The sequence below is a fragment of the Clostridium sp. C8 genome (assembly GCF_001010885.1).
Classification (GTDB): Bacteria; Bacillota; Clostridia; order Clostridiales; family Clostridiaceae; genus Clostridium; species Clostridium sartagoforme.
Window position 1 is genome coordinate 1 of the sequence record NZ_LBMX01000085.1, and the last position, 56,125, is coordinate 56,125.

56 protein-coding genes and 2 pseudogenes are annotated in these 56,125 nt (G+C 28.2%); 4 read left to right on the forward strand and 54 right to left on the reverse strand.

All coding sequences use genetic code 11. From position 1 onward, the window contains the following. Nucleotides 1-35: 35 nt before the first annotated feature. Nucleotides 36-2,585, reverse strand: a complete 2,550-nt coding sequence (locus AAT22_RS13350; protein ID WP_016206565.1) for a calcium-translocating P-type ATPase, PMCA-type — start codon at nucleotides 2,583-2,585, stop codon at nucleotides 36-38. A 358-nt stretch (nucleotides 2,586-2,943) separates the two neighbouring features. On the opposite strand from AAT22_RS13350, the gene AAT22_RS13355 reads away from it, so the two are divergent. Next, nucleotides 2,944-4,584 carry a putative manganese-dependent inorganic diphosphatase gene (locus AAT22_RS13355; RefSeq protein ID WP_047001588.1) on the forward strand — a complete coding sequence of 547 codons (1,641 nt, stop codon included), beginning with the start codon at nucleotides 2,944-2,946 and terminating at the stop codon, nucleotides 4,582-4,584. Nucleotides 4,585-4,757: 173 nt separating this feature from the next. On the opposite strand, the gene AAT22_RS13360 is transcribed toward AAT22_RS13355, so the two are convergent. The 31 genes and pseudogenes from AAT22_RS13360 to AAT22_RS13500 form a co-directional block, all read right to left on the reverse strand. Then, nucleotides 4,758-5,531, reverse strand: a complete 774-nt coding sequence (locus AAT22_RS13360) for a flagellar hook-basal body complex protein (RefSeq protein ID WP_047001589.1) — start codon at nucleotides 5,529-5,531, stop codon at nucleotides 4,758-4,760. Nucleotides 5,532-5,546: 15 nt separating this feature from the next. Then, nucleotides 5,547-6,329: a flagellar hook-basal body complex protein gene (locus tag AAT22_RS13365; RefSeq protein WP_047001590.1), complete on the reverse strand. Its 783-nt coding sequence runs from the start codon at nucleotides 6,327-6,329 to the stop codon at nucleotides 5,547-5,549. Beyond that, nucleotides 6,322-6,486: a hypothetical protein gene (locus AAT22_RS19165; RefSeq protein WP_156174334.1), complete on the reverse strand. Its 165-nt coding sequence runs from the start codon at nucleotides 6,484-6,486 to the stop codon at nucleotides 6,322-6,324. Before AAT22_RS19165 ends, AAT22_RS13365 begins: the two co-directional genes overlap by 8 nt. 38 nt (nucleotides 6,487-6,524) lie before the next feature. After that, on the reverse strand, nucleotides 6,525-7,013 hold the full coding sequence (locus tag AAT22_RS13370; RefSeq protein WP_047001591.1) for a hypothetical protein: 489 nt from the start codon (nucleotides 7,011-7,013) through the stop codon (nucleotides 6,525-6,527). 34 nt (nucleotides 7,014-7,047) lie between these two features. Beyond that, the gene (locus AAT22_RS13375) at nucleotides 7,048-7,773 is read right to left on the reverse strand and encodes a FliA/WhiG family RNA polymerase sigma factor (RefSeq protein WP_016206571.1); all 726 of its coding nucleotides are present in this window, start codon (nucleotides 7,771-7,773) and stop codon (nucleotides 7,048-7,050) included. Nucleotides 7,774-7,787: 14 nt separating this feature from the next. After that, the gene (locus tag AAT22_RS13380) at nucleotides 7,788-8,429 is read right to left on the reverse strand and encodes a flagellar brake domain-containing protein (protein WP_047001592.1); all 642 of its coding nucleotides are present in this window, start codon (nucleotides 8,427-8,429) and stop codon (nucleotides 7,788-7,790) included. A gap of 14 nt (nucleotides 8,430-8,443) precedes the next feature. Next, complete coding sequence (locus AAT22_RS13385) at nucleotides 8,444-9,307, reverse strand: MinD/ParA family protein (RefSeq protein WP_047001593.1); 864 nt, start codon at nucleotides 9,305-9,307, stop codon at nucleotides 8,444-8,446. Continuing rightward, nucleotides 9,301-10,449: a flagellar biosynthesis protein FlhF gene (gene flhF, locus AAT22_RS13390; protein WP_047001594.1), complete on the reverse strand. Its 1,149-nt coding sequence runs from the start codon at nucleotides 10,447-10,449 to the stop codon at nucleotides 9,301-9,303. Before flhF ends, AAT22_RS13385 begins: the two co-directional genes overlap by 7 nt. Next, complete coding sequence (flhA, locus tag AAT22_RS13395) at nucleotides 10,449-12,473, reverse strand: flagellar biosynthesis protein FlhA (protein ID WP_047001630.1); 2,025 nt, start codon at nucleotides 12,471-12,473, stop codon at nucleotides 10,449-10,451. Before flhA ends, flhF begins: the two co-directional genes overlap by 1 nt. Before the next feature lie 53 nt (nucleotides 12,474-12,526). Continuing rightward, a complete protein-coding gene (locus AAT22_RS13400; RefSeq protein WP_047001595.1) occupies nucleotides 12,527-14,371 on the reverse strand; it encodes a fused FliR family export protein/FlhB family type III secretion system protein in 1,845 nt (614 codons plus the stop codon). A 14-nt stretch (nucleotides 14,372-14,385) separates the two neighbouring features. Continuing rightward, a complete protein-coding gene (gene fliQ, locus AAT22_RS13405; RefSeq protein ID WP_047001631.1) occupies nucleotides 14,386-14,655 on the reverse strand; it encodes a flagellar biosynthesis protein FliQ in 270 nt (89 codons plus the stop codon). A gap of 9 nt (nucleotides 14,656-14,664) precedes the next feature. After that, the gene (fliP, locus tag AAT22_RS13410) at nucleotides 14,665-15,438 is read right to left on the reverse strand and encodes a flagellar type III secretion system pore protein FliP (protein ID WP_047001596.1); all 774 of its coding nucleotides are present in this window, start codon (nucleotides 15,436-15,438) and stop codon (nucleotides 14,665-14,667) included. 13 nt (nucleotides 15,439-15,451) lie between these two features. Further along, nucleotides 15,452-15,820: a flagellar biosynthetic protein FliO gene (locus tag AAT22_RS13415; RefSeq protein ID WP_047001597.1), complete on the reverse strand. Its 369-nt coding sequence runs from the start codon at nucleotides 15,818-15,820 to the stop codon at nucleotides 15,452-15,454. Between the two features lie 18 nt (nucleotides 15,821-15,838). After that, nucleotides 15,839-16,285, reverse strand: a complete 447-nt coding sequence (locus tag AAT22_RS13420; RefSeq protein WP_047001598.1) for a flagellar basal body-associated FliL family protein — start codon at nucleotides 16,283-16,285, stop codon at nucleotides 15,839-15,841. 2 nt (nucleotides 16,286-16,287) lie between these two features. Further along, nucleotides 16,288-17,028 (reverse strand): OmpA family protein, encoded by a 741-nt coding sequence (locus AAT22_RS13425; RefSeq protein WP_047001599.1) that lies wholly within the window; start codon nucleotides 17,026-17,028, stop codon nucleotides 16,288-16,290. After that, nucleotides 17,028-17,837 carry a motility protein A gene (locus AAT22_RS13430; protein WP_047001600.1) on the reverse strand — a complete coding sequence of 270 codons (810 nt, stop codon included), beginning with the start codon at nucleotides 17,835-17,837 and terminating at the stop codon, nucleotides 17,028-17,030. Before AAT22_RS13430 ends, AAT22_RS13425 begins: the two co-directional genes overlap by 1 nt. Before the next feature lie 17 nt (nucleotides 17,838-17,854). Beyond that, a complete protein-coding gene (locus AAT22_RS13435; RefSeq protein ID WP_047001601.1) occupies nucleotides 17,855-18,046 on the reverse strand; it encodes a flagellar FlbD family protein in 192 nt (63 codons plus the stop codon). Nucleotides 18,047-18,478: 432 nt separating this feature from the next. Next, nucleotides 18,479-20,554 carry a flagellar hook-basal body complex protein gene (locus tag AAT22_RS13440; RefSeq protein WP_242849829.1) on the reverse strand — a complete coding sequence of 692 codons (2,076 nt, stop codon included), beginning with the start codon at nucleotides 20,552-20,554 and terminating at the stop codon, nucleotides 18,479-18,481. Continuing rightward, nucleotides 20,531-21,118 (reverse strand): annotated as a pseudogene (locus tag AAT22_RS19465) (flagellar hook-basal body complex protein); the annotation flags it as partial. The pseudogene AAT22_RS19465 and the gene AAT22_RS13440, both read right to left, overlap by 24 nt. 76 nt (nucleotides 21,119-21,194) lie before the next feature. After that, complete coding sequence (locus AAT22_RS13445) at nucleotides 21,195-21,581, reverse strand: TIGR02530 family flagellar biosynthesis protein (RefSeq protein WP_047001603.1); 387 nt, start codon at nucleotides 21,579-21,581, stop codon at nucleotides 21,195-21,197. A 33-nt stretch (nucleotides 21,582-21,614) separates the two neighbouring features. Further along, nucleotides 21,615-22,307, reverse strand: coding sequence for a flagellar hook capping FlgD N-terminal domain-containing protein (locus tag AAT22_RS13450; RefSeq protein ID WP_047001604.1), 693 nt, complete (start codon nucleotides 22,305-22,307; stop codon nucleotides 21,615-21,617). A 12-nt stretch (nucleotides 22,308-22,319) separates the two neighbouring features. Continuing rightward, nucleotides 22,320-23,840 carry a flagellar hook-length control protein FliK gene (locus AAT22_RS13455; protein ID WP_047001605.1) on the reverse strand — a complete coding sequence of 507 codons (1,521 nt, stop codon included), beginning with the start codon at nucleotides 23,838-23,840 and terminating at the stop codon, nucleotides 22,320-22,322. A 17-nt stretch (nucleotides 23,841-23,857) separates the two neighbouring features. Further along, nucleotides 23,858-24,289: a flagellar export protein FliJ gene (gene fliJ, locus AAT22_RS13460; protein ID WP_047001606.1), complete on the reverse strand. Its 432-nt coding sequence runs from the start codon at nucleotides 24,287-24,289 to the stop codon at nucleotides 23,858-23,860. Nucleotides 24,290-24,303: 14 nt separating this feature from the next. Beyond that, nucleotides 24,304-25,614 (reverse strand): flagellar protein export ATPase FliI, encoded by a 1,311-nt coding sequence (gene fliI, locus AAT22_RS13465; protein ID WP_047001607.1) that lies wholly within the window; start codon nucleotides 25,612-25,614, stop codon nucleotides 24,304-24,306. Between the two features lie 15 nt (nucleotides 25,615-25,629). Next, the gene (locus AAT22_RS13470) at nucleotides 25,630-26,388 is read right to left on the reverse strand and encodes a FliH/SctL family protein (RefSeq protein ID WP_047001608.1); all 759 of its coding nucleotides are present in this window, start codon (nucleotides 26,386-26,388) and stop codon (nucleotides 25,630-25,632) included. Then, on the reverse strand, nucleotides 26,372-27,388 hold the full coding sequence (gene fliG / locus AAT22_RS13475) for a flagellar motor switch protein FliG (protein WP_016206590.1): 1,017 nt from the start codon (nucleotides 27,386-27,388) through the stop codon (nucleotides 26,372-26,374). The genes AAT22_RS13470 and fliG overlap by 17 nt, the downstream gene beginning before the upstream one ends. A 4-nt stretch (nucleotides 27,389-27,392) precedes the next feature. After that, nucleotides 27,393-28,954: pseudogene (gene fliF, locus AAT22_RS13480) on the reverse strand (flagellar basal-body MS-ring/collar protein FliF). Nucleotides 28,955-28,973: 19 nt separating this feature from the next. Beyond that, the gene (gene fliE, locus AAT22_RS13485; RefSeq protein WP_016206592.1) at nucleotides 28,974-29,279 is read right to left on the reverse strand and encodes a flagellar hook-basal body complex protein FliE; all 306 of its coding nucleotides are present in this window, start codon (nucleotides 29,277-29,279) and stop codon (nucleotides 28,974-28,976) included. An 8-nt stretch (nucleotides 29,280-29,287) separates the two neighbouring features. Beyond that, the gene (gene flgC, locus AAT22_RS13490; protein ID WP_047001609.1) at nucleotides 29,288-29,692 is read right to left on the reverse strand and encodes a flagellar basal body rod protein FlgC; all 405 of its coding nucleotides are present in this window, start codon (nucleotides 29,690-29,692) and stop codon (nucleotides 29,288-29,290) included. A 2-nt stretch (nucleotides 29,693-29,694) separates the two neighbouring features. Continuing rightward, nucleotides 29,695-30,090 (reverse strand): flagellar basal body rod protein FlgB, encoded by a 396-nt coding sequence (gene flgB, locus AAT22_RS13495; protein ID WP_047001610.1) that lies wholly within the window; start codon nucleotides 30,088-30,090, stop codon nucleotides 29,695-29,697. A 323-nt stretch (nucleotides 30,091-30,413) separates the two neighbouring features. Then, a complete protein-coding gene (locus tag AAT22_RS13500) occupies nucleotides 30,414-31,271 on the reverse strand; it encodes a flagellin (protein ID WP_016206595.1) in 858 nt (285 codons plus the stop codon). Nucleotides 31,272-31,498: 227 nt separating this feature from the next. Here AAT22_RS13500 and AAT22_RS18605 point away from each other — a divergent pair, with 227 nt between their 5' ends. The 3 genes from AAT22_RS18605 (at nucleotide 31,499) to AAT22_RS13515 (ending at nucleotide 34,049) form a co-directional block, all read left to right on the forward strand. After that, complete coding sequence (locus AAT22_RS18605) at nucleotides 31,499-32,815, forward strand: DUF1186 domain-containing protein (protein WP_052953966.1); 1,317 nt, start codon at nucleotides 31,499-31,501, stop codon at nucleotides 32,813-32,815. Nucleotides 32,816-33,478: 663 nt separating this feature from the next. Continuing rightward, a complete protein-coding gene (locus tag AAT22_RS13510; protein ID WP_016206597.1) occupies nucleotides 33,479-33,727 on the forward strand; it encodes a type II toxin-antitoxin system prevent-host-death family antitoxin in 249 nt (82 codons plus the stop codon). 1 nt (nucleotide 33,728) lies between these two features. After that, complete coding sequence (locus AAT22_RS13515) at nucleotides 33,729-34,049, forward strand: type II toxin-antitoxin system RelE/ParE family toxin (RefSeq protein ID WP_047001611.1); 321 nt, start codon at nucleotides 33,729-33,731, stop codon at nucleotides 34,047-34,049. Nucleotides 34,050-34,330: 281 nt separating this feature from the next. On the opposite strand, the gene AAT22_RS13520 is transcribed toward AAT22_RS13515, so the two are convergent. From AAT22_RS13520 to AAT22_RS13630, 22 genes are all read right to left on the reverse strand, one after another. Beyond that, nucleotides 34,331-34,912, reverse strand: a complete 582-nt coding sequence (locus tag AAT22_RS13520) for a Uma2 family endonuclease (protein WP_047001612.1) — start codon at nucleotides 34,910-34,912, stop codon at nucleotides 34,331-34,333. 180 nt (nucleotides 34,913-35,092) lie between these two features. Then, nucleotides 35,093-35,485 carry a transposase gene (locus AAT22_RS13525; protein WP_242849828.1) on the reverse strand — a complete coding sequence of 131 codons (393 nt, stop codon included), beginning with the start codon at nucleotides 35,483-35,485 and terminating at the stop codon, nucleotides 35,093-35,095. 233 nt (nucleotides 35,486-35,718) lie between these two features. Then, nucleotides 35,719-35,934, reverse strand: a complete 216-nt coding sequence (locus AAT22_RS13530) for a hypothetical protein (protein ID WP_047001613.1) — start codon at nucleotides 35,932-35,934, stop codon at nucleotides 35,719-35,721. Between the two features lie 113 nt (nucleotides 35,935-36,047). Next, on the reverse strand, nucleotides 36,048-37,109 hold the full coding sequence (locus AAT22_RS13535; RefSeq protein ID WP_047001614.1) for a glycosyltransferase family 2 protein: 1,062 nt from the start codon (nucleotides 37,107-37,109) through the stop codon (nucleotides 36,048-36,050). Nucleotides 37,110-37,155: 46 nt separating this feature from the next. Further along, entirely contained in the window at nucleotides 37,156-38,277 is a 1,122-nt protein-coding gene (glf, locus tag AAT22_RS13540) for a UDP-galactopyranose mutase (protein ID WP_047001615.1), read from the reverse strand. A gap of 39 nt (nucleotides 38,278-38,316) precedes the next feature. Then, complete coding sequence (locus AAT22_RS18610; protein WP_052953967.1) at nucleotides 38,317-40,029, reverse strand: glycosyltransferase family protein; 1,713 nt, start codon at nucleotides 40,027-40,029, stop codon at nucleotides 38,317-38,319. Beyond that, complete coding sequence (locus AAT22_RS13555; RefSeq protein WP_052953968.1) at nucleotides 40,019-42,178, reverse strand: glycosyltransferase; 2,160 nt, start codon at nucleotides 42,176-42,178, stop codon at nucleotides 40,019-40,021. The genes AAT22_RS18610 and AAT22_RS13555 overlap by 11 nt, the downstream gene beginning before the upstream one ends. Nucleotides 42,179-42,202: 24 nt before the next feature. Then, a complete protein-coding gene (locus AAT22_RS18615; protein ID WP_052953969.1) occupies nucleotides 42,203-44,416 on the reverse strand; it encodes a glycosyltransferase in 2,214 nt (737 codons plus the stop codon). 180 nt (nucleotides 44,417-44,596) lie between these two features. After that, nucleotides 44,597-45,046, reverse strand: a complete 450-nt coding sequence (gene tnpA, locus AAT22_RS13565; RefSeq protein ID WP_047001616.1) for an IS200/IS605 family transposase — start codon at nucleotides 45,044-45,046, stop codon at nucleotides 44,597-44,599. Nucleotides 45,047-45,366: 320 nt separating this feature from the next. Next, nucleotides 45,367-46,185, reverse strand: a complete 819-nt coding sequence (locus AAT22_RS13570) for a flagellin (protein ID WP_047001617.1) — start codon at nucleotides 46,183-46,185, stop codon at nucleotides 45,367-45,369. Between the two features lie 142 nt (nucleotides 46,186-46,327). Then, the gene (locus AAT22_RS13575) at nucleotides 46,328-47,143 is read right to left on the reverse strand and encodes a flagellin (protein WP_047001618.1); all 816 of its coding nucleotides are present in this window, start codon (nucleotides 47,141-47,143) and stop codon (nucleotides 46,328-46,330) included. 165 nt (nucleotides 47,144-47,308) lie between these two features. Continuing rightward, nucleotides 47,309-47,641, reverse strand: coding sequence for a hypothetical protein (locus tag AAT22_RS13580; protein WP_047001619.1), 333 nt, complete (start codon nucleotides 47,639-47,641; stop codon nucleotides 47,309-47,311). A gap of 4 nt (nucleotides 47,642-47,645) precedes the next feature. Beyond that, nucleotides 47,646-49,757, reverse strand: a complete 2,112-nt coding sequence (gene fliD, locus AAT22_RS13585; RefSeq protein WP_047001620.1) for a flagellar filament capping protein FliD — start codon at nucleotides 49,755-49,757, stop codon at nucleotides 47,646-47,648. Nucleotides 49,758-49,890: 133 nt separating this feature from the next. Beyond that, complete coding sequence (fliS, locus tag AAT22_RS13590) at nucleotides 49,891-50,274, reverse strand: flagellar export chaperone FliS (RefSeq protein WP_047001621.1); 384 nt, start codon at nucleotides 50,272-50,274, stop codon at nucleotides 49,891-49,893. Nucleotides 50,275-50,287: 13 nt separating this feature from the next. After that, nucleotides 50,288-50,578: a hypothetical protein gene (locus AAT22_RS13595; RefSeq protein ID WP_047001622.1), complete on the reverse strand. Its 291-nt coding sequence runs from the start codon at nucleotides 50,576-50,578 to the stop codon at nucleotides 50,288-50,290. 14 nt (nucleotides 50,579-50,592) lie between these two features. Further along, entirely contained in the window at nucleotides 50,593-50,943 is a 351-nt protein-coding gene (locus AAT22_RS13600; RefSeq protein WP_047001623.1) for a flagellar protein FlaG, read from the reverse strand. A 185-nt stretch (nucleotides 50,944-51,128) separates the two neighbouring features. Next, nucleotides 51,129-51,353, reverse strand: a complete 225-nt coding sequence (gene csrA / locus AAT22_RS13605) for a carbon storage regulator CsrA (RefSeq protein WP_047001624.1) — start codon at nucleotides 51,351-51,353, stop codon at nucleotides 51,129-51,131. Nucleotides 51,354-51,563: 210 nt separating this feature from the next. Beyond that, the gene (gene fliW, locus AAT22_RS13610; protein ID WP_047001625.1) at nucleotides 51,564-51,989 is read right to left on the reverse strand and encodes a flagellar assembly protein FliW; all 426 of its coding nucleotides are present in this window, start codon (nucleotides 51,987-51,989) and stop codon (nucleotides 51,564-51,566) included. Between the two features lie 13 nt (nucleotides 51,990-52,002). Continuing rightward, on the reverse strand, nucleotides 52,003-52,998 hold the full coding sequence (gene flgL, locus AAT22_RS13615; RefSeq protein ID WP_047001626.1) for a flagellar hook-associated protein FlgL: 996 nt from the start codon (nucleotides 52,996-52,998) through the stop codon (nucleotides 52,003-52,005). Nucleotides 52,999-53,009: 11 nt separating this feature from the next. Continuing rightward, nucleotides 53,010-54,845 carry a flagellar hook-associated protein FlgK gene (flgK, locus tag AAT22_RS13620; RefSeq protein ID WP_047001627.1) on the reverse strand — a complete coding sequence of 612 codons (1,836 nt, stop codon included), beginning with the start codon at nucleotides 54,843-54,845 and terminating at the stop codon, nucleotides 53,010-53,012. 16 nt (nucleotides 54,846-54,861) lie between these two features. Continuing rightward, nucleotides 54,862-55,272: a flagellar protein FlgN gene (locus AAT22_RS13625; protein WP_047001628.1), complete on the reverse strand. Its 411-nt coding sequence runs from the start codon at nucleotides 55,270-55,272 to the stop codon at nucleotides 54,862-54,864. A gap of 1 nt (nucleotide 55,273) precedes the next feature. Beyond that, nucleotides 55,274-55,549: a flagellar biosynthesis anti-sigma factor FlgM gene (locus AAT22_RS13630; protein WP_047001629.1), complete on the reverse strand. Its 276-nt coding sequence runs from the start codon at nucleotides 55,547-55,549 to the stop codon at nucleotides 55,274-55,276. Between the last annotated feature and the right edge of the window lie 576 nt (nucleotides 55,550-56,125).

The following is a 56,125-nucleotide window of genomic DNA, read 5'->3' on the forward strand; positions in this document are numbered from 1 at the left end:
TCCTATATTTTTATTTTATATCTATTATATATTTACTATTTTTTAGATTTTATAAATAGATATAAACTATTTATCATAAAAATTATCCCTGAATAGAATAAAACTATTCCCCATTGAAAAAGCCTTAATGGAACAGTATTAAATACTCCTGATAAAAATGGGATATATAGTATTGAACATACCATAATCATAGAAACTAGTACTGCTAAAACTAAATATGGATTAGTAAATACTTTAATTTCGAAAATAGAATGTCTTTCTGATCTACACTCGAAAACATGTAATAACTGAGACATAACTAGTGTTGTTAAAGCAAGAGTTCTACATGTAGCTAAATCCATACCATATAATCTACCAGTCATAAATGAAAGTAAAGTACAAATTCCAATTAAACATCCTCTTACAACAATCTTTGACCATAGTCCTCTTGCAAAAATACCTTCTCCCTTTTCTCTTGGTTGTTGCATCATTATATCTTTATCTGCTGGATCTACTCCAAGAGCAATTGCCGGTAATCCATCAGTTGCTAAGTTTACAAATAATATTTGTATTGGTGTAAGTGGATTAGGTAAATAAAATAATGATGCTAGAAACATAGTTAATACTTCCCCTAAATTACAAGATAATAAATATCTTATAAATTTTCTTATATTATCATATATAACTCTACCTTCTTCTACTGCTGATACAATTGTTGCAAAATTATCATCCATTAATACCATGGAAGCTGCTTCCTTAGTTACATCTGTTCCTGATATTCCCATTGCAATTCCTATATCTGCTTCCTTTATTGCTGGAGCATCATTAACTCCATCTCCAGTCATTGCAACTATATTATTTTGTTTTTTAAAAGCTTTAACTATTCTAAGCTTATGATGTGGGGATACTCTTGCAAATACTCTGACGTTTTTAACTTTCTTCATAAGATCTTCATCGCTAATTGTTTCAATTTCTTCTCCTGTCATAGCTTGATCATCTGTATTACAAATATTAATTGATTTAGCTATTGCAAGTGCTGTATTTTTATGATCCCCAGTTATCATTACAGGTTGAATTCCTGCAAGTTTACATTTTAATACTGCGTCTCTAACTTCAACTCTTGGAGGATCAATACTTCCTGCAACTCCTAAAAAGATTAAATTATTTTCTAAAGATTCACTCTTTACTAAATTGCTTTCCTTATAAGCTGCTGCTATACACCTTAAAGCTCTATTAGACATTGCTTCTATATATGATGCAACCTGCTTTTTCTTTTGAGTAGTTAAAGGCTTTATAGTTCCATTTTCAAGTATATGACTACACTTATCTATAACTCTTTCTGGAGCACCTTTCATATAACAAACTTCTTTTGTTCCTTCTCTAACTATAACACTCATCATTTTTCTAGAAGAATCAAAAGGAATATCATATATTCTTTTTGCATTGGATACAAAGGATTTTAATAAGTTAACATCTTTAAAAAATGCTTTTATCAATGCAGTTTCAGTTGGATCTCCATGTAAAGCCTTATCTATGTTCTTAATATTAAAATCATAATTACAATCATTACAATAAACTAAAGCCTTCATAATTGTTGAATGATTGGTTAATTGATCTTTATCTAAATCATGTATTTTTCCATTAATATAAATTTCTTTTACAGTCATTTTATTTTGTGTTAATGTACCCGTCTTATCTGAACATATTACTGATGTACACCCTAAAGTTTCTACTGCTGGTAATTTTCTTACTAAAGCATTTTTCTTTAACATTCTTGAAACACCTAATGCTAACGCTACTGTTACTATAGCTGCTAAACCTTCTGGTATTGCTGCAACTGCTAATGAAACCCCTAATAAGAACATTTCTGTAATTTCATTACCTCTTAATATTCCTAGTACTGTTACAACTGCACATATTGTTAAACATAATGCTACTAGTATCTTACCTAGTGAATCTAGTCTCTCTCTTAATGGAGATTTATCTTCTTCAATGTTATCTAAAAGATTTGCTATTTTCCCCATTTCCGTATTCATTCCAATACTATCAATAAGTAAAATACCTCTACCTTTCAATACTGTAGTACCCATAAATCCTTGGTTTTTTCCTTTTTTTGAATCCTTAGAAACTCCTACTGATTCTCCAGTTAAAAGTGACTCATCAATCATTATCCCTGAGCTTTCTATAAACGTGCCATCTGCTGGTATTCTATCTCCTGCTTCTAATATTATTAGATCCCCTATAGTAACTTCTATTGAGTTTATTACTTTCAAAACGCCATCTCTAATAACCTTACAAGTTGGTGCTGCTAATTCCTTTAATGCTTCTAAGGATTTTTCAGTTCTATATTCTTGTACAAACCCCATTATTGCATTTACAACCACTATTATAAGTATTGTTATTGCATCTGCAGTATCTCCCATTAAGCCTGAAATTACAGTTGCAGCTATTAATACCCAAACAATAAAGTCATTAAATTGAGCTAAAAATATTAATATAGGTGATGATTTCTTTTTGTGGGATAACTCATTTAATCCATAAGTACTTTGTCTTTTTTCTGCTTCCTTTGTAGATAGACCCCTTGATATTTCTCTTTCTTGTATCACCGGTTGTCCTCCTTAAAATAGTTTCTATATATTATATTTAGTAAATTCTAAGATATGATTTTTTTTAATAATTGATATGTTAATTTTCTATTTAAATAAATCCATTAACTCCGTAACACATTGATAATGTAGATGAATTGAACACTTAATGAAATTGAATGTATGAATAACTGATTTTATTAAGAAAGCTCATTTAGAGAAGTATGATGTATATGCTGCATTTATTAATTAAAACATGTACATGTAAATAAGAGTAATTCAACATATTTCTACATATACTTTATATAGATAGCTTTACAAATTAACAATATAAATATAGAATATGTATATATAAAATTTAACTAAGGAGGGTCTTAATTTGAAAGACATAATTTACGTAACAGGACATAAGAATCCAGATTCTGATTCGATATGTGCAGCTTTTTCGTATGCTGAATTTAAAAATAAGACAGGCAATATACCTGCAGTACCTGTAAGACTTGGAAATGTAAATCAAGAAACTCAATATATTCTTGATTATTTTGGAGTTGAAGCTCCTCAATTGCTAAAGACTGTGAAATTAAAGGTAGAAGATTTAGAGTTTGATAGAATAACTCCTGTATCTCCTGATATATCTTTAAAAACAGCTTGGAATATAATGAGAAATAAAAACATTAAAACTTTACCAGTAGCTGACGAAAATGATCATTTATTGGGAGTTTTAGCTATCTCAAACTTAACTTCATGTTATATGGATATTTGGGATAATAGAATTCTAGCAAAAAGTAATACTTCAATCGAAAATATTATAGATACACTATCTGCAAAGGAAATTTATGTAGATTCTAAAAGAAAAACTTTTCCTGGTAAAATAGCAGTAACTGCAATGAAGCCTGAAAGTATGAAAGATTACATAGAAGCTGGGGATATAGCTATAGTTGGAGATAGAGAAGAAGTTCAAAACGCCTTACTTGATCTTAATATATCTCTTATGATAATTACTGGATCACATACTCCAAGTAGCAAAATAACAGAAAAAGCTAAAAAGGCTAATATAAGTGTTATAACTACTCCACATGATTCATTTACTACATCACGACTTATAGTTCAAAGTATTCCTGTCGGTTATGTTATGATTAAAGATAAGTTAGTTACATTCTCAACTAATGATTTAGTTGAAGATGTAAAAAAAGTTATGATAGAAACTAGATATAGAAGTTATCCGGTTATTGCAGAAAATGGCAAAGTAATTGGAGCTGTATCAAGATATCATTTAATTTCTAATTATAAAAAGAAAATCATCCAAGTTGACCATAATGAAAGAAGTCAATCAGTTGATGGACTTGAAGATGCTGAAATATTGGAAATAATAGATCATCACAGAGTTGCTGATATTCAAACTAGTGGACCTTTATATTTTAGAAGTGAGCCTATTGGAAGTACTTCTACTATAGTAGGTAAATGCTTCTTTGAAAATGGAATACGCCCTTCAAAGCAAGCTGCTGGACTTCTATGTGGAGCTATAATTTCTGATACATTACTATTTAGAAGCCCAACTTGTACACCACAAGATAAAAATATTTGTCTAAGATTAGCTGAAATAGCTGGAATAGATGTTGAAAAATTTGCTAAAGAGATGTTTAAAGCTGGAACTTCATTAAAAGGAAAAACAGTAGAACAAATCTTTAATCAAGATTTCAAGCCATTTACTATGGAAGATACAAGGGTTGGTATAGCACAAGTAAATACTATGGATATTGAAGGATTTATGCCACTTAAAGAAGAAATGTTGACTTATATGAATACTAAAGCAAAAGAAGCAAAACTAGATACTGTACTTTTATTGCTTACAGATATTCTTAATGAAGGATCTCAAATATTAGTTGCTGGTGATAGACCAGAAATAATTGAGAAAGCTTTCAATATTACATTAAAAGATAATACGGCGTTCTTAGATAAAGTGCTTTCAAGAAAGAAACAAGTGGTACCACCAATTACAGCTGCAGTAACTGCTAAATAATTTAGTAAACTAAATTATAGTGAAAAAATGAACAGTTATTTATAAAATTCCAATGGAATTTCAAAATAATAAATTAAAAAGGCTGAGATTTTAGTATTTTCTCAGCCTTTATTTTATAATTCAGCTATGCTGAATTATTTCCTCAACTCTTTCACTTTTCATTCTTCCCACTCTTATCTAGATCTCATATTATTAACCATTCCCCACATTTCATCTGCAGTTGTAATTCCTCTTGAACTAAGTTCAAAAGCCCTTTGAGTTAATATCATTTCTGAGAATTCAGTTGCAATATCTACATTTGATCCTTCTAATGATCCTTGGTATATGTCAAAGTTAGTAGTTCTTTGCACCTCTACTCCTTGGGCTGGAGTAAATAAGTTCTCTCCAATTGATAAAAATGCTCTATCTCCTACTGCTGTATATAATGGAATTTCTGCAACTTGTATAAAGTTACCTCTATCTTTAATATAAACTTGTCCTTTTTTATCTACAAGAAAATTATCTTTATTAAATACCACATTATTCTCAGAATACCCATTTAAATAATTAAGTTCTAATTTATTTCCTCTATTATCTACAATTTTACCATTAGCATCAATTGCAAAAGCACCATCTCTTGTATAGGCTTCTCCTCCATCTGATGAAATTATTTTAAAATAACCTGAGCCATCAATTGATAAGTCTGTACCTCTTAAAGTTTCTTGTAACATACCTTGAGAGTTGTCTCTATACCATTCTGAAGTTCTTGTACCTGTTCCAATTACGGCATCTTTATCATTAATTGGAGTTCCCATCCTATCTAAAGATTCTGTTAATAAGTCTTTAAACCCAACCTCTATTTTCTTATATCCCATAGTAGTTGAGTTCGCTAAATTATTAGAAATTGCATCTAACTTATCTTGATTTGCATTCATTCCACTTCTTGCAGTCCATAATGTTCTTAGCATAAATTCATCCTCCTACTATTTAACTGCGCCTATTTCATTTGCAGCCTTTCCTAATGTTTCATCAATAGTTTGAACTATTTTTTGATTAGTTTCAAAACTTCTCATTGTAGTAATCATATTTACCATCTCATTTGAAACACTTACATTTGAACCTTCTAATGAGCCTTGAGTAACTGAAACTTGTGCATTATATATAGGATTTTCTCCTCTATAATAATTATTCCCTATTTTTTCCAATGTGTTATAATCTTGAAAATCTGCTGTTGCTAAAGTATGTGTTGCTCTATCTCCTATGTACAAGTTGTTATTTCTATCTAATATAAAGTCATCTCCACCTACAAAGATTGGTTCAAGAGTTCCTGTGCTTTTATTCATTCCTAGAACCCTATCCCCATCAGTATTCATAAGATATCCATCATTTCCAACTTTAAAGCTTCCATCTCTTGTATATACTACTTCATTACCTGCATTAGTTTGCTTTTGTATAGCAAAAAATCCTCTTCCCTCTATAGCAAAATCTGTTTTTTTATCTGTGCTTTTTATAAGTCCTTGCGTAAATGTTGTATCTACACTATCTATTTTAGCACCTAAACTTATTGATCCCAGCTTTTGAGTTATATTTTTACCATTAACTACTTTATCTCTATTTTGAATCATAACTTCATCAAAGCTTTTTATTGATAAGTTATCACCTTTAAATCCAGTTGTATTTGCATTTGTTATATTATTTGTTATATTAGATTGCTTATTCTCTAATGATATTAATCCTGATACAGCAGTATATAAACTCCTAATCATTATCCTCAACTCCTTTAAATAATACTTTACATTCATCCTCATAGTGCATTCCAAGGCCTCTAGCCTTTTCTTCTATTTTATCATTAGAAAGTTCTTTATTATAACTATATCCAAACATAAATATTGAAGTCAATACCATTCCAATGCCTATTCCCATAAGTATTTTTCTGTCAGTTAAAAAATCAATTACTATACTTATTTTCTTAATAAACTTTTTATTAATAGTACTTCCCCCTTACCTATGGATAGTTTCTCACATATTTCATCATCTCTTAATCCATTTTCTAAAAACGACTTCACACTTTCCATTTTATCATTTTGAAGTTTTTCTTTATTAATGAAATTTATTTCTGATATTATATCATTTTCTATTATATCTTCTTTTAATATGTTTTCTGAATCTTCTTTTTTATAATTATCTATATTATATTTATTATCGTCTACTTCTTTCTTATTCTTTATATGATTCAATGATTTTTTTAATTCTTTAATTTCCTTTTGTAAATCTAAAACAGTTTCAGCTAAATCTTTTCTTATTGAAATAATTTCTACATCATAATCCCTATTATTATTCATTTCTTCTCTATTTAGTATATTTTCAAAGGATTTATCTTCTTTTTTTATAGCTTTAACATTTAAAATTATAAGTATAATTCCTATTAACATTATTAATACAGGAAGCATATAATCCTCCCTTTCTTATTTATCTAAGTATAATTTATATGTAATTTATCTTTTGCATTACACCCCTTAAATTCCTTATGGCTCTACTATGTAACTGACAAACTCTAGATTCTGATACTTCTAAAATTTGTCCTATTTCTTTTAAAGTTAACTTTTCATAATAATATAACTTTAATATAAGCTTATCCTTTTCCTTCAAATCTTCTATTGCTTTTGCAAGAACTTCTAATTTTTCTTTATCTTCTAAAGATTCTTCTGGTGAAACAGAGTTTTTATCTTCTAATGTCTCCATAATAGTAACATCATCATCATCTGAATATATTATAGACTCCAAAGACATCACTGACATATAATTTATATAATTTTCAATTTGAGAAACTTCTTCCTCTGATATTTTTAGTTCATTTGCAATTTCTTTTAGATTTGGTTCTCTCATGTATATATTTTGGAGTTTTTCTACGCATTCATTATATCTAGCCAACTTATCCATAGCACCTTTAGAAATAGGTCTATTTTTTCTTATTTCATCAATCATTGACCCTTTTATTCTTAAAGTAGCATAAGATGAAAACTTCATACCTTTTGTTGAATCGTACCTATTAATTGCATCTAAAAGCCCAACAATTCCATAGCTTACTAAATCCTCATATTCTATATATTTGGTTTTACCAATCATAACTCTAGAAGCTAAATATTTAACTAGTGGTATATATTTTTCTACAATTTGTTCTTTATGAATTATAGGGCTTTGACATTCCATATTGTTAACCTCCTCTAGATAAGTTCTCGTTGTTTTCTCATTATCCTAAATACTGTTCTTATTATTTTCTCTCTTGTTACATTGTCCATATCATCAAAATCTATTCCACATACATACTTCTTATCTTCTGTTTTTTCTATCCTTACGATTTTTCCCCTTACAGTTATCTTTTCATTATCATGAATTAAGTTTGCAACTATAATATCATTATATGATAACTCTTCCTTTATTTTAATTCTCATGCCACCACCACTTAAGTCCAGTAAAAGTGCATGTTCATATTTTTCTTCTTCTTTTATTTCTTTTTCAAGTTCTTCTTCTTTTATATAGTTAATCACTTGTAGTATATTAACTCTTACATAATTTCTTCTTTGTATTCTAGTTATCTCAAAAGGCTTTCCAATCCTATAAAATGGAATATTATTTTCTGTAATTCTCCCTAAAACCTCACTCTTATAACCAAAAACATTTCCTTTATTATCATAGAATATTTGTTCTAATTTTTCTCCGTCTTCTAAAGTTAAATAAACTCCATTAGATACTGGAACTGTTATTAAAATTTCTTCATCCTTTATATCTTGAATCGTTGATTTATAAATATCTTCTCCCCATAAAACATCAATTTTACGATTTATACCAAGTTCTAATTTTGTCATTACCTATAATCCCCCTAAGAAAAAATATTAAATAATTTTCTAAATAACCCTTGAGCACCAACACCTATGGCTTCTTTTTTCTTCCCTATAATTTTATCTGCTATCTCAATTATAGATTTAGCAGCATCACAATTAGGATAACTAATTACAAAGGGTATTTGTTCCCTTACTGCCATAACAAGTTTTCTATCTTCATAAATACTTCCTAAATAATCAACTTCTAGTGTTAAAAATTTATTTACAGCAGCCTTAAATTTTATGAAGGTTTGACTTCCTTCTTTTTTGTCTAATGCTTTATTAATAACTATATTAGCTTTGTTTTTTATTTTAAAATGATTTACTGCTTTTAATAGGCTATATCCATCCGTTAATGAAGTAGGTTCTGGAGTCGTTACTAATATTAATTCATCACTACAAGCTATAAAGGCTAATACACTTCTGCTTATTCCCGCACCTGTATCTATGAATATATAATCAAATCCTTCTAACATTTCTATTTTTTTCAAGAAAATATCTCTTTGATTTTGTTGTAAATCCTCTATATTATTTAATCCGCTTCCGCCTGGTAATAATTTTACCCCTTCTGGTCCATCAACAATTATATCTTCTATAGCTAATTTACCATTAATTAAATCTAAAACACTATGCCTAGGGTATATTCCCATTAAAACATCATCATTTCCCATTCCTATATCTGCATCAAATATTAATACTCTCTTGCCTTTTTTAACTAATGTAATTGCCAAATTAACTACAAAATTACTTTTTCCAACGCCACCTTTACCTGATGTTATAGTTATTATTCTAGCATCTCTTTTAAAGCTTTCTTGTATTTCACCTCTTGCTAACCTTCTTAAACTTTCTGCTTGGTCTAACATATAGTTTCCTCCCCTAGAATAAGTTTTTCTATTTCATTCTTTGAAGGTACTTTTATATCATCTGGAACATCTTGCCCTGTGGTTATATAAGCTATAGGTTTATTTGACCTTTTTACTATGTTGTACACACAACCATAAGTACTGGTTTCATCTAATTTAGTTATAATTAATTCTTCATAAGCAAGTTCATTATACCCCTCTAAAATTGTTTGAATATCTCTATTTTTTGTGGTTCCACTCATCACAAGCATTATATGATCAGCATTAACCTTTTGAATAAATGCTCTAAGTTCTGATATTTGCATTGTATTTTTACTGCTTCTTCCTGTTGTATCTACTAAAATTACATCACAAGCTTCCAGTTCCTTAACAGCACCTTCCATCTCTTTTAAGGTTATAACTACTTTAAATGGTATATTCATAATTTCAGCATAAGTCTTTAGTTGCTCAACAGCTCCTATTCTATAGGTATCTATAGTAATTAACCCAACTTTCTTTTTTTCTATTAAGGCTAATCTTCCCGCAAGTTTAGCTATAGTAGTGGTTTTTCCTACTCCTGTTGGACCCACCAAAACCACTTTTCCTCTTAAGTTGTTAGTGCTGATATCAATTTCTTTTTCTAATAAATTCATGAAATCTTTTTTAAACTCATCTATATTATCATAATTTTTCGTCAATAAATCAATTAAAAGTTTTTCATCAATATCCATATCTCTTAGATACTCTGATATTAAATCCTTTTCTTCTTCTTTATTTGTATTTTTTATAACTTTATTTAATAACTCCTTAATTTCTTTGACTTCATTTTTTATATTCTCATTATTATTTAAGTTATTTTTATCTTCTTCAACTTCTTCTTTAATTATTTTCTTATCTTTTTCTGAAATAATTTTTTTTATACTATCTAGAGAATTTCTAAAATCCATATCCTCTTCTTTTTCTCTAGCAAATTTGTTTTTTTTATCTATTTTATTATTTTCAAGTGCTGCAGTAACTTCAATTAACTTAGGTTTAAAATATCCTTTAATTCCTGACTCTCTTATTTTTCTTTGACTTATTATAATAGCATCTTTACCTAGTTCGTATCTTATTCTAGTAAGAGCTTCATTCATATTTTTTACTAAGTATTTTTTTATTACCATTATAATGAGACAACTCCTTCTGTTCTTATTTCAACATCATTTGGAATTTCATTTAGTGATATAACCATTATATGTGGAAATACCATTTCTATAAGTTTCCTAAATACTGGTCTTATGTTTGGCGATACTAGTATAACTGGTTGATTGTTATAGAAATAAACTCTATCTACTTCATCTCTTATAGAATTAAGTATCTTAGTAGTTGTATCTGGATCAACCGCTGGGAAAGATCCCTGCATAGATTTTTGAGTATTAGCTGCTATTATTTCTTCTATTTGAGGAGATAATGTAACAACTGTTATACTTCTATTTTCATCTATTACTGTATTACAAATTGTTCTCGCTAGTGCAAATCTAACATATTCTGTTAATAGTTCTAAATCTTTAGTAAGCCTAGAATTATCTGCTAAAGATTCCATAATTGTTACCATATCTTTTATTGGAACTTTTTCTCTTAATAAGTTTTGTAATACTTTTTGAAGTTCTCCTATAGTCATAAGATCAGGTATAAGTTCTTCTACCACAGTACTATATTTCTCTTTAGTATTATCTACTATTAACTGAACTTCTTGTCTTCCAAGTAATTCATAAGAGTGTGCTTTTATAGTTTCTGTTAAATGAGTAACCATAACAGTAGTTGGATCTACCACAGTTAATCCTTTTATTTCAGCTTCTTCTCTTTGATCTTTATTTATCCATACTGCTGGTAAATTAAATGTAGGCTCTATAGTTCTTATTCCAGCTATTTGAGAGTTATCTCCAGATGGATCCATACAAAGAAGCATATTTGCCATAAGCTCTGCTGAAGCTATAACTGTTCCTCTTATTTTTATTACATATTCATTAGTTTTTAGTTGAAGATTGTCTCTTATTCTTATAGGTTGAACTACAACTCCCATTTCTATTGCACATTGTCTTCTAACAGATGCAATTCTTTGCAGTAAATCTCCACCTGTTGATTCATCTGCCAAAGGAATTAACCCATAACCTATTTCTACTTCCATTGGCTCAACAGAAATTAAAGTCATAACATTTTCTGGTTCTTTTCTTTCCATTTCTGTATATTCTTCCTCAACTTTTGCAAGTTCTGCTTCTTGATTCTTTTGATCTTCTTTAAATAAAAGATATGCTGCAACCCCACTTGTCACTGCTGCTAATAAAAATGGAAGTTTTGGCATTGCTGGAATTAAAGCTAAGAAAAACATTACTGCTGAAACTATTGCTAATGCAACAGGGAATGCAGTAAGTTGCTTACTAAAAGTTTTACCAAAGTTATCTGAGCTTCCTGATCTTGTTACTAATATACCTGATGCAGTAGATATTAGTAAAGCTGGAATTTGACTAACTAAACCATCTCCTACTGTAAGCCTTGTATATAATTGTGCTGCCTTTGCAATATCCATGCCACTCATTACACCTATAACAATACCTGCAACAATATTTATTATAGTTATTATTATACCTGCTATAGCATCTCCTTTTACAAACTTAGATGCCCCATCCATTGATCCATAAAAATCTGCTTCTGCTTGTAAATCTGCTCTTCTTTTTCTTGCAGTTGCCTCATCTATAGTTCCTGCATTTAAGTCTGCATCTATACTCATTTGTTTACCTGGCATTGCATCTAATGTAAATCTTGCTGATACTTCTGAAACTCTTCCTGCTCCGTTAGTTATTACTACAAATTGTATAATTATTATAATTAAGAATATTATTATACCAACAATATAATTCCCACCTATAACAAATTCACCAAAGGCTTCTATTATACTTCCTGCATCTCCTTCGCTTAATATAAGTCTTGTTGATGATATATTAAGACCTAATCTAAAAAGAGTTGTTACAAGTAATAACGTTGGAAATACTGATAATTGAAGTACATTTGTGGTAAACATAGTAATCATTATAACTACTGCTGACAGTGTTATATTAAATGCTAATAAAATGTCTAATAACAACGGTGGAAGAGGTATTATTATCATAAGTACAATACCAAGTACACCAAAGGCTACTAATACATCCATATTTTTATTTAAACTAAATTTTTCATTTGCAAGCAACCTTATCCCATCCTTTATTATCTAGTGCGTCTTTTTTTCTTATCCAACTTAAACACCATAGCTAAAATTTCTGCTACAGCTTGATACATATCCTGTGGAATATCCTTATCTATTTCTACTGTGCTATATAGCATTCTTGCTAAAGGTTTATTTTCTATTATAGGAACCTTTGACTCAATAGCTTTTTCTTTAATTTTTATTGCTATTGCATCAGCTCCTTTAGCTACAACTTTTGGAGCTTCCATCTTACCTTCTTCATATTTAATTGCCACAGCTAAATGCGTAGGATTTGTTATTACTACAGTAGCATCTCCTACAGATTGCATCATTCTTCTTTGTGACATTTCTCTTTGTCTTTGTTTCATTTTGGATTTTATTTGAGGGTCTCCCTCCATTTGTTTATATTCTTCTTTTATTTCTTGCTTTGTCATTCTTATATCCTTTTGAAAAAGTATATATTGAACAACATAATCTATAACTGCTATTACAACTAACAGTATAGTTATTTTTATAAATATATTAACTATTAGAGATTTAACTTCTATGCCTAGAGTAGGTAAATATAAATTTCCTATTTGCATTATTTTATCAAAGTTATCTCGTATATAAGAATAAGCTATAAAAATAACTATTGATATAAGTATTAAATTCTTTACTAATTCTACTAAGGCCTTTTTAGAAAACATATTTTTAAATCCATTAATTGGATTTAATTTGCCAAATGAAGGCTTTATAGCATCTTTAACTACTAAAAATCCTGTTTGAAGCAAACTAGCAACAACTCCTGCTATCATTATAGGCAAAATAACCGGCATTATTACTATTGCTATTTTACTTATAATAAGAACATTTATCCCCTTCAAGCTACTTTCTGTAACCTCCATAGTACCCATATCATTAAGAAAGTATATTACATTATTCTTTAACGAAGAGACTATAAATCCACTTAATGCAACAATTACTAGAACTGTTGCTACCATGGTAATTGCAAGTCCAATATCCTTACTTCTTGGAACTTGCCCTTTTTTTCTAGAATCACTTTTTTTCTTTGGAGTAGCTTCTTCAGTTTTTTCATCTGCCCATATTAAAAGAACCAGAGGAGCAGATGTGATTATTTTTCTAAAAATATCAGGAATATAACTTATGTTGCTAACAAAAAGTTTTATTATAATTGGTAATGATATTGATATAGCTAGTATACCAACCAACATTTTAACTGGCATTCCAAGTATCATTACATTTATTTGTGGAACTGCTCTTGAGATAAGTCCCATGCAAAGGTCTGTTAATATTATTATCAATACTATAGGTATTGCAATTTTCAATCCTATTACAAAATACTTTCCTACAACTTCTATAAGTGTCATCATTGTATCTGGATAAAGTAGCCCCTTACCCATTGGCAATATTATAAAACTTTCAATAAGTGATTTTATAAGCATATGATGCCCATCTACTACAAAAAAAATCATTAAAGCTACATAGTGAAGTAAATTTCCAGTTATTGTTGTACTTGTTTTACTATTTGGATCTATAGTATTAACCATACTTAATCCTATATGTACATCTATCAGGCTTCCTGCCATTAATACTACCTCAAAAGCTATATTAGATATTAAGCCCAGTATTAGCCCATTAACAACTTCTAAAATCATATAAATAATTAAATAATAATTGCTTGTAATTAAATTTATATTTGAATAATCTATTCCTCCAAGTAATGCAAAGGAAAATATTAATGAAAACATAGCTTTTAATGTTTTCGGTGTCCCATTTGGGAAAAATATATTTGTTATAGCAAAAAAAGCCGTAACTCTTAAAAATATAAAAAATAATGCTAAAAAGTAGGTTGTATCTATCATACCTTACCTACCTCCTAAGTAGATATCTTAATAATAAGTTCAAATATTCTTTCTGTAAAGGCTACTAATGTATGCAACATAAAACTTGATAACATAAGCCCAACAGCTGCTATTCCTATTAGCTTAGGAACAAATGTTAATGTTTGTTCTTGTATTTGAGTAGTTGCTTGAAATATACTTATTATTAATCCAATTAATATTGATACTATTAATATTGGACCAGCTACTTTTAATGCTGTATATAATGCATCTCTTACTATTCCTATAATTAAATTTTCACTCACATTTATCACCTACCCTCCAAAACTCATTATTAAAGACTTAACCATTAAATACCAACCATCTACCATTACAAATAATAATAATTTAAATGGTAATGCTACCATTACAGGTGGAAGCATAAACATTCCCATTGACATAAGAACACTTGCCACTACCATATCTATTATTATAAAAGGTAAGAATAATAAAAATCCTATTTGAAATGCTGTTTTTAGTTCGCTTATTGCAAAAGCTGGGATAACAACTGTTAATGGGATATTATCTTTTGTTATTTCCTCTTTATTTAGTTTTGATGCTTCAATAAATAATTCTAGATCTTTTTGTCTTGTTTGTTTTAGCATGAAGTTCCTTAAAGGCTTACTTCCAGCCTCCATAGCTTCTTCTTGTGTTATTGTATTTTCCATAAATGGTTTAAATGCGTTTTCATTTAATTCTGTATATACTGGCTGCATTATAAATATGGTTAAAAATATTGCTAATCCAATAAGTATTTGATTTGGAATTGATTGCTGAGCTCCTAATGCATTCTTTAAAAAAGAAAATACAACTATTATTCTTGTAAAAGATGTCATCATAATTATTATTGAAGGTAATAATGTTAAAATAGTTAGTACTATCAATAATTTTATATTATCTACATAATTTTGAGGAGAAGTAGATTCGCCGCCTACTGAAATATTTAAATCTGGTATACTTATTGGTTCAGCATTTACAGCTTTATTAAAAGTAAATATCAGAAATACTGTCATTATCAGCATAAATATATATTTCTTCTTTTTATTCATATAAATCTTCCTTTTAATTATATTTATTTCTAAATTTATCTATTTTATCTCTTAAGCTTTTTACAGCTGTTTCATATTGGTCATTTATTTTTTCTTTTTCTCTTCTTTTCTCCTCTTCTAAAAGAAATATATCTTCTTCAGATATCTCATCTAATTTTTCAGTAGTATTATTAGATGAACTCAGTACATAGCCTTTTTTTCCTATTTTTACCACTACTATTGAAGTTTCTTTAGATATTTGAGTTCTTTCTAAAACCTTAATGTATTTTCCTTCATTAATCTTATTAAGTTTATTTCCACTTATTTTAAATAATATATAAATAAGCCCAAGTACTATCGTTAATGCAAATATTAACTTAAATATTAAAAATACTAAATCCATCTTTTAAATCTACTTCCTTTATTGTACTATAATATCACTTATATAAACATCTTTCAGTAATCCTGATGTTAACTTTTGATTAATTCTAGTCATTATATCACCTTTTAACACTGCTTCATTGGCTGGTTCAAAATCCTTTGCTTTACAGGATTTTATATAGAATATAGCAATATCTCTAATTACAACTTTTTTATCTTCTATTTCCTTTGCTAAATCTTTATTCTTACTATCATAACTTATTGAAAGATTAAGCTTTATGTATCTTTTGGAACCTTCATCACTTAAATTTACAAATATTTCACCAACCTCAAAAAAAGCTTCTTGTATAACAACTGGCTGTGAGGCATTATCTTTATTCATAAAATAATATACTCCTCCAAATGTTCCTCCGCCTAAAACTGCTAATATAGCAATAATTAAAATTAATTTATTACCTTTTTTCTTTTCTTTTTTCTCCTCAGCCACTTTTATTCTTCCTCCTTTTCAGTTGTTACAATTAAAATATCTACTCTTCTATTTTTAGCCATATTTTCATAAGTATCATTTGGTGCTACTGGATGAAATTCACCATAACCTGCTGCACTAAATCTTGTAGGATTTTGTCCCTTGCTCTCAATAAAATATCTTACTACATTAACTGCTCTGTCTGCAGACAACTCCCAATTCGATGGAAACCTACTTGTATTTATAGGTCTATTGTCTGTATGTCCTTCAACTAATATAGGATTTTCGACAGACTCTATAAGAGAATTTATTTTGTTTAGTACTTCCTTACTGTCTTCTCTTAAGTCAGAACTTGATGTCTCAAATAATATGTTATCCCTAAGTTGTATTACTATTCCTCTTTCATCATCAATTATATCTACAACAGAAGATAAATTATTATCATTAACAAATTCCTTAACATCTTTATACATTCTTTCTTGCTCAGTTAATTCTTCGCCACCTTCTATGTTATCTTCTGTTTCTCCTCCTATTAAAGGAACCTCACCGTTATACATATTATATTCTAGTAAACTAGTTCCTTCACTTCCATTCATCATAGAAGTAAATGCCTGCGCTATACTTTTTGTTTTTTCAACATCAACAGATGCCATAGAATATAAAAGAACAAAAAATGTAAGCAATAAGGTTACTGTATCTGCATAAGTTGGAAGCCACTCATCACCTCTTAGTCCGCCTTCACTAGTCTTTTTCTTTCTTGCCATTAAATAACAACCCCTTCACCATTTTCAATATTGTTATTTAAATATTCTAATTTTTCTTTAGGTGGTAAATATGTTATTAGTTTTTCTTCTACAATTCTTGGATTTACTCCTGATTGTATTGCAAGTATACCTTCTAACATCATTTCTCTTTCTCCAACCTCTTTTGCACTTTTTTGCTTTAAATTTGCCGCTACTGGATTACATAACATATTTGCTAAAAGTGATCCATAATATGTTGTAATTAATGCTTTTCCCATTCCTGATGCTATATTGGCTACATCAGTTAGATTTGCAAGCATTTGAATTAAACCTATTAATGTACCTAACATACCAAAAGCTGGTGCATAAGCTCCCCAAGACAAGAAAAGTCCTGCTCCCTTTTCATGTCTATTTTCCATTTCTCCAATTTCTAGTTCTAATATTTCTCTTATAGTTTCTGGTTCAATACCATCTACAACCATTTGTAGACCTTTCTTCAAAAAAGGATCTTCCATATTAGCAATTTCATCTTCTAAAGATAGTAAACCTTCTCTTCTAGCTTTCTTGGAAAGTTCTGTAAAACTAAGAATTATCTCTTTTGCAGATGATTTATTTTCCTTAAAAGCTTGAGTCATTAATTTACCAATATTTTTAACTTCTTCTAAAGAATAAGTTATCAAAAGGGCTGAAATAGATCCTCCTACTGTTATTAATACTGATGATAGATCCCAGAAAATTTTAAGACTACTTCCACCAAGAACCATACCATAAAACATTAATATTATACCTGATATTAATCCAATGGAAGTTAATGAGTCTGACTTTTTCATTTTATAATTACCTCCAACTATACCCTATAAGTAACAATTTTATTTTTATATCTAATTACTTTTTCTACTATTTCTTCAACACTTTCAAGAACTATATACTTTTTTCCATTAGTCAATGTTATTAAAGTTTCTGGAACTTCTTCAATTTTTTCTATATGATCTGCATTTAGAATAATTTCTTTATTATTCATACCCGTTACCTTTATCATAAAATCACCCCACTCTTTGTTAGTGCACAGTGCACAGTGCACAGTTGTTTTATTTTGCGAAGCAAAATTTCTAGTTCACAGTTTACAAGACACAGTGCACAGTTGTTTTATTTTTTTAGGTAACAGGGAACAGTATCAGATAACAAGTACTAGATGTAAACTATAATTAAAAATTAAGAAACATCTACTTCAAGGTAAGCTTAGGGACAGTAGTTAGTTTTGTGTAGCAAAATACCCTTAATTTTTTCATTCTTTCATTTATAAATTGCTTCGCGATTTATATCATAACCTGTTCCCTGTTACTTTATTCCAAAAACTGTGAACTGTGAACTGTGCGCTGTGAACTATATAAATTGCTTCGCAATTTATATCATAACCTATTACATGTTCCCTTATCAAAAAACTGTGAACTGTGAATTGTGCACTATCTAACTATCTTTTTAAGTTAATTATATCTTGAAGTATTTCATCTCCAGTTGTTATCATCTTCCCTGATGCTTGGAAAGCTCTACTTGAAACTATCATATCTGTAAATTGTTCTGCTAAGTCAACATTCGACATTTCAAGCATACCTTGAAGTGAATCACCATATCCCTTTGAATTATCATCGTTTAATGTTCCTACACCACTCTTTATAATTGCATCTCCTGAGTTAACTGATGAGCTATAAAGATTTCCTCCAAGTTTTGTTAAACCTTCTGGATTTTTAAAGCTTGCCATAGCTATTTGTCCAAGTGCTGCTACTCTACCATCTTCAAGGACTCCATTTATTACGCCATTCTTATCTATTGTATAAGTTTTTACTCTAAGCTCTATATCTGATCCTGGTATTCTAACCTTATCAGGAATTTTAAGAGTCTTTAATTCTCCATCATAAGATTTAAGATCTTTTGTTCCATCTACAAAGTTAATACTTCCGTCCCCATTCATACTTTCTATTGGAGTTCCTCCATTTGTTTCTTCTGATTCAACTCCACCAATTTCCATAGGCTTGTTTGAAACTGTTATACCTTGATTTATTCCTTTATCTTCTAAAGCTCTAGTTAAAGCATCTTGTATATTTTTTGCTGTAATAGCATTTGCAGTAACAAAATCACCATTTATTGTTATTGTTTTATTTTTTGTATCAATTGATGCTTCTGTTTTGGTTCCTGCTGTTACTGTACCTATTTGGAATTTATATCCATTTAATGCTGCACCTGCATCTAGAAGTATGTCTACTCCTCCAACTGTTACTTTTCCTGGAGCCTTATCAACTTCTCCTCCATCTATATTATCAGAAGTTAGTCCTGTATAAGGTTTAGAAGTACCTGATACTTTAACCTTTGGAGCTTCTACAGGATATTGTGCTAATAATGCTGCATTTATTTTATCTTCTAAATCCTTTGCTGCTACCTTTTTAGTAAAATCTCCTTTAATAACTAATTTATGAGCATTTCCATTTGCTGCTGGCTCATATTCTACTGATAATCCTGCTTCATTTATATCTGTAATTTCAAATTGTAATTCATTTAATAAAGTTCCTGTAGGAAGATCTACATTTAATCCTGCTATATTTAAAGATTTTGGAGAACTTGCTGTAACCCCACCACTTAATTTAGCTTTATTTGATATATCACCGATATTTATATTTCCTGCTACATTTAATTGAGTTTTTAATCCATTAGCTTTTAATGCACTATTTAACTTTGTTTGCAATTCTGCACTAGTAAATTTAGCTGGTGTTGTATTAAAATCTCCATTTATTATTATATTTCCATTTTCAACAACTACTGTAAGTGGAGTTCCTATTGCACTTTCTCCTATAGAAATAGTATAGTCATTTAATTCTCCATTAGTTTGTCCAGAAAAAGTAAATCCACCTACAGTTGTAGCAGTGCCTGAACTATTAGAATAATCTATTGATGCTGGAGAATCTACCTTACCTGAAGCATCTGATGCTCCACTGATATTTCCTAAGGTAGCTGGAGTTCCTGTAATTTTTGCTTCTTGCGTAATGCCTGCTGCTTTAAGCTTATTATTTAATTCATCTTGTAAATCAGATGCATTAAATGATTTATTTAAGAAATCAGCATTTATAACTATTTTCTTTCTTCCACTTTCTACATTTACAGATAATGGATCACTTGATATTTCACCAATTTCAAAACTATAGCCATTTAAAGCACTACCTTCACTAAGTTGTATATTAAATCCTGCTATTGTAACTGATTTAGGTGCTAATGCATCTGTTCCACCAACAACTGCTGGTGAACCTAATCCTTCAAAACTTATAGGTTTTCCTGAAACATATACTTGTTGAGATATTCCTGCTGAAGATAATCCCTTGCTTATTGCAGACTCAACTTGAGCTGTTGTTAATGCTCCTGTTGAAGAGAAATCTCCATTTACTACTATAAGCTTTTCTGCTTTATTAACGTCCGCTGAAGTAACAGTTCCTGGTCCTACTGCTCCTAATACAACCTTAAATCCATTTAATTGTGACCCTGGGCCAAATCTAAAGTCCAATCCTGCTGTACTAACTGAGTTTGGAGATAGCCCTGTTGCTTGTTGTGAACTATCATCATTAGTTAATGAGTAACCCATAATTCTAAATCCATCACCAGTTAATAAATTTCCTTGTTCATCTAATATAAATGAACCATCTCTACTATACATTATTTCACTTCCAGAGTTACTTAAGGATTGTGCTGTTATGCTATGTGCACCTGCTCTATGATTTACTTCCAATGATCCATCATAAATTGCTGGTCCTTTACTTACCATAAAGAATCCATCTCCATCTATTGCAACATCTAAAGCTCTACCTGTTGGCTGCATCATACCTTGAGTCATAACTGAATCTATACTTGCAAGTTGAACTCCAAGTCCTACTTGACTTGCATTTACTCCCCCTTGATTATTAGATGGAGCCATAGCATCTGATACATTTTGACTTAACATATCGCTAAATCTTGCTCTTGATGCCTTAAATGAAGTTGTTCCTACATTTGATATATTATTTCCTATAACATCTAATTTAGTTTGATTAACTTTCATACCGCTAATCCCGGAATACATTGATCTTAACATAATTGACCTCCAAAATATTATTTTTTCTTGCATCTGTCGTTCAGCAAGAATTAAGCTTCCTAATACTAGGTCCAGCCTATAAAATTACTACACTATCTATATTAGTAAATACATTTTCTTTAGATCTTTCTTTTTCTACTGCTGTTATTACAGTTTTATTTTCTATACTTGCAATTAAAGCTACATCTTTATAAAGCATTACTGAATTTTTAGCTCCTTTATTTTCTGCCATTTTAAAGCCTTTTGCTATTTTTTCCATGTCTGCAGCTGTAAAATTAATCTCTTTTAATCTATCTGCTGCATGCTTTGATAAGGTATATTCTTCACTACTTTTATTTATAGCCTCATTTAAAATATCACTAAAATTACTTTTATTATAATTATCATCTTCATTCACCTTATCATTTGGTATTTGAAAATTTCCTACTGGATAAGCTTTTCCGTTTATAACCCTAAAACTCAAAAAATCACCTACTTAAATAACTTACTTATCCCTTTACTCCTCACTACCCTTTATTTCATCTTTATTATTTGAAGCTTTTACTATCTTATCATAAGTAAATTCTTTTATTTCATCTGAATCATGTAGCTTAACTCTTACCTTTACAACTCCATTATCCTTAAGTACACCAAGAACTTCTCCCGTATATTTATTTCCCTCTTCATCACTTTCACTTAATTCAACATGCTTTCCAATAAATGAAGATGCAACTAAAAATGACATATTTCCATTAATATTATTAATTGATGGTATTGAGTAATCTGGAACATCTAAAACAGTAAGCACATCTGATATATCAAAATCCTTGTACACATTTGACCCATCTTCGTTAACCTCAACTGAAATAGTTGTTTTAGATGATGTTGAAGTTACAGATTTTACAATTCCTGTATAAGGCACTCCCTTAGAATCTACACTCTTTAATGTTACACCTTTTCCAACCATTGAGTTATTTGCATAACTAGACATTGTATTATTTAAATTAGTCATTTGCTCCATAGAAGCAAATTGTGCCATTTGAGTAACATATTGAGTAGAATCATTATTACCCATTGGATCCATATTAGATAATTCTGCAGATAATATGGTTAAAAAAGCATTTTTATCCATATCTTGTCCTGGTTTAACTACTTTAGTTCCTCTATCAGTCGCTCTTGCTCCTGTATAATTATTTATAACATTAGACACCGTACTTTCCCCCTATGCTAATAAATTTACATTACTTTGATTAAGTAAATCTTCTGTGCTATTTTCATCTTCATTAAGTATAGATTGAGATTTATTAATATTTTCTTTACTTTGGTTATTGTTAAAACCCTCAGATGAATTCTCTTCACCACTAAAGAATGTTGTATCTTCATTGTATATTCCTATATTTACTTCCTGAATCTTTATATTTTGATCTATTAAAGTCTTCTTTATATCCTGTAGATTAGAATTTAATAAATTATATGTTTCTTTGGACATAGCCTTTATTTCTGCTTTCATTATACCTTCTTCTGAAAGAATCTTTATAGTCATTTCTCCAAGTTCTTTAGGATATATTTTTACCTTCAATTCTTGCACAGCATTTTTTATCATAAATTTTACATTTTTTATTATATCTAAATCTATACTTTGTTTATTAACAACTACAGGTTCTTTCACTATATCTACATTATTTTTATTATATATATCATAAGAATTTAGGATTTTAGAAAAAGAACTTTTATCATCTCCATCTATAATTTTAGATAATATTCTATCTTCATCAGTATTTTCATCAATACTATATTTACTTGAAGATTCATTATCTTTCAAATTCTTATCTGTAGGTGTTTCATAGTTTAGTGTGTTATTTTCATTTAAAATATTTGATTCATCTAAAATTATCTTTGATTCATAATTATTAGCTTTATCTATACTACCTAAACTATTATTAATTTTTTCTAGTAATACTACACTTAAAATTTTAACCTTTTCTTCATGTCCTAGGCTAGAAGAAATTTTTTCTATACTTTCCTTTGGTAAAGTCTCTAATAAAGCAAAAATTTTGTTACCTAATTCATTCTCATAGCTCTCCGTAGAAACATTACTTGAAGTTTCTGATTTAATATTACTTAAAATATTGTCAGTTAAATCTTTCATATCTTTCAATAAACTTTTTATATCTTCAGAGTTTAAATTATTTTCTTCTAAACCATTTAAATTTAATAAAGAATCACTTAAATTTACATCTTCTGTATTGCTAAACAATGATAAAAACAAATTACTTATATCATTTTTGTTTAAATTTTCTACATCTATGCTACTTAAATCTAAGTTTTCTAAATAGCCGTCCTTAGAAGTAAATTCATTTAACTCTTCATTGTTTAACTTATTATTTAAAAGACTTATTAATAGATTTAGAATTTCAGTTAAGTCTTCTATATCAGATTCATTTCCTAGGAAATCTTCTTTACTTATAATCTCATCTAATTTATTAGAAACATCACTTAATATAGATTCTATCTTCTTAGTTTCCTTAGATACATCTGTATCAGCTTTTAAGGAATTATAATCTTGCTTCTCTACAGATTCTTTAGTTGAGTTATTTGAAGTGCTATTATTAATCTCCTTTTTTAAATAATCTTTAAAATTATCATTAGCCTTATTTTCTTTATTAGAAACATTATTACTAGTATTATTATTTATACTATTTAACTTATTATCTAAATCAACTATCATCTTAGTACTTATCATTAATTACTCACCTCCTTTCACTGTTTTCTCATATATGCATATAAGGCAAGTTCATCATTAAATATTTGCTCTTTTCTTTCTTGTTCTTTATAAAACTCTGAAGTTTTTCTTTCCTTCAATATGTCTACAGTCTTTCTTTCTATTTGCTTTTTAAGTAAATCTTCTCTTCTTATATCAAGTTCTTTTATTTTTATATGTAAGTCTTTTTGAGTTTGGACTATCCCCTTATCTAAAGCAAACAAATAATTTCTTTTTATTTTTTGATAAGCTAAAGTTTCACCTTTATTTATTCCACTATACTTTTCATAATTATTTTTAAGAACATTTAATCGCTCTTCTGTGTTTTGCTTTTCTCTTTGTGTCTTAGTGAATAATCTTTTACTTTCATCTTCTTTTTCTATTCTTATTTCAAGGAGTTTTTCTAAACTAAATTTAAATTTTTCTGACATAATCACCTCTCCTTTTAATTTCTAAACATTGAAAGGAGTTGCTCTAAGGAAGTGTTAAAATCGGACTTTTCCTCTATTTTTTGTTTTAAATAGCCCTTTAATCTATCATTATATTGAATTGATAAATCTATCTTTTTATTACTTCCCTTAACATAAGCTCCTAAATTTATTAAATCCTCTGCATCCTTATATGTTGCAAGTAGATCTCTTCCTATTGAAGCCGCTTCTTTATGTGGATCAGTTGCTATGTTCGGCATAAGTCTACTAACACTATTTAATATATCTATTGCTGGATAATGGTTTTTGTGTGCTAATGATCTAGATAAAACTATATGTCCATCTAATATACCTCTTACGGCATCTGCAATTGGCTCATTAAAATCATCTCCATCAACTAAGACTGTATAAAAGGCTGTTATAGAGCCTTTTTCTGATGTTCCTGGCCTTTCCATAAGCTTAGGTAATTTAGCAAATACTGATGGAGTATATCCCTTTTGAGCTGGCGGCTCTCCTATAGCTAGTCCCACTTCCCTTTGTGCCATTGCAAATCTTGTTACAGAATCCATCATCAAGATTACTTTTTTACCTTTATCTCTAAAGTATTCAGCTATAGCTGTAGCTGTTAATGCCCCTTTAATTCTTATTAAAGCTGGCTTATCTGAAGTTGCACATATAACAACCGATTTTTTCATACCTTCAGGACCTAAATCTTTTTCAATAAATTCTAATACTTCTCTACCTCTTTCTCCAATAAGAGATATTACATTTATATCAGCTTCTGCTTCTCTAGCAATCATCCCTAGAGTTGTACTTTTCCCAACACCTGACCCTGCAAAAATACCTATTCTTTGCCCTTCTCCAACAGTTAAAAAACCATCTATTGCTCTTACTCCTGTTGGAAGAACTTCTGTTATTCTTTTTCGTTTTAATGGATCTGGAGGTTGATTTTCCAGAGGATATTCTTCACCTTGAAAAATCCTTTCTCCCTCAAGTGGATTTCCTAAACCATCAAGTATTTTCCCCAATAAATCATCAGAGCACTTCACTTCTAGTGGTTTTCTTTCAGGTACTACTCTACATCCTGGTGATATTCCTATAAGCTCCCCAAGAGGCATTAATAACACGGCATCTTCTCTAAAACCTACAACTTCACATTTAATCGGATTATCATCCTGATTATATATAGTGCATAGTTCTCCTACAAAAGCCTTAACTCCTTGAACTTCAACAGTAAGTCCTATTATCTGCTTAACTGTACCCTCTAAATAATAAGTGTTGGCTTCTTTAACTTTTTTATTTAACAAATCAAAATCTATATTTATCATATCTTCACCTAATCATTACTTAAATAATGCTTCTTCAAGTTTTTCTAAAGCAATATCTAATCCAACTATAGCTCTTCCAGTATCTTTTTCTATAATTGCATTTCCACTTTCCATCAAAGGATCCTCAAGTATAAATATTTCACCTTTTATAGCGTAAGCTTTCTTATAGTAATCTCTTTTTTCTTCAATTGCCTTAATATGATCTTGATTACATCTTATTATTATATTTTCTTCTCCTTTAGCATCTTTTAAAACATCTTCAATTAAAGATGTAATGCCATCAGATTCTTTCAATTCTTTTTTGGCTATTATTCTAGCCATTTCATATGCAAGTTTAATAATATCTTTCTCTTTATTTACTAAATAGTCTTTATATTCAATATTTGCATACTTCAATATTTTTTCTGACTTTTCTATTTTTTCTTTTACCATTGATTCTGTTTCTATCTTTATCTTCTCTGAGCCTTCTTTATATCCATCCTCAAAGCCATTTTCTTTTCCTTGTCTATAACCTTCTTCGTAAGCTTTCTTTTCAATTTCTACAACATTTTTTCTAGTCTGCATAAGAAGTTCTTCCGCTTCAGTCTTAGCTTTTTTTAAAATATTAGCTCCTAAATTCTCATAGCTTTTTCTTATTTCATCCTCAATTGACTTTCTCTCTAACTGACTTTCTTCTTCTAAAACTTCAACCTTAGTTACATAATTAGTTTCTATTTTCTTTTTTGAAGTTTCCATAGCTGCTTTACTTTTTATAAGATTATAAGATAATTGCATCTTCTCCACCTCTTGAAATTATTATTTCTTGGGCTTCATCTAACCTTCTAATTATAGAAACAATTTTTTGCTGTGCTTTTTCTACATCCATAAGTCTTACTGGTCCTAAGAATTCCATATCTTCTTTTAAAGCTGCCGCAGCTCTCTTAGATTGATTTCTATATACAGTATTTGCAACCTCATCTGAACATCCTTTAAGTGCAAGGGCAAGCTCTTTGCCATCAACTTCTCTAAGTATTCTTTGAATTGATACGTCATCAAGAGTAATAATATCTTCAAATACAAACATTGAGCTTTTAATTATATCTGCAAGTTCTGCATCTTCTCTTTCTAAGCTTTCAGTAATATTCTTTTCTGTTGTTCTATCAACTTGATTTAGAATATCAACTAAAGTCTCAACTCCTCCAAGGGCTGTCATTTCACTTCTAACAACATTACTTAATTTACTTTCTAGAACTTTTTCTATTTCTTTTATTACCATTGGTGAAGTATTGCTCATAGTTGCAATTCTATATGCAACTTCACTTTGTATATCCTCAGGTAATTCAGCTAAAACTTGCGCTGCCTTATCTGGTTGAAGGTAGCAAAGAATTAAAGCTATTGTTTGTGGATGCTCATAACTTATAACATTCAAAAGTTGATGAGCATCAGCTTTTCTTGCTATAGAAAATGGTCTATATTGCTGTGTAGCTTCCGTAACTTTCCCCAATATCTCATTTGCCCTTTGAGTTCCTAAAGCTTTTGATAATAGGGTTCTTGCATATTCAATTCCACCTTCTATTATATAATCTCTAGCCTTATTCATTTCTAAAAATTCATCTAATATAGTTTGTCTTTGCTCTGATGTAACTGAAGATATGTTAGCTATTTCATATGTTATTTTTTGTATCTCTGGTTCAGGAAGTTTTTTTAAAATGGCTGATGACGCCTCAGGGCCTAAAGTTATAAATAATATAGCCGCCTTTTGTACTCCATTTAATTTTGATGAATCTCTTGCCATTTTATCACCTCTCATTATCTGCTAGCCAAGATTTTACTATATCTGCAACTTGATCTGGTTTATCTGTTGCATATTTCTTTATCTCATTTTCAATATGCGCCTTTGGATTTATACTTTCAAAGTTAATTGGATCAAACTTTTCAGTATTTTCTCTTGAAACTCTATCATCTATAACAACATCTAACAGACTCTCTTTTTCCTCTTTTTTACTCTTAGATTTTCTTCTAATTAAAATTAAGCTTATTATAACCAAAATAAGTGCTAATACTCCTAAACTTGAGTATAATATTATTTTATTTCTTTTTTCTTTTGCTAATAATTCATTTATTGCATCAAATTCTTTTTGTGCTTCTTCCTTTGTTACTGGATCAAAAGTCATTCCAACTACTGATACATTATCTCCTCTTTCTGTACTTATACCAATGGCATTTGATACAGATTTTTCAATAGCTGCTTGTACATTTGCATCTAAGTTTCCATCTACAAATACAGATGCCGTAAGTCTTTTTACTTCTCCTGGAGCACTAATAGTTTTAGTTTCTGTTTTTCCAACTTCATAATTAGTTTTAACTTCTTCTCTTGAAGATGTTCCTCCAGTTGCTCCATCATCTATTGTATTTTGCATATTATTATCTACAGGAGCTCCACTATTCTCTCCTGAGCCAGTTGTATTATTTTCTTTAATGGTTTCTTGGCTAATTATAACCTTATTAGGGTCTATTATAGTTTCTGTCTTTTGCTTTGAATCAAAATCTAGTTCGACATTAACAGAGCTTTTAACCTTATTTTTTCCAACAACTGGTTCTAAAAGCTCAACAATAGACTTTTGTATATCTTCTTCATATTTTTTTTCTAAACTAAATTGTTTTTCTACAGAATCAGAACTTACTTCTGCATTTTCCGTGTTGTTTAAATCCTTAGTTAGAAGATTCATATCATTATCCATTACTTCGATATTCTCTTTAGGTACATTTTCAGTACTTCCTGAAACAAGTGCAACTATTGATTCTACTTGTTCTCTACTTAATTTATTACCTGGAACTAACTTTATATATACAGCAGCTTTTCCCGGTTCTTTATCTTCTACAAAAACAGAATCCTTTGATGGAGTTATATGTACTCTTACCGTCTCTACTTGTGAAAAGCTTTTTATAGTTTTCTCAAGCTCTCCTTGTTGCATTCTCAACTTCTTTAATTTAAATTCTTCATCCGTCATTCCAAAAGAATTTCCACTATCCATTAACTCATATCCAGTGCTTCCCCCTGAAAGTTCTGGAGCAAGTTCTAGCCTTAATTCATCAACTGATTCTTTGGGAACCATTATGGTTTCCCCTTCAATTTTCATGTCCACTTTTTTTCTTTTAATTTACTTGTTACAAGTTGTGCATCACTTGCTTCTAAGTTAGAAAATAAAACTTTATATTTAGTAGCTGAATTATAAAAAAATAAAGATCCTATAGCAATAATTACCGTTACCAATGTAGCTATTATTGCTATCTTTATTCCTTTACTAAAGGATTTAAACTTCTCCTTCAGCTTACCAAAGCTTTCCTTTAGCTTATCCATTAATAGCACTCCTTACTTATTACAATTGCATTCTTGTTAATTCTTGTACAGCTTCAACAACTTTATTTCTTACTTGTATTGCTAATTGAAGTGACATTTTAGCTTCTTCCATGCCAAGAATCATTTCATGAAGATCAACTTCTCCTCCTGAAACAAACTCACTTGTCATATTATCTGCTTCAACTTGTTTTTCATTTAACTTATCTAAATTATCTTTTAATATATTTTGAAAGCTGCCTTCTATAGAGTTTGTTTTATTACTACTATTGGAATTTATACTATTCTCAAATATTTTTTCAGTTGGAATAAAATTATTAATTATCATATATCATCCTACCTTCCTAGTTCTAGTGTTTTAGTAAACATACTTTTTGAAGCATTCAATGTATCAACATTAGCTTCATAAGCTCTTGAAGCTGCTATCATATCTGCCATTTCATTAAGTAAATTAACATTAGGCATTAAAACATAGCCCTCTTCATCAGCATCTGGATGTGTAGGATCATATACACTCTTAAGTGGTGATTCATCATTTACTATTCCAACAGCCTTAACACCATTAAGCTTCTTGGCTTCATCTAAATTTTCTTGAAATACTGCAATTTTTCTTACATAAGGTTTTCCATCTTCACCTCTTGTAGTTGTTGCATTAGTTATATTCGATGTTATTGTATCCATTCTTAATCTTTCTGCTGAAAGACCACTTGCACTTATTCTCATAGTATTAAAAAGTCCCATGCTTAATTTCCACCTCCTGATATAACACTTTTAGTCATACTTAGTTTGGAATTTGCTTGAGTTATTAAAGCATTATACATTAAAGTATTAGCAGCTTGGTTTACTTTTTCTAAATCCATATCTACATTATTCCCATCACTTCTCATGCTTGTACTATTATCTTCTTTAATACTAATTAAAGAATCATCTGAGCTTCCACTTAAATGTTGGCTTTTAGTTCTCTTTAATGAAAAACTTTCTGTTGCTTTAGTCAAATTTTCTTCAAAAGAAACATATGACTTTTTAAAATTTTTAGTATTAATATTAGCCATATTATTTGCTATAACTTTTTCTCTTAATGCTGATGCATCTAAACCATACTTTATAAATCCCATTGTGCTATCATTATATATATTCATAATACCTCTCCTAAAACTACATTTTTTTCATTTTATTTCTATATAATACCATAAAATAAATTTATTTTTTATAATTATCTGTATATTCAATTAAAATTCTACATACTAGTATTATAGTTTAATATAAATTATTTTTCTATAATAATTTTCGAAAAAACTCCACTCAAAATTTTACATTACTTCTGTATAAATAATTAAATTGCCTATTTTATATATTTTATTACATATTTATACATTATTTTTATCGACATGATATGCATTATTTTATCTATTTATAAAAAATAAAAAAAACAGAGGATTTTTTACAATCCTCTGTCGATAAATTATTTTAAATTTTCAAGAATTCTTAATACATCTTGTGGAAATTTGTTAGTTTGTTGCATTAACGCTATTGAACTTTCATGTAATATAGAAGTTTTTGCATACTCTGCCATTTCAAATGCTATATCAGTATCTCTAATTCGACTTTCTGCACTTTCTAAATTAAGAGAACTTCCGCTTAAGTTTTCTGCTGATGTTTCTAATCTATTTTGAATTGCTCCATATTTGCTTCTTACTGAACTTAAAGTACTTATTGCAGAATTTATAATATTTAAGTTGTTACTTAAGCTTTCTTTATTAGTTACATCCATATCCTTCAATGAATTACCTTGTGAGTCAATAAGCATTTCAGTTGTTACATTAAATATTGGTATATTTACTTCGTCCTTTACATTTGCTCCAACTACATGATTTAAATACTTAGGAAAATCATTATTAGTAACATTTTCTGAATTTAATAATTTTACTCCATTAAAACTAAAATTATTTACAGTATCATCGATATGTTCCTTAAGCTGATTAATTTCTCCTTGAATTATTTCTAAGTCCCCATCATTTTGCACTCCACCAGCTTGAACAGTTAATTCCTTTATTCTAGATAAAGTTTCATTAACAGTTGCTAGTGCTCCATCCGTTGCTTGAATCATAGAAACTCCATCTTGAATGTTTTTTTCAGCCATTTGAAGACTCCTTATTTGCATTCTAAGGCCTTCACTTACCCCTAGCTTATTAGGATTATCCTTAGCAGAATTAATCTTACTTCCCGTACTTATTTTATTTAAAGTTGCCGCCTGCACTGTTAAATTCTTTTTATAATTTCTATATACATTTAAAGATTCCATATTTTGATTTAATCTCATAATATTAACTCCTAAACTTACATCATTTATTAACCATACTTTTCACTTAATTAAATTATCGATAAGAAAATTTAATTCTTAATAGGGAAAATAAACTTAATTTACTTTATTAGCAAAGAAAAATAACTAGTGCTTGTTATAAAGAAGATTGTTATAATTAATAATAAAATTATAGTTAACTTCAAAATCATATAAAAAATTTAAAGAAAGCAGGTAAATAATAAATTATGAATGAAATTATAGGAAAATTAGAACATGTGACAAAAAAGTTTCCACATAAAGAACTAAAAGAAGCAATTAATCGAAAAGAAGAAGTAACCCCTATATTTTTAGATGCTTTAGATAAAATTATTCAAAATTCAGAAGAAGTTGATTTTGATTATATGTTACATATGTATGCTCTATATTTATTAGCTCAATTTAGAGAAAAAAGAGCATTCCCTAAAATTATAGGCTTAATTTCATTAGATTCTGAATATATAGAAGAATTACTTGGTGATACTCTGACAGATGGACTTTCATCAATTATCTATAGTACATACGATGGGCAGATTTCAGTCCTAAAAAATGTTATTGAAAATCAATCAATTAATAAATATGCTCGTTCAGCAGTTTTGGATGTTTATGCGCAATTATATTCTGATAAAACAATTAATAAAGAAGAACTTATAAGCTATTTAAAAAAATTAATTTATGATATTGATTATGATGAATATACAGATTTAGCAACTGATGTGCAGGGAGTTGTTGTTGATAATCATATTTTTGAAATGATTGATGATATACAGTTTTTGTATGATGAAGATCGTATAGATATTTTTATGCTTGGAGAATATGATGATTTTATAGATTTCATTTATCTTTATAAAGACAAAATTAATCCAGTAAGATATATTGATGATACCATTAAAGAAATGGAATGGTGGGCATGTTTTGAACAATCTAATAACTCAAAAGAAAAACTAGACTTTAAGAAATTAGAAAAACAAATAATCAAAGATATAAGCCAAAAATATTCCAAGCCCAAGAAAGAAAAAATAAGTAGAAATGACCCTTGTCCATGTGGCAGCGGAAAGAAATATAAAAATTGCTGTATTAATAAGAGTCCTAGTGAGAAAGAAAATTATATTAATACTGGTGAGAATATAGAAGGATTACTACAGGATTATCCTATTGAAAAAGGAGTAAAAGAAGAAGGTCAAGTATTAATAACTGATATTTTTGATAAAGAATCAGTAAATATAGATAAATTAGTGTACTTAGCTTTACATTATCGTGCTATTCCAATTTGGATTGAAAGAAATATAGATGAAGAAAATAAAAATAAAATAATATATTTAACTAAAGCTAGTGAAGAATTCTTATTTAAGTGTGAAAAAGAAGGTATCACTTCCTTTGAAGAATATGATAAAAAGTATAAGATTCATTATAGAAGCAAAGATTGGTTTAAAGCATTTGAAAACTTAATAAAAGAAAGTAACAATAAAGCAGAGTATAAGAATACTTTAAAAAACATAAAAAAAATTATATCAGATTTTTCATAGGAAAACTTCTTTACAGAGGCAAATTAGTTCCTATTCTTACCCCTATGAGTCTTTAAGGGGGCATACTGTGCCCCTCTTACTACTCTTCATATATTTCTGCTGAAATCTCCATTATTATATTATAATTTAACTTATGATATTATTAAGCTATAAACTTTCAGAAAGTGTTGACTTTTTACTATTAAAAGAGTATCAAGCAGAAAAAGAAATCTTTGGAATAAAAAGAAAACTTGAAGTTATTAGATAAAACTAAGCATTGCTTAGTTTATTTTTTTATAGAAATTTTCCCCAAAATGCTAGGAGATACTTAGATACTGTATCTCTACTAATCTTTTAAACTATAAAAAGCAGATGGCAATATCTTAAGCATGATTCAATATAATGTGTTACCTTATCCTTTTCTATCACTTCATCAAGAATTTTTTAGAAATTTATTCTACCCTGGGTTGTTTTGGAGGACAGGCTTTGCTAGACTCACTTGCTAAAAGCATATGAAATTTCCTTCGCTAATCACCTAGGATGTTATCAAAGGAAAAATTACTGAGCTTAATATTCTACTCTAGATCCTTGTGATTGCTAATGTGTTTTTGCTGATAAATTTAACGTTGTATTTTAATTAAAATTAGCATATAATAATATAAATATTAACTTGGAGGTATAAGTATGCCAAATATAAAACCAATTTCAGATTTACGTAATTATAATGAAATTTTGAAAGATTGCCAAAACGGTGAACCTGTTTTCTTAACTAAAAATGGCAGAGGAAAATATGTACTTTTAGATATAGAAGATTATGAGAAACAACAAACTATTTTGAAGCTATTATTACAATTAAATGAAGCTGAAGAAGCCATTAAAACAGGAGATGAATGGCAAAACTTAGATGATTTAAAACGTAACCTTGGAGTTTGATATGAACGCAAAAATTAGAATAAACCCTATAGCAGCTACCGATTTGCAAGAAATAAAAAATTTTATTTCTGAAGATAATGTAAATTCTGCTACAAAAGTAGTTAGTGGAATTATAAAAAAAATTGAAAGCTTATCTAGCTTTCCTAATATCAGCAAAATGTTACTGTATAAAATAAAACTAAAAAGTAAATACAGATATATTATCTATGATCAATACATCATCTTTTATATTTATGAAGATAATATAGTTTCAGTTCAGCGTATTTTACATGGAAAGAGAGATTATTTGACACTACTTAAGGACTCGGAAAATAATAATTAAAAATCGCTTGAGTATATCCACTTTCCCCAAAATTGCATCCCTAGGTTCCTTACGAGGGAGATAACCGACTGAGCTTGCTATTGAAAAATAAAATATAATCAATTTGCCTATATCTAAAAAGTATAATAAAAAGAGTTAAAAACTCATTTTATTATACTTTTCTTTATTTTTTAATAAATTACAGCCTTAGATAATGACTGAGTTTAAATTCTTAATAAGAAATAGAATTTTTAATCTTACATAACTTTCACTTGGAAATTTATTCTACCCTGGGTCGCTTATTATAGAATATCTAGAGATTTAAAATCAATTTTTAAGTTTTTAAATATATTTACTTTTATTTCATCATTAAATGAATACACTGAAGGTGCTCCATATCCCATTTTTTCTAATGTATATACTAAAATATTTTTTTGCATAGGATTAACAATCCAATATTCCTTAACTTTATATTCTTCGTATAAATTTAATTTTTTAATATAGTCATTTCTGGGATTGAAAGGAGATACAACCTCAACAATCATATCTGGAGAACCAACGCACCCTTTATCAGTTAATTTACTTTTATCACAAATAACAGATATATCAGGATTAACAATATTTTTTGAATTTTTTAATTCTTCATTATCATTTTTAAGAACTACATCAAAAGGAGCAGGGTAAATTTCACATGATCCATTATTAGTTTTTATATAACTTCTTATTTCTGTTAAAACCTCTGTTATTATTTTTTGATGTATTCTACTAGGTGCTGGTGACATTGCAAAAATTCTTCCATCTATGATTTCAATCACTTCATCTTCTATAAATTTTAAATAATCATCATAAGTATAAATTTTATTTTCTACTGCATTAATAGTCATTGAATCACATCCTCTCAACCTTGTTAACTTTTATAAATATTCTTAAATCCCTTAATTCTAGAAATTTATTTATAAATCCATTTCTTTCTTTATATTATATCCTAACTTTGTAACCTTTTAAACTATAAAAAGCAGATGATTTTGGTCATCTACTTTTATAACTCAATTTTTTAAATTACCTTATGTAATTTGTCGCTCTTGATAGAAATCACTTTCTATATATTTTATGTAAAGTTTCACCCTATTATTATATATAAAATAATTTAATATAAAACTAGAATCAATAATCTTTTCTTTCTTATTTTCTGTAATCATATTATAACTAGACCATATATACTCTTCTGGATTGTTAACCATATTAGCTTTAACAGGATTTAAATGTATATATCTACTTGTTTCTAACATCTGTTTATCATTTTTAATTAATTCACTAAAATATCTATCTTGAAATAAATATCCTATATAATTATACTTTTTATTAAAATATCTTGTATATGCTGCACTTATTCTTCCTATTAACTTCCCTAGTGCCTCTATGTCTATTTTAATCATCAAATGAACATGATTATCCATTAAACAATGGCAAATAATCTTCCATTGTCTTTAAAGGATATTCAAAATCTTCTTTATCTCTAAATATATCATTTCGTCTATTTCCTCTTACTGTAACGTGACATATTGATCCTTCATGCCACTCTCTTTTTTCGCGCCATTAACTCCACCCCTTGATAATCTTTTTTATTAATTCTTAACAAGAAGTAGAATTTTTAATCTGACATAACTTTCATTTGGAAATTTATTCCATCCTAGATTCCTTGTGAGTTATGAGGACATGCTTTGCTGGACTCACTTGCTATTTGCATTCTAAGGCCTTCACTTACCCCTAGTTTATTAGGATTATCCTTAGCCGAATTAATCTTACTTCCCGTACTTATTCTATTTAAAGTTCCTGCTTGCACCGTTAAATTCTTTTTATAATTTCTATATACATTTAAAGATTCCATATTTTGATTTAATCTCATAATACTAACTCCTAAACTTACATCATTTATTAACCATACTTTTCACTTAATTAAATTATCGATAAGAAAATTTAATTCTTAATAGGGAAAATAAATTAATATTTTTATGATCATTATAACTTTTGAGATTTTATAATTAAATTTATTCTTTTTAAAGCATTTTCATAATTATTGCACATATTATAATACTCCATTGCCTTTTCTTCATTTCCTAGACACTCTAAAATAACACCAATATTATAATTAGCAAGATAGCTATTAACGCCTTCCATCTTACACGCTTTAATGCTTTTTGCTCTTTTAAACTCTATAATTGCTTCATGAAATAATCCATTATTCATATATATAAGCGCTATTAAAAATATAAAATCTGCTGAATCTTTAAATTCATCATATAAATTCAAGAACTTCATAGAATCCTTATATTCACCTAAACTTATTAAAGAGTATCCATAAGTCTCAATTAAATCCTGAACATATTCAAATTTGGTATCTAAATTAAAATTCAATGATTTTTCAAAATTAATCTTTGCATCAGCAAAATTCCCATTCATATAAAAACTTTTACCTAATTGGTAATATATATACGGGTCATCACCTTTTGTTTTTAAAGATTCCTTAAGTAACTCTATATTTCTATTTATTTTATCTTTTCTTCTTATTTCTTCATTGTCATATCCTATGTGTTTGATAACTATTGGTAGATTATATGTTGTATATGTTTTAGCATCTTTACTTACTATCTGCTCATGTATAGTTCCATAATATTTGTATTTATTTTTACTAAAAAGCCTATTTACATATTCGTTATATATAAATTTATTATTTTCTCTTAAGTATTCATTTTTTCTAACAACACGTCCAACATCTTCTCTATTTTCTATAATTATTTTTTCCAAATTTTCTTCATCTAAATTTAAAATAATTTCATCTGCATCTAAAACTAAAATAAAATCATTACTAGCTTTACTAATAGAAAAATTTCTAGCTTTACTAAAATCATTACACCAGTCAAAATCATATACATTCTTTGTATATTTTTGGGCTATTTCTTTTGTATTATCTGTTGATCCTGTATCCACAATTATAATTTCATAATTATAATCTTTTATACTTTCTAGACATTTCTTTAAAACTCCACTTTCATCTTTTACTATCATACAAATTGATATCATACATACCTCTGTTTTATTTAAATTATTTTTATATTTTCTAAGCCTCTTATTTTACTAATTCCATATATAATTCTTTCTTAACCAAGTCTAATGCTTTTTTTATTGTTACATCCATATCATAATACTTGTAATCAGCCAATCTACCACCAAATAATACTTTTTCCTCTTTCATGGCCAGTTGTCTATATTTCTCATATATTTCATTATTTCTTTCATCATTAATTGGGTAGTATGCTTCACAGCCTTTATTCCAGGCTAGTGGATACTCTTTAGTTATAACAGTTTTATCACTATTAGAATTTTCAAAATGCTTATGCTCAATTATTCTTGTAAAGGGAGTTTCGGCATCAGTATAGTTAACTACAGCATTCCCTTGATAATTCTCTTCATCTAATATTTTATTCTCAAATTTCAGACTTCTATATTCTAACTCATCAAATCTGTAGTCATAAAATCTATCTATCATTCCTGTATATAAAATTTTATCTGCTATATTAAGTAATTCTTGTCTATTATCAAAAAAATCAACGTTTAATTTTATGTCGCTATCTTTCAATAATTTATCTATAATTTTATTATATCCACCTATTGGTATACCTTGATACTTATCATTGAAGTAATTATTATCAAAAGTAAATCTTACTGGTAATCTCTTTATTATAAACGAAGGTAACTCTTTAGCACTTCTTCCCCATTGTTTTTCTGTATATCCTTTTATTAACTTTTCATATATATCTATTCCTACTAAATTTATAGCTTGTTCTTCCAAATTTTTAGGATTTCTTAAATCTGCGTCTTTTATTTGTGATAATATTTTACTTTTAGCTTCATTAGGTGTTTTTACTTTCCACAACTGATAAAAAGTATTCATATTAAATGGAAGATTATATAATTCTCCTTTATAATTTGCTATAGGACAATTAATATAATTATTAAATTCCACTAAATTATTAACATAGTCCCACAATTGCTTATTACTTGTATGAAAGATATGAGCCCCATATTTATGAACATTAATATTTTCTATTTTTTCACAGTGTATATTTCCACCAGTGTGATTTCTTTTATCAATAACTAAGCATTTTTTTCCTAATTTATTTGCTTCATATGTAAAAATTGCTCCAAATAGACCAGCCCCAACTATTAAGTAATCATATTTTTTTATCATAATATCATCCTTCAGCAACATATTAATATCAACTTTAATTTAATTATTATATAATATATATTGAAAAATTTTTTCTACATCTCTTTCAAACACATCTTCTTCGCTAAATATCATATTTCTATAATGTTTAAATTTGTTAATTTCACTATCATAATTTTTAATTATATATTTAATTTTATCTATTATAGAATATATATTTTCATCATTCGCTTCAAACTTATATTCATTATTTATAGGAATATCAACAGAGTTAGCTGCCGCCCCCCTTTTTCCTGTTATAATACAACATCCAGAAATTGCAGCTTCCCTAGGTATTCTATCTTTTCCTGGATGATTCCCAAAATCAATATATATCATACTTCTTTTCATTATATTTGACATTTCTCGTGGAGAATAATTCTCTAATTTAATCCAATTTAATTCTGGTGAAGCTTCAATTAATTTTATTGTAAAATCAAATCCCTTTTTCGGATTGTATAATACATTGGGGTATCTAACAAGATTTTGTTTATTTGCTTGATTTTCTTTTATAAATGCATTGTTTAAGTAATCAGATAAATAATATATCTCATTGGAATCTATTTTATTTTTGATAAGATATTCTTTTGCATATTCAGATTGAACTAAATGAATAATTCTATTTTCCTTTTTTCTTTCATTAATATTTTCAAACATATATTCTTCGTCATATGGAAAACTATTTAAATGAACTAAAAAATTATCAACACTTAACCACCATATTATGAGTTTGCTTTCTTTAATTAGTAACATTTCAGCAATATTAATCTCAGGAATAATAATTATATTCTCTCTACTATCTGATAATTCTGTAACATATTTGTTGTTATATATTTTATACCTTTCATGAACTGGATTGTCTGATTCTCCGTAATAAAACATATAGGCATTATAACCAAATTTATTCAGCTTATAACATAATTGATGTAATAATTCTGGTCCACCTGTAGCTACTTTAGAAGGACATGCAATATAAATGTTATTCATTTTACTTAATTCCTTAAACTGATAACTAGATACTTTTAATTGTTTGTTATTATCACTTAATGTAAATGTATTTATTTTGGAATTTATATACTCAGAATACTCATTTAAAAATACATTTCTGTAAAATTCATAATTTTCATCTATATTAGGTATTTTACAACTATGCACACACCATGGATCATTTTGTCTTGGTATATATATCTTATATCCAGCTTTATAAAATTCCATACACTGGGAAATATCATAAAAATGCCATCCATCAAATATATCTTCTCTCCATTTAACATCATACTGAGTAATCATAATAAGTCCATCAATAGCTTGAACCTGTAATGGTAATGATTTATCTAAATCATAATTATTTAACCTCATAATTCCACTGCTACTTTCATATACTTTCCCCACACAATTTAATCCATGCCACCATATTCCATCAGCTGCTAACTTTTCTGTCCCTATTACTCCTAACATTCCTATATTATAATTATTGTTAAATTCATTAATAAAATCATCTATAAAATTTTTATTTATAATCAGTGTATCTTGATGTAAATAAACCTTATACTTAGCCCGTATATTCTTTATTGCTTCATTATACCCAGAAGCCATGCTTTTTCCATTTCTAATTCCTACTTTCTTTATTTTAAATCCATCTGGAATATTCAAATTATCTATATATCTAATACATTCAGAATAAATTTCTTCATCACTTACACATGTAATAAAAGCTATTTCTTTATAATTCATTTTTTTCCTCACCCTTGATGATTAATTTTAATTTTTCTATCTTTTCATTACTTTCTGTTAAGTTCTCCAAATATTTTATCGCACTTTCCTTTTCACCAATTGAATTAAGAACATTTGCAATATTATATTTAGTTTCCAAATTTCTTGGCGAAATTTCATACGCATTACATAATAAAGGTATTACATAATCAAACAAATTATTTTCAAAACACTTAATGGCTATATAATTTAAAATATATACTTTATTTACTATATCTTTAGCTATAATATCAATTATATCGTCGAAACTAATATTACTACTTTTAATATATTCTATAAGCTCTTTTATACTTTCTTCAACATCAACATCAAATTCTAGTCTTCTAATTAAAAAAGTAATCTTTCTTTTAAACTTTTCGTTATTGATATCATAATTTTTTGCTTTTACTAAATAATTATAAGTTTCAAATTCCTCACTTACAGATACCACACTAAGTTTGCTAATTTGCTCAATAAAATCCTTATCTTCATCTGTCATAAATCCATTCATACTTTTTATCACAATATCCTTATATCCTAGACTACTAACTATTTTCATTATTTCACTTTTAGTAAAAAACCTTATATTCTTTTTATCTAAAATTCCTACTTCATCATACGCCCAACTTCCATTAATTAGTTGTCTAATTACTGAATGATGCATTACATTAGCTATACTTGCTATTATATATCCTTCCGGTTTTAAGTATTTTTTTATTTTCCTCAAAACTTTTTCTGGATTATAAAAACTTCCTAGTACATCTGAAAATATTATATAATCAAAGAAGTTTTCTTCATAACTTAATTCTATACTTTCAACGTTATCTGATCTTATATCTGCAAAAGATTTAGCTATTTCAGCAGCTTTCTTATTAAACTCTATCCCATAAAGATTTGCATTTTTATATCTATTTTTTATTTCTAACAATGTAGCTCCTGTAGCACATCCGATTTCTAATACATTAATATCTTTGTTTTTTGATTCATCTATAAAATCTATTATTTCATTTCTTATAAAATTAGAATATTCACTTGCAAATCCCCATTTTTCTTTAAACTTTCTAGAATTAATTGATAATAATTTATTGTATTTTTTCGAATCTTCTCTAAAGCTAACACTCCCAAAGTGATGTATATAACTATCCTTACAAAGTAGTAGCTTGTACCCTTCCTTTATTATTCTAAAACTAATATCATCATCTTCAAAATTTCCTGGTGTGAACCTTTCATCTAAAAGTCCTACTATATTTAGGGTTTCTCTCTTAATCAGCATAGCAAATCCAACTAATTTCACCCTTTCATAATATAATGATTCATCTGGTATATTATTTTTTAGCGAATGCCCCATATATCCATCAAAATCATCATATTGTTCGCTTATTTGCTGATAATAGGATACACTATTGCTTATAGCACCTGTTGCACCTACCTTTTCATTTGAATATAATCCCATTCTTAAATTAAAAATTGAATTTGGCATTATAACCGTATCGTTATTTAAAAGAAAAATATCATTATCTTTATTTGCTATTTCTATACCTTGATTACATCCAGCTGGAAATCCTTTATTTTCTTCATTTAATATATATTTTATTCCCTCTTGTTCTTTTATCCATTCAACTGTTCCATCTGTAGAGTTATTATCTATTATTATTATTTCACAATCATCATTGCCATTATAATTTTTTATACTATTTATACAAACTTTAGTGTAATCTAACTGATTATAAGTCAAAATAACTATTGAATAATTATTTACTTTAATTTCATAATTGCTCTTTAGGTTTTCTATAGCACTTAGGATTACATTTTTATTTTCTTCTTTTAAATTATACAATAAAGACTTTTCATAACATAAATAAGCTCTGTCATATTCTTTTTTTATTTCATATATATTCCCCATAGTAAAATATAAGTCGCTATTATTTATATTAAATTTAAGTCCCTCTCGTGTACAGTGTAAACCCTCGTCATATTCACCCATATATATCTTCAAAATAGCTTCCATACTTGCTATTTCGTCATTATTCCCAATTAACTCTTTATATTGTAATATTAATTGATTTGCCTCTTCTATATACCCAGCTTCTATATAATTTTCTATTTGAATTCTTAACTCATCATTATTCATAATTTTCTCCTATTTACAACAAATCTACATTAATTCAATTGATTTTAATATCTCTTTCTTGATACTTTCATCCTTGCATAATTCTAGGGCCTGTTTATAGTAGTATAAACTTTCTTTACTTCTATTTAAGTTTTGTAAAACTAAAGCTAAATTATATGTTGAATCAAAATCATCATCTTTAAATATTTTTGATAATCCAATGTATATTAGAGCTTCTTCATATTCTCCATTTATATATTTCATTACTCCTCTTAAATTATTTATTTTACTATCATATTTAAAAAAGTCATATATTTCTTCTAATACTTTTTCTGCTTCTTGTATTTCATTATTTTCTATTAATACTTGAATATTATATATAAGATTTTCTTTTTCATTTATTATCACATTATAATCAATATTATCTATTCTTATATTCTCCTTTAAATAATTTATTAAGACTTTGTACTCTGGATATTCCTTTATCATTTTTCTAAGTTCTTTTATATATTTGTATTTATCAGATGAATATATACTAAATAAATTTAATAAAGCAATAAAGAACACTTCATCTTTATTACAAGCTTTTCTATAAAAAGAATCTATAATTTCTTTATTATATATACTTCTTATATAATTAATTTTATTTATAAAAACTCTATATAATAAATTATTATATTCATCACTTTCTATATTTTCATTTTTTATAAGTAAATCTTCTATGATATTCAAGAAATTCAAATCATTAATATCATTATTCAAGAAATTTTCTCTAGAATAATCATACAACAATTCGACTCCTTTATAGTCTTTAATTAATTCTATTAGATAACTATAAATATCATTTTTATTTAAATTTTTAATTAACTCTAAGTTTTTTCTGTCTTCTAAAATATATTTAATAAATATCTTTGACTTGTATATATAATAATTATTAAACTTTATATAATCTAGTTTTATTTTTTCATTCTTATAAACATAGTTAACATAATTGTCTAACTTTTCATCTAAACCTAGTAAGTTTAAGTATATATTTAAAATATCATCTTTTAAGGTTTCTTTAATTATCTTTTCACATACTAAAATAATACTATTTATATTTTTATCTTTTATTTCTTTTTCTTTATAATATTCAAAGATATTTTTATAATTTTCCTCTTTTATAAAAGTGTAAATTAACAAATCTTCAATATCATCTTTTTCATAATCTTTATAATTTTCAATTATATAATCATAGTTTTTATTCTTAAAGGCAATAACAAATCTATCTTTTATCATTTCTTTTTTTCTTGCAAGAGACATATTACCTACACTTATATCATCAACTATATAACCATCTTCCAACTTCCTACAAAGTTTAAAATATTCATCATAATAATATTCCGCTTTATCATACTTATCTGAAAGGCTATATGCTTTTGCTATAAAATAATAAAAATCCAGATGATCATTTCTATATGTAAGAGCTTCCTTGCTTAACTCTATTGCTTTCTCATACTCTCCACTGGAATTCAAATGCATAGCTAATAAATGATATATATATAAGTATTTTCCTTTATCAGCTTTTTCTCTAACTAATTCATAAGCTTTTCTTATACTGTCAAAAGCCTTTTCCTGAAGGTTAGCCATACCATAAGTTTGAGTCAGTTGAAAATAAGTATATGGGTTATTACTATCTTCTTCTAAGTCTTCTAGTAATAATTTTAAATTTCTTTCATACTTATAATTCATAAGCTTGAAAGATTCTCTTGAATATCCATAATGCAATAAAGTAATGTTTGTTAATTTTGTAGGTTGTATTACTTTAGGTTGTTCATGTACTCTTCCTTCGTAATAAAATTCCTTTTTATTTCTAAATAATCTTACTAAAGTTCCAATTAAATAATCATCTTCTTTATTGGAAAGCATATTTTTGAATTTAAGAGTTGCTGAGTTAAATTCCTTAGTATCTTTTTCTTTGAAAAATTTTATTAACTCAGTTGAATTTTCTAAAACTTCATCAGCATCTAATATTAATATCCAATCACCTTTGCACTTGTTTATACTATAATTTCTCATTTGTGCAAAATTTCCTGTCCATTCTTTTTCATAAACTTTATTTGTATATTGTTTGGCTATATTTATTGTATTATCTTTACTACCAGTATCTATTACTATTATTTCATAATCTATTTTATTTTTTAAAGCTTTTAAAGCTTCTAAAGTTCTTGGTAAGTTATTTTCTTCATTTTTTACAATCATTGCAATACTTAATAACATATTATCTCTCCTTTATTGCTTATATTTTAATTGTCGAAAATATTTTATAAATCTTAATGCATAAATAAAATAAAAATCCACCAGCTCAGCTGGTGGTTTTACATTTTCGGGTCTAGCCCTTTATTACTGGCATCGCCTAAAGGCGTACCCTCGGTCTGGCACATGCATTCCTTCTATTTGCTACCCGTAAAACGGGTCTAAATATTCCATTGTAAGCTGCTCTGATACTTTATCTTCCTGCAATTGGTTAGCTATATACTCTTTTATTTTTTTAGTATTTTTTCCTACTGTATCAACATAATATCCCCTACACCAAAATTCTCTATTTCTATATTTATATTTCATATTCCCCCATTTTTCAAATATCATCAGACTGCTTTTTCCTTTAAGATATCCCATAAAACTTGATACGCTCATTTTAGGTGGTATTTCTACCAACATATGAATATGATATATACAAACTTCAGCTTCTATTATATTTACGCCTTTCCATTCACATAATTTTCTAAGTATTGCTCCTACCTCTAATCTTTTTTCTTCATAAAATACTTTGCTTCTATATTTCGACGCAAATACAATATGGTATTTGCAGTTCCACTTTGTATGTGATAAACTATGTACATCATTCATTTCGAATGTCCTCCTTCTGATATTAAAGTGCAGTTGCCAGACCGCATTTTTATTATATCAGAAGGAGTTTTTTTGTCATACTCATAGCTATAAGCTATACGGAACCCCACGTCTAACGCGAGGTTTTCTAAATACAAAAAAAGAGCCAGAGGTTAACTCTGGCTCTTTATAAGTTGTCTTCTAAAATTTTTAAGGAAACTCCTTCTCAATGCTTCGAAGGAGTACTTACAGGGTAAGCGACCAACTGAAAATCATAGATTTTAGTTGTCTACTTAACTAACTCACACAATTTTAGCTAAAGCTTAAAATCGGTTCTCTGCTTATCTTAATAATTGAAGAACTCCTTGTGGTTGTTGATTAGCTTGAGCAAGCATAGCTTGTGCAGCTTGTTGAAGAATATTATTTTTAGAGAAGTTCATCATTTCTTTAGCCATATCAACATCTCTTACTCTACTTTCTGCTGCTGTTAAGTTTTCTGCTGAATTATTTAAGTTTGCTATTGTATGCTCTAATCTGTTTTGCACTGCTCCAAGTTTTGATCTTTCTTTTGAAACTGCTGTTATAGCATTATCTATAGTAGAAATAGCTGCTGTTGCTAAACTTGTGCTTGAAACTGAATTGGCTACTGAATCTACCTTTAATGAAGCTGAACCCATATTACAGAATGTAACTGATATTTGTTGTCCTGAGTTAGCTCCAACTTGGAATGTAACAGCTGTTATTGCATTACTAAACATATTTTGAGTATTAAACTCTGTTTGTTCTGCAATTCTATCTATTTCTTTCTTTAATGCACCTAATTCTTCTTTTATTGCATCCCTATCTGTTGTTACATTTGTATCATTAGATGCTTGAACTGCAAGTTCTCTCATTCTTTGAAGAATGTTATGAGTTTCGTTTAAAGCTCCTTCTGCTGTTTGAAGCATTGAAATACCATCTTGTGAGTTTCTTGAAGCTTGTTCTAAACCTCTTATTTGTCCTCTCATCTTTTCAGATATTGAAAGTCCTGCTGCATCATCCCCAGCTTTGTTAATTCTTAAACCTGAGCTTAATTTTTCCATTGACTTTCCTGCTGCTGCTGTATTGGCACTCATACTTCTATGTGCATTTAACGCATTCATGTTGTGATTAATTATCATTTTTTGTTCCTCCTTGATTTTTTAATTGACATCCTTGTCATATTCAATATTTACTTTTTATAAATTCCACCATTTTAATCCCCCCTCTTCAATACTTCAGAGGGTTGAGTTCAAATAACTAAATCAAAGATTTAGACTCAACTTATCTTAATAATTGAAGAACTCCTTGTGGCTGTTGGTTAGCTTGAGCAAGCATAGCTTGTGCAGCTTGATTAAGGATATTATTCTTAGAGAAGTTCATCATTTCCTTAGCCATATCAACATCTCTTACTCTACTTTCTGCTGCTGTTAAGTTTTCTGCTGAATTATTTAAGTTTGCTATTGTATGCTCTAATCTGTTTTGTACTGCTCCAAGTTTTGATCTTTCTTTAGAAACCGCTGTTATAGCATTATCTATAGTAGAAATAGCTGCTGTTGCATCTTCTGTTGCAGAAACTTTAGTAGAAATTGAATTTACTGTTAATGCTGTTGCATCCATAGTTGAGAAAGTAACTGATATTTGTTGTCCTGAGTTAGCCCCAACTTGTAATGTAACTGTTGTATCTGTACTGAACATATTTTGAGTATTAAACTCTGTTTGTTTTGCAATTCTATCTATTTCTTCTGTTAACGCATGTAATTCTTCTGCAATAGCTTCTCTATCTGTTGTTACGTTTGTATCATTAGATGCTTGAACTGTAAGTTCTCTCATTCTTTGAAGAATATTGTGAGTTTCGTTTAAAGCTCCTTCTGCTGTTTGAAGCATTGATATACTATCTTGTGAGTTTCTTGAAGCTTGCTCTAAACCTCTTATTTGTCCTCTCATTTTTTCAGATATTGAAAGTCCTGCTGCATCATCTCCAGCTCTGTTTATTCTTAAACCTGAGCTTAATTTCTCCATTGACTTTCCTGCTGCTGCTGTATTAGCGCCCATACTTCTGTGTGCATTTAATGCATTCATATTGTGATTAATTATCATTTTTATTCCTCCTTGATTTTTAAATTGACATCCTTGTCTTTATTTTATATTTAGAACTCCTACCAACATGGGTGGAGAAATTCCCTATATAGAGTTTTATTGCTTAAGCCTTATATTATAAATATCGAATACTTTTATTTAACTTTATAGTTTTTTTAAACTTTTTTAAATTTTTGCATTAAAAAAACTATTTATTCTTCTATTTTTTTCATATGCATTATTTGCACTTTTTACCTTATGAAGTTTTTTTATTTCTTCCTTTGTCTTTGTTTGTTCTTCTTCTATTGAAGCCTTTAATTTTTTATCAAGTTCTAGTAACCCTCTAGATATATATATTTTTCTTACTTCTTCAAGATTTATATTTTTATCCTTAAATAATTCATTAATTAACTCTTCGCGTTTATCCATAAGATTATTTAAATCTTTATCATTATTACTTATATTTTCAACTATATGTTCTGTTATTGTTTTATACTCTTGTAATATATTTTTAATCATAATTTTAACTCATTCCTAATTGTTGCGTTAAGTAACTTTGTTGTGAATTATATTTATTCATCATACTTTCTAAAGTAGAATATCTTGAATATAAAGCTTGTTCTCTTCTAGTAAAATCTGTTTCCATATCAGACATTTTTCTTTCATATTCTTGAATAGATTTTGTCAAAGTATTATTATAAGCTGTAACTGTCCCTTCGTATCCTACCTTTTTTAAGAAATTAGATGTTGAAGTCATAGTTTCATTATATAAAATATCTTTTACTCTTTGTATCAAACCTGTTTTAGAATATTTTTGAGAGTCTGTAAGATTTCCATCTGTAGGCTTTGATTTTATAAATAAATTCATTACTTCTTCTGAATTTTCTTCTAAAGCTTTTATTAATGTATTTTCATCTATAGTAAACGTTCCGTTCTTAGTTCCTTGATAATCGGCTACAGGTTTTATTCCTATTTTCTCTAAATTAAGACCAGAGCCATCTAATAATGTCCTCATTGCACTTTTCAAACCATTTGATATTCTAGTTAAATCAGTATCCCTACTTAATTGTCCTTTTTCTACTCTCTCATTCCAAAGCTTTATTTCATCTTCAGACATTTCTTTCTTTTGATCTGAAGTTAAAGGATTAAAATTTCTATTCCTTTTTTCTGTGGTTAATTTATTTAGTTTTTCTATTAATGTATTATAATCATTAATAAGTTTAACTAATTTATCTTTTGTTTCTGTTACATCCACTTTACCACTTACATTTATTTGCTCATTTTGTTGAATATCTCCTATAAATTTAAAAGTAACTCCATCTAAGGTTACGGTATTTGATGTGCCTTTGTGTATATATACTCCCTTGCTATTAGTAAAGGTAATTTCAGCATCTACTCCGCCTTGCGAAATTTTAGTTTCTGAACCTGTTGTTAATAGAGATATATTTATTTGAGCATCTTCACCTGTATTATTAGAAGTTAAAGTTATTTGTCCCCCATTGTCTTCAGCTACAATATTTAACCCCTGAGCTTTTAACACTCTATTTAGATAAGTTTTTATATCTTCTTTATAAGCATTAGTATTGGCATCCTTTTCCCTTAATATCAAATCTACCAAAACTCCATTAATAGTAATTTTTTCATTTCCTGTTAAACTTAATGTTTTAAAAGCTTTAATTTCATCTTCTCCATTAATAAAATTATTAGTTTTTGAAACTTCATTTATAGTTAACTTTGGATCAGGTATATTACCAAGCTTTGTACTTTTAAATGTTATTTCATCAATCTCATCTATCGTAACTTCTAAATTATACTCCTTTAAAGTATTATTCAAGGCATTTTTTAACTTATCTTTATCAATAGAACCTTCTTCATCTTTAATATCAGAACCTTTTATTGTTACAGCTTTCACTTCATTATTAACTGTAATTTTGATAATATTATCAATATCTATATTAAAATCATTAATATTAAAATCGATAATAGTTGCTGCTGTAGCAGCCTTATAATCTTTTGAAGGTTCTACAGAGGTAGGAGAACTAGTCGTTACTTTACCAATTGTGAAAACACCGTCTTCCCCTAAAATCGTTGATTCAAATACAAATCCCTTTGCATTTACTCCATTAGTTCCTGCAAAATCAGTGTAAGTTACTTTTATATTAAGTCCTGCTGCTTTTAAATCGCTATTTAGGTTAGAAGCCTTTTCTTTTTCACTGTCTCCTCTTAAAGTAAATTCTTTCCCATTTACAACCATCTTATCTGGTATTTTTACTATTCCATTTTCTTCTGTGAAAGCTAACGATACTTTAGAAGCCTTTGCTACTGTTCCAGTTACAGTATAATTTTCAGCTTTTGCATCACCTCCACCAGTAACAGTTACTACATTATCATTAGATGATGTAAATTTAGTAGTTGTCCAATTTTTACTTAACAATAAGCTGTTACTATTTGTAATATCAAAATATTTATTATAAAACTCTCTCGAATCCTTTATAACTTCCCTATAAAGTTTTTGTTTTATTTCTAAAATTTCTTTCTCTTGACCTTTTTTATCTATTTTTATTCTATAAGGTTTCATGGAATCTGTAACTAGTTGATCCATATCTAAACCTGTTGCTAGTCCTGTTATTCTCACTTAAACACCCCCGGTTTTAAATTAATAATACATAATTGATAATTAATGATAAATTCCTAGAGAATTTTATTTTAAATATATTCCTTTAATAATTCAGCTTGTCTGAATTATCTCCTTCATTATCCATTATCAATTATCTAGATTTTCTAGATATTTCATACGCCTCATACCATGTAACCCTAACATCTTCAATAACTGGCATAAGCTCGTCCATCATATTCGAATCTTTTTTTAAGTTTATTTCGAATAATCTTGTTTTTATAAAATCATACACTTTATATATTTGATTTGCCCAGTCTCCTGCATTTTGATCTAAACTTATCATAAGTTCTGTAAATATATCTTGAACTTTAACTAAGTTTTTATGACTTTCAATTACATTCTTATCTTCTAAAGCTTGCTTAGCCATTTTAGCAAATTTTACAGCTCCATCTACCAACATTAATAGTAATTGTTCCTTGGATGCGTAGTTTACGCTATTGTTTTTATATACATTTAATGCATTATTACCATACATTTTTTATTTCCTCCTACTTTTTAACATCTAAAAATGCGCCATAACCCATTGCATTTAAGTTTTCTTCTTTCTCTCCATGTAAGCTTATATGTGGCTTTTCTGACTTTGTTGCACTAATAACAATTTTCTTTTCCTTAGGTTGCCTTTTTTCTTCTTCAACATATTCCCTAAAGAATTTTTTCTTTTGCTTTTCACTATCTTTGTTAATTATTATGTCAGATTTTCTATGAACCTTACCATCTTTAGTTTTTTCGTAAACTTTTTTCCTAATATCATTATCAATTTTATTTAGTAAGAAATTCATAGTCCTTCCCCCTATTAAGCTTTCTTATCTATTGCAACTCCAACCATTTCCATCATTTTTGCAACTAAATCTAGTATCTTTTTCGGTGGACATTCCATTATAACTTCTTTTGTATCTTCATTTATTATTTTTACCATTACGTCTCCAAGCTTTTCATGGATAGAATACTGCGCATATGTATGCTCATCTTTTAGAAATTTATTTAATTTATCTACAGCTTTTGCTAAATCTTCTTCCCTATATCCTTTATTTTTATTTGTTACAGCTTCAACTACATCCTTGTTTCCCGAAAGCTTTTTAACTTCTTTATTTTGTAATGTATTTAGGTTAGCTTGTCCTCCCTGACTTGTAACCTTAACCTCCATATAAATCCAGCTCCTTTCAATTCACTTTGTTAGTTCACTTTATTAGTTTACAGTTCACAGTTATTGATTAAACTCCTACGGAGTTTAGAAATGTTCTTAATTCAGCATAGCTGAATTATTTCCTAAATTGTTAATTGTTAACCGTTAATTGTTAACCGTTAATTGTTAACCGTTAATTGAATAAACTATTTTTTACCCAAGTTTTTAAGTATATCTATATTAACGTTCATCTTTGTTGCTTCTTTATTTTCATTTTGAACTTCTTCGTAAAGCTCTTTTCTTAAAATAGTCATTTCTTTAGGTGCTTTTATTGCTAGCTTTACACTACCATCTTCTATTTTTGAAATAGATATTTCTATATCATCACCTATTAAAATAGACTCTCCCTTTTTTCTTGTTATAACTAACAAACTTAACACCCTTTCTTCAGTTCACAGTTCACAATTCACAGTTCACAATTATGGATTAAACTCCTGCGGAGTTTAGAAATGTTCTTAATTCAGCAAAGCTGAATTATTTCATAAATTATTAATTGTTAATCGTTAATTATTAATTGCACCTGTTACCTGTTACCTGTTACCTGTTACTTGTTCCCTGTTCCCTGTTACCTATATTACCTGTTACCTATTAAAAACTTTTTCTCTTATCCCATACGTTTCTTTATCTAAAATATATTGTTCCCCTTTTTTGGTATTTTTATTTACTACTAAAGGTGCCTTTAGGTTTGCTGTTATTTCTTCTATTTTTGAGTTTAGTGTAACTATTGAATATAAAAGAACTTCGTCTGGATTTTCTAATTTTAGGTTTTTTATTATTTCGTCGCTTAGTTTTATTTCGTAGTTATCTTTTATAAAAAATGGAGAAATAATTATAAAACCTATTTCTTTATCTTCTATTGATTGTAAAATACTAAAAGGACTTTCTTCTTGAACTTGTTTTATTACATACTTTTTCAACTCACTAAAACCTGGTAATCCTTTTTCAAAATGTATTATTTCATTCTTTTCATATATTATTTTTCCATGTATTGGTGATATCAATTCCATATTATATCATCTCCTATCTTAGGAAATCTAAAAGCGAAGGTTGAATAATTTTTGCACTTACTTGAAGAGAAGCCATATATACATTTTGTGCAACTGCCGCTTCTATGTTTTTTTGTGCAAGATCTATATCTTCTGTTTGTGATAATATATCTGTTAAGTTAAAATTTTGATCTTCATTTTGACTTCCTGCAGATTCCATTCTATTTTGTTTTGCACCAACTTCTGCTCTTATTCTTAAAAGATTAGATACAGTTTCATCCATAACTTTCAGATTTTCGCTTGTTATTTTCGCACCATCTAGTGGATTTTCTGAAGCCACGTTATTTGTTATATCCTTTAATAAATCCATAACATTAATACTTACTCCATTTTTATCTTTAAATAATAGTATATCTGTAGCTGAAACATTATAATCCATTGTAACACCTTGTGAAACTTCAACAACAAGTTTTTTATTAATCATATTTATTTGATTTTGTACATCTTCATCTAAATTATCAATATTTAAAACTTCTCCATTATTCCCACTTAGATGAAGAGAATTATTTCCTGTAATTATATTTTTATCAGTTCCAATTGGTTTTGTACTGCCTTTACTTCCTCCAAAAATATATTTACCATCAAAGTTAGTATTTAATATTTGAGCTATTTCATTCACTTTTTCATTCATTTCATCTTTTATTGCTCTTTTTTCATCACTTCCATAAGCTGCATTTCCAGCAGAAACCATTAGTTCTCTAAATCTTTGAAAGCTATTTCCTAGTTGTTCTAAGGCGGTGTCTGTAGTATCTAGCCAATTTATTGTATCTTTTATATTTTCATTATATTGAGTATTAGCGTTTATATCTGAATTTAACTGCATACTTCTTGCAACTTTAAAAGGGTTATCTGAAGGTCTTCTAATCTCCTTTCCAGAAGTAAGCTGATCATTTATTCTTTTCATGTAATTTTGATTTCTATTAAGGTCTTTTAAAAAACTTTTACTCATCATCTGATTTGTAACTCTCATTTATTCCCCTCCTATCTCTTTAATCCATTTACTATAACATCTAAAAGTTCATCTACTGTTGCTATTATTTTTGCATTTGCATTATAAGCATGTTGGAATTGTACCAAATTTGCCATTTCTTCATCTAAGGATACACCTGATACTGAAGCCCTTGTTTCTTCTATACTATATAATAAATCTTCTTGATTTGTAACCATTCTCTGTGCTTCTTGAGCTTGTACTCCTAATCTATCAATAGTATCTTTAAAATATGAACTTAAAGTCATTCCTGATGAACTATTTTCTAACTTTAATCCATTATTTGAAAGAGTACTTCCGCCTTTATTTTTGTCGAACATATCTTTTCTTGAAATTACTTTTTCATCTATATCTTGAATTCTTATTAATGAATCTCTAAGTTGTGCTATTGCTAATGCCCTAGCTCCATCACTTTCTCCATCAACATTATTTTCATTGGTGTATGCAAATAAATCATCATGGGTTCTAGTTTTTATTTTCATTACATCTTCTAGAATTTCTTTGTTTACAGATATATTCTTAGCTGTTATATTTTGCTCTGATAGTAATGTTTCATCTAAATTTTGTAAAAGCCCATTGGCTCTATAGCTAGCTATATCTTTATTTACGAAAAATGGTAGAAAATCTTTTTCAGGTCCAGCTGTATTGTTTAGTGGATCTTCAATTCCGCTATGAACAGCATTTACAGAAAATGCTATAGATTTAGCTAATTTATTTAGTTGATTCATATAATCTTCTATATCTTTTTGTACTGATACAAGCCCATTAATATTACCTGTCTCAGGCTTAAATATCATAAGTTGTGAAGAGCTTATTGTTTCTCCATCTCTTATTGGATACCCATCTCCTTTAGCAGCTTGTCCAGTCTTATCAGCCCATAAAATTCTATTATCTTTAATTTCTTTTGCTTGCTCTGGTGTTAAATTTGTTATTTTTAAAGTTTGTTTATTAGATTCACTATTCATATCACCATTTTTATAATATGTAACTACATATGTCTTACCTGATAAATCACTTGAATCTAATTCAACATTACTTATATAAGAAAATCTACTAAAATCTCCATTCGGACTAGAGTTTACTAAATTTGGAGACGTTATTTTTCCATCTGCTACTGGTTTTACATCTATTCCATTAAATTCTTTCTTATCCACTTGAATGCCAAATTTATAACTTAATTCATCTAATAACGTATCTCTTTTATCCATTAAATCATTTGGAGTGTTTCCTGCAACGGTTACGTTGATTATTTCTTGATTTACTCTATCTAATTGTTCTAAGACACTATTTACCTCTGTAACAGAGCTCTTTAGCATCTCTTGAGCATTAGTCTGTAAATTCTCAAGTTTTGTATAAGTTGCATTTAATGCATCTGCTAAAGCCGCTGTTTGTTGAGCTACTACAGTCCTTGCATTTGAACTGTTGGGTTGCTTCGATAGCTCTTGAAATGAATCAAAAAACTTTCCCATTAAAGTAGAAATCCCAGTATCGGATGGTTCATTAAAAACACTTTCTACTTGATAAAGAAAATTACTTCTCATATCATATTTTCCTAAAACTGCATTTTCATTTCTTACTTGATAATCCAAGAAACTATCTCTAACTCTCTCTATTGCTTGAACTTGAGCTCCTGTTCCAAGTTGCCCTGCTTGGACGGATGACCCCATAGAAGTTCCTCCATAAGGTCTTGTTGTTTCTATCTTTGCTCTTTGTCTTGAATATCCAACAGTATTAGAGTTTGCAATATTATGAGAAGTTACATCTATGCTTTTTTGTTGTACATTCATACCTCTTTTAGCCACATTGAATGTTGAAAATAATCCTGACATCTCTTACCTCCTCATATTATCTTCTTATATTTCCGTAAGAGTTATAAATTGGTATATCTCTTTTAGGATTTATAAGGTTTAAAAGCTTATTTGTAAAACTCAACTGTTGCTTAATTAGCAAATCATTAGTATCTTTTTGAAGTATCATTTCATTTAATAATTTTTGTATTTTTCTATATACATCTTCCAACTCTTCATTCTTTGAAGATAGTATAATATCTTTAATAGACTCTTTTCCTAATACTTTTCTTCTATTAACTTCACTCTCTGCAACAGTTCTATTTTTTAATTTTATTTCTTCAACTAATGATTCCATTCCAAATACATCTTTGTTTATAATTAACTTATATTGTTTATCCAATAATATCAATAATTCATTTAATTCTTTTAATTCTACTTTAAGAACTTCTATTAAACTATTTATCATATTACTCTTTTCCCTTCATGGCATCAAACATTCCTTTAGCGATAAGCTTTGCATCATATCCATATGTTCCATTTTGAATACTGTTCTTAATCTCTACGATTTTTTTACTATTATCATAATTACTTTCATTTATTGAATAATCCTTTAATATTTTAGCCTCATCTGATAATTCAATTCTGTCATAAACTTGTTTTTTTTCTAATTTTTCTATTTTATTAGAAGTTACCTTATTATAATAGTTTATTCCATTTGTGTAACCTACACCCTTAATATTCATAATTGCCTCCTAATAATTTCATTTAAAATTACTTCTATCATTCTATATATTTATTTATCGTAATAATTCTTTATAAGTTTAGCTATTAATTCAAATTTTATTAATCTCCACATTTGTAAAAAATGCGAAGCATTTTTCAGTTCACAATTCACAAGGTACAATGCACAGTTGTTTTGATTTTATAGGTATCAGGGAACAAGCTCAATTATAGTCTGCTCCACTTAACTAAGTTTTTAATTTACCTCACCAATTATTTTTTATCAATAACTTAATTCATTATTAATTTAAATTCTTAATATAAGTTGGCGAAGGTAAATAGACGGTGAAATAAGCATATAGCGAGAAACTAGAAGTACTTGGTGAAGGAAGAACTACTATGCCTTAGTGTTGTTGGTTTGTCTGAGCGCAGCGAGTTTAACCAAAACTCTTGGCATAGTAGTTCTCCCAGCCTAGTACTTCTTTGCGTAGCTATTTAGCTTATGAAACATATCTATTTATCGTAGCCTTTATATTCGCAATTTAAAACTAAAGGTTTTATAGTTTTCTCATAAATAGAAAAAAACTCCCGTTAGTATA

Coding starts and splice junctions, on each gene's coding strand:
- AAT22_RS13360 (WP_047001589.1), bottom strand. CDS start 5,531: ATGCTAAGAACATTATGGACTGCAAGAAGTGGAATGAATGCAAATCAA.
- AAT22_RS13365 (WP_047001590.1), bottom strand. CDS start 6,329: ATGATTAGGAGTTTATATACTGCTGTATCAGGATTAATATCATTAGAG.
- AAT22_RS19165 (WP_156174334.1), bottom strand. CDS start 6,486: ATGGGAATAGGCATTGGAATGGTATTGACTTCAATATTTATGTTTGGA.
- AAT22_RS13370 (WP_047001591.1), bottom strand. CDS start 7,013: ATGCTTCCTGTATTAATAATGTTAATAGGAATTATACTTATAATTTTA.
- AAT22_RS13375 (WP_016206571.1), bottom strand. CDS start 7,773: ATGGAATGTCAAAGCCCTATAATTCATAAAGAACAAATTGTAGAAAAA.
- AAT22_RS13380 (WP_047001592.1), bottom strand. CDS start 8,429: ATGACAAAATTAGAACTTGGTATAAATCGTAAAATTGATGTTTTATGG.
- AAT22_RS13385 (WP_047001593.1), bottom strand. CDS start 9,307: ATGTTAGACCAAGCAGAAAGTTTAAGAAGGTTAGCAAGAGGTGAAATA.
- flhF (WP_047001594.1), bottom strand. CDS start 10,449: ATGGTAATAAAAAAATACTTAGTAAAAAATATGAATGAAGCTCTTACT.
- flhA (WP_047001630.1), bottom strand. CDS start 12,473: ATGGATGTATTAGTAGCCTTTGGTGTACTTGGTATTGTACTTATGATA.
- AAT22_RS13400 (WP_047001595.1), bottom strand. CDS start 14,371: ATGATAGATACAACCTACTTTTTAGCATTATTTTTTATATTTTTAAGA.
- fliP (WP_047001596.1), bottom strand. CDS start 15,438: ATGAATAAAAAGAAGAAATATATATTTATGCTGATAATGACAGTATTT.
- AAT22_RS13415 (WP_047001597.1), bottom strand. CDS start 15,820: ATGGATTTAGTATTTTTAATATTTAAGTTAATATTTGCATTAACGATA.
- AAT22_RS13425 (WP_047001599.1), bottom strand. CDS start 17,028: ATGGCAAGAAAGAAAAAGACTAGTGAAGGCGGACTAAGAGGTGATGAG.
- AAT22_RS13430 (WP_047001600.1), bottom strand. CDS start 17,837: ATGAAAAAGTCAGACTCATTAACTTCCATTGGATTAATATCAGGTATA.
- AAT22_RS13435 (WP_047001601.1), bottom strand. CDS start 18,046: ATGATAAAGGTAACGGGTATGAATAATAAAGAAATTATTCTAAATGCA.
- AAT22_RS13455 (WP_047001605.1), bottom strand. CDS start 23,840: ATGATAAGTACTAAGATGATAGTTGATTTAGATAATAAGTTAAATAGT.
- fliJ (WP_047001606.1), bottom strand. CDS start 24,289: ATGTCAGAAAAATTTAAATTTAGTTTAGAAAAACTCCTTGAAATAAGA.
- fliI (WP_047001607.1), bottom strand. CDS start 25,614: ATGATAAATATAGATTTTGATTTGTTAAATAAAAAAGTTAAAGAAGCC.
- AAT22_RS13470 (WP_047001608.1), bottom strand. CDS start 26,388: ATGCAATTATCTTATAATCTTATAAAAAGTAAAGCAGCTATGGAAACT.
- fliG (WP_016206590.1), bottom strand. CDS start 27,388: ATGGCAAGAGATTCATCAAAATTAAATGGAGTACAAAAGGCGGCTATA.
- fliE (WP_016206592.1), bottom strand. CDS start 29,279: ATGATAATTAATAATTTTATTCCAACTGAAAAAATATTTGAGAATAGT.
- flgC (WP_047001609.1), bottom strand. CDS start 29,692: ATGGGACTTTTTAATACTATGAGAATAAGTGCAAGTGGTCTTTCAGCA.
- flgB (WP_047001610.1), bottom strand. CDS start 30,090: ATGAATATATATAATGATAGCACAATGGGATTTATAAAGTATGGTTTA.
- AAT22_RS13500 (WP_016206595.1), bottom strand. CDS start 31,271: ATGAGATTAAATCAAAATATGGAATCTTTAAATGTATATAGAAATTAT.
- AAT22_RS18605 (WP_052953966.1), top strand. CDS start 31,499: ATGAATGAAATTATAGGAAAATTAGAACATGTGACAAAAAAGTTTCCA.
- AAT22_RS13510 (WP_016206597.1), top strand. CDS start 33,479: ATGCCAAATATAAAACCAATTTCAGATTTACGTAATTATAATGAAATT.
- AAT22_RS13515 (WP_047001611.1), top strand. CDS start 33,729: ATGAACGCAAAAATTAGAATAAACCCTATAGCAGCTACCGATTTGCAA.
- AAT22_RS13520 (WP_047001612.1), bottom strand. CDS start 34,912: ATGACTATTAATGCAGTAGAAAATAAAATTTATACTTATGATGATTAT.
- AAT22_RS13525 (WP_242849828.1), bottom strand. CDS start 35,485: ATGGATAATCATGTTCATTTGATGATTAAAATAGACATAGAGGCACTA.
- AAT22_RS13530 (WP_047001613.1), bottom strand. CDS start 35,934: ATGAGATTAAATCAAAATATGGAATCTTTAAATGTATATAGAAATTAT.
- AAT22_RS13535 (WP_047001614.1), bottom strand. CDS start 37,109: ATGATATCAATTTGTATGATAGTAAAAGATGAAAGTGGAGTTTTAAAG.
- glf (WP_047001615.1), bottom strand. CDS start 38,277: ATGATAAAAAAATATGATTACTTAATAGTTGGGGCTGGTCTATTTGGA.
- AAT22_RS18610 (WP_052953967.1), bottom strand. CDS start 40,029: ATGAATTATAAAGAAATAGCTTTTATTACATGTGTAAGTGATGAAGAA.
- AAT22_RS13555 (WP_052953968.1), bottom strand. CDS start 42,178: ATGAATAATGATGAGTTAAGAATTCAAATAGAAAATTATATAGAAGCT.
- AAT22_RS18615 (WP_052953969.1), bottom strand. CDS start 44,416: ATGTTATTAAGTATTGCAATGATTGTAAAAAATGAAGAAAATAACTTA.
- tnpA (WP_047001616.1), bottom strand. CDS start 45,046: ATGAATGATGTACATAGTTTATCACATACAAAGTGGAACTGCAAATAC.
- AAT22_RS13570 (WP_047001617.1), bottom strand. CDS start 46,185: ATGATAATTAATCACAACATGAATGCGTTAAATGCACATAGAAGTATG.
- AAT22_RS13575 (WP_047001618.1), bottom strand. CDS start 47,143: ATGATAATTAATCACAATATGAATGCATTAAATGCACACAGAAGTATG.
- AAT22_RS13580 (WP_047001619.1), bottom strand. CDS start 47,641: ATGATTAAAAATATATTACAAGAGTATAAAACAATAACAGAACATATA.
- fliS (WP_047001621.1), bottom strand. CDS start 50,274: ATGTATGGTAATAATGCATTAAATGTATATAAAAACAATAGCGTAAAC.
- AAT22_RS13595 (WP_047001622.1), bottom strand. CDS start 50,578: ATGAATTTCTTACTAAATAAAATTGATAATGATATTAGGAAAAAAGTT.
- AAT22_RS13600 (WP_047001623.1), bottom strand. CDS start 50,943: ATGGAGGTTAAGGTTACAAGTCAGGGAGGACAAGCTAACCTAAATACA.
- fliW (WP_047001625.1), bottom strand. CDS start 51,989: ATGGAATTGATATCACCAATACATGGAAAAATAATATATGAAAAGAAT.
- flgL (WP_047001626.1), bottom strand. CDS start 52,998: ATGAGAGTTACAAATCAGATGATGAGTAAAAGTTTTTTAAAAGACCTT.
- flgK (WP_047001627.1), bottom strand. CDS start 54,845: ATGTCAGGATTATTTTCAACATTCAATGTGGCTAAAAGAGGTATGAAT.
- AAT22_RS13625 (WP_047001628.1), bottom strand. CDS start 55,272: ATGATAAATAGTTTAATAGAAGTTCTTAAAGTAGAATTAAAAGAATTA.
- AAT22_RS13630 (WP_047001629.1), bottom strand. CDS start 55,549: ATGAATATTAAGGGTGTAGGTTACACAAATGGAATAAACTATTATAAT.